At 55.7% G+C, this 57,671-nt stretch carries 42 protein-coding genes, 1 tRNA gene, 1 rRNA gene, 1 other RNA gene and 1 pseudogene (2 of these 46 only partly in view); 10 read left to right on the top strand and 36 right to left on the bottom strand.

Going from position 1 to position 57,671, the window contains the following annotated elements:
- The 7 genes from ACP8MI_RS03115 to ACP8MI_RS03085 all read right to left on the bottom strand — a co-directional run.
- A 16S ribosomal RNA gene (locus tag ACP8MI_RS03115) occupies positions 1-654 on the bottom strand (it extends 862 nt beyond the left edge of the window).
- Between the two features lie 536 nt (positions 655-1,190).
- On the bottom strand, positions 1,191-2,174 hold the full coding sequence (locus ACP8MI_RS03110; RefSeq protein WP_018121050.1) for a hypothetical protein: 984 nt from the start codon (positions 2,172-2,174) through the stop codon (positions 1,191-1,193).
- Between the two features lie 60 nt (positions 2,175-2,234).
- Positions 2,235-2,990, bottom strand: a complete 756-nt coding sequence (locus tag ACP8MI_RS03105; protein ID WP_126844773.1) for an iron ABC transporter ATP-binding protein — start codon at positions 2,988-2,990, stop codon at positions 2,235-2,237.
- Entirely contained in the window at positions 2,987-4,036 is a 1,050-nt protein-coding gene (locus ACP8MI_RS03100) for an iron chelate uptake ABC transporter family permease subunit (protein ID WP_049148706.1), read from the bottom strand. The genes ACP8MI_RS03105 and ACP8MI_RS03100 overlap by 4 nt, the downstream gene beginning before the upstream one ends.
- A 94-nt stretch (positions 4,037-4,130) precedes the next feature.
- Positions 4,131-5,132, bottom strand: coding sequence for an ABC transporter permease (locus tag ACP8MI_RS03095; RefSeq protein ID WP_126844778.1), 1,002 nt, complete (start codon positions 5,130-5,132; stop codon positions 4,131-4,133).
- 224 nt (positions 5,133-5,356) lie between these two features.
- Positions 5,357-6,406, bottom strand: coding sequence for a siderophore ABC transporter substrate-binding protein (locus tag ACP8MI_RS03090; RefSeq protein WP_126844772.1), 1,050 nt, complete (start codon positions 6,404-6,406; stop codon positions 5,357-5,359).
- Between the two features lie 229 nt (positions 6,407-6,635).
- On the bottom strand, positions 6,636-7,085 hold the full coding sequence (locus ACP8MI_RS03085) for a DoxX family protein (RefSeq protein WP_236658159.1): 450 nt from the start codon (positions 7,083-7,085) through the stop codon (positions 6,636-6,638).
- Between the two features lie 159 nt (positions 7,086-7,244).
- Here ACP8MI_RS03085 and ACP8MI_RS03080 point away from each other — a divergent pair, with 159 nt between their 5' ends.
- Positions 7,245-8,735 carry a peptide MFS transporter gene (locus ACP8MI_RS03080; RefSeq protein WP_018121045.1) on the top strand — a complete coding sequence of 497 codons (1,491 nt, stop codon included), beginning with the start codon at positions 7,245-7,247 and terminating at the stop codon, positions 8,733-8,735.
- A 9-nt stretch (positions 8,736-8,744) separates the two neighbouring features.
- Here the strand turns inward: ACP8MI_RS03080 and ACP8MI_RS03075 are convergent, their stop codons facing one another.
- The 3 genes from ACP8MI_RS03075 to ssrA all read right to left on the bottom strand — a co-directional run bounded on the left by ACP8MI_RS03075 (position 8,745) and on the right by ssrA (position 11,041).
- Positions 8,745-9,752: a DUF2891 family protein gene (locus ACP8MI_RS03075; protein WP_284589991.1), complete on the bottom strand. Its 1,008-nt coding sequence runs from the start codon at positions 9,750-9,752 to the stop codon at positions 8,745-8,747.
- A gap of 129 nt (positions 9,753-9,881) precedes the next feature.
- Positions 9,882-10,202, bottom strand: coding sequence for a hypothetical protein (locus tag ACP8MI_RS03070; protein WP_193855292.1), 321 nt, complete (start codon positions 10,200-10,202; stop codon positions 9,882-9,884).
- Between the two features lie 451 nt (positions 10,203-10,653).
- Positions 10,654-11,041, bottom strand: a transfer-messenger RNA (tmRNA) gene (ssrA, locus tag ACP8MI_RS03065).
- A gap of 140 nt (positions 11,042-11,181) precedes the next feature.
- Between ssrA and ACP8MI_RS03060 the strand changes: the two genes are divergently transcribed.
- Positions 11,182-12,213 (top strand): DUF4300 family protein, encoded by a 1,032-nt coding sequence (locus ACP8MI_RS03060; RefSeq protein WP_249606407.1) that lies wholly within the window; start codon positions 11,182-11,184, stop codon positions 12,211-12,213.
- A gap of 86 nt (positions 12,214-12,299) precedes the next feature.
- Here ACP8MI_RS03060 and ACP8MI_RS03055 read toward each other — a convergent pair whose 3' ends face one another.
- The 4 genes from ACP8MI_RS03055 to ftsE are packed head-to-tail and all read right to left on the bottom strand — an operon-like array spanning position 12,300 to position 16,543.
- Positions 12,300-14,342: an acyltransferase family protein gene (locus ACP8MI_RS03055; protein ID WP_490290700.1), complete on the bottom strand. Its 2,043-nt coding sequence runs from the start codon at positions 14,340-14,342 to the stop codon at positions 12,300-12,302.
- A 19-nt stretch (positions 14,343-14,361) separates the two neighbouring features.
- Entirely contained in the window at positions 14,362-14,871 is a 510-nt protein-coding gene (gene smpB, locus ACP8MI_RS03050) for an SsrA-binding protein SmpB (RefSeq protein WP_126844769.1), read from the bottom strand.
- Between the two features lie 22 nt (positions 14,872-14,893).
- On the bottom strand, positions 14,894-15,796 hold the full coding sequence (gene ftsX / locus ACP8MI_RS03045) for a permease-like cell division protein FtsX (protein WP_284589992.1): 903 nt from the start codon (positions 15,794-15,796) through the stop codon (positions 14,894-14,896).
- 57 nt (positions 15,797-15,853) lie between these two features.
- Complete coding sequence (gene ftsE / locus ACP8MI_RS03040) at positions 15,854-16,543, bottom strand: cell division ATP-binding protein FtsE (protein ID WP_026167965.1); 690 nt, start codon at positions 16,541-16,543, stop codon at positions 15,854-15,856.
- A 155-nt stretch (positions 16,544-16,698) separates the two neighbouring features.
- Here ftsE and ACP8MI_RS03035 point away from each other — a divergent pair, with 155 nt between their 5' ends.
- A complete protein-coding gene (locus ACP8MI_RS03035; RefSeq protein WP_284589993.1) occupies positions 16,699-18,486 on the top strand; it encodes an AbgT family transporter in 1,788 nt (595 codons plus the stop codon).
- Here ACP8MI_RS03035 and prfB read toward each other — a convergent pair.
- Positions 18,476-19,630, bottom strand: a complete 1,155-nt coding sequence (gene prfB, locus ACP8MI_RS03030; protein WP_284589994.1) for a peptide chain release factor 2 — start codon at positions 19,628-19,630, stop codon at positions 18,476-18,478. The two genes, ACP8MI_RS03035 and prfB, sit on opposite strands and share 11 nt — an antisense overlap.
- 97 nt (positions 19,631-19,727) lie before the next feature.
- Between prfB and ACP8MI_RS03025 the strand changes: the two genes are divergently transcribed.
- Positions 19,728-20,609: an inositol monophosphatase family protein gene (locus ACP8MI_RS03025; protein WP_126844767.1), complete on the top strand. Its 882-nt coding sequence runs from the start codon at positions 19,728-19,730 to the stop codon at positions 20,607-20,609.
- Positions 20,602-21,414 (top strand): histidinol-phosphatase, encoded by an 813-nt coding sequence (gene hisN / locus ACP8MI_RS03020; RefSeq protein ID WP_126844766.1) that lies wholly within the window; start codon positions 20,602-20,604, stop codon positions 21,412-21,414. The genes ACP8MI_RS03025 and hisN overlap by 8 nt, the downstream gene beginning before the upstream one ends.
- 45 nt (positions 21,415-21,459) lie before the next feature.
- On the opposite strand, the gene ACP8MI_RS03015 is transcribed toward hisN, so the two are convergent.
- From ACP8MI_RS03015 to ACP8MI_RS03005, 3 genes are all read right to left on the bottom strand, one after another.
- Positions 21,460-22,770, bottom strand: coding sequence for a S1 family peptidase (locus ACP8MI_RS03015; RefSeq protein WP_284589995.1), 1,311 nt, complete (start codon positions 22,768-22,770; stop codon positions 21,460-21,462).
- 182 nt (positions 22,771-22,952) lie between these two features.
- Entirely contained in the window at positions 22,953-23,522 is a 570-nt protein-coding gene (locus ACP8MI_RS03010) for a VanZ family protein (RefSeq protein ID WP_284589996.1), read from the bottom strand.
- Positions 23,522-24,391 carry a mechanosensitive ion channel family protein gene (locus tag ACP8MI_RS03005; RefSeq protein ID WP_284572446.1) on the bottom strand — a complete coding sequence of 290 codons (870 nt, stop codon included), beginning with the start codon at positions 24,389-24,391 and terminating at the stop codon, positions 23,522-23,524. The genes ACP8MI_RS03010 and ACP8MI_RS03005 overlap by 1 nt, the downstream gene beginning before the upstream one ends.
- Positions 24,392-24,426: 35 nt before the next feature.
- Between ACP8MI_RS03005 and ACP8MI_RS03000 the strand changes: the two genes are divergently transcribed.
- Positions 24,427-24,906, top strand: a complete 480-nt coding sequence (locus ACP8MI_RS03000; protein ID WP_018121029.1) for a DUF488 domain-containing protein — start codon at positions 24,427-24,429, stop codon at positions 24,904-24,906.
- A gap of 16 nt (positions 24,907-24,922) precedes the next feature.
- Here ACP8MI_RS03000 and ACP8MI_RS02995 read toward each other — a convergent pair.
- The 11 genes and pseudogenes from ACP8MI_RS02995 to ACP8MI_RS02945 all read right to left on the bottom strand — a co-directional run bounded on the left by ACP8MI_RS02995 (position 24,923) and on the right by ACP8MI_RS02945 (position 41,626).
- Positions 24,923-26,691, bottom strand: a pseudogene (locus ACP8MI_RS02995) (ABC transporter family substrate-binding protein).
- Between the two features lie 113 nt (positions 26,692-26,804).
- A complete protein-coding gene (locus ACP8MI_RS02990; protein WP_490290743.1) occupies positions 26,805-28,538 on the bottom strand; it encodes an ABC transporter family substrate-binding protein in 1,734 nt (577 codons plus the stop codon).
- 118 nt (positions 28,539-28,656) lie between these two features.
- Complete coding sequence (locus ACP8MI_RS02985; protein ID WP_018121026.1) at positions 28,657-30,531, bottom strand: dipeptide ABC transporter ATP-binding protein; 1,875 nt, start codon at positions 30,529-30,531, stop codon at positions 28,657-28,659.
- Positions 30,528-31,481 carry an ABC transporter permease gene (locus ACP8MI_RS02980; protein WP_018121025.1) on the bottom strand — a complete coding sequence of 318 codons (954 nt, stop codon included), beginning with the start codon at positions 31,479-31,481 and terminating at the stop codon, positions 30,528-30,530. The genes ACP8MI_RS02985 and ACP8MI_RS02980 overlap by 4 nt, the downstream gene beginning before the upstream one ends.
- A 2-nt stretch (positions 31,482-31,483) precedes the next feature.
- Positions 31,484-32,467 (bottom strand): ABC transporter permease, encoded by a 984-nt coding sequence (locus tag ACP8MI_RS02975; RefSeq protein ID WP_284589997.1) that lies wholly within the window; start codon positions 32,465-32,467, stop codon positions 31,484-31,486.
- 307 nt (positions 32,468-32,774) lie between these two features.
- Positions 32,775-34,454 carry a urocanate hydratase gene (gene hutU, locus ACP8MI_RS02970; protein ID WP_018121023.1) on the bottom strand — a complete coding sequence of 560 codons (1,680 nt, stop codon included), beginning with the start codon at positions 34,452-34,454 and terminating at the stop codon, positions 32,775-32,777.
- Between the two features lie 120 nt (positions 34,455-34,574).
- On the bottom strand, positions 34,575-35,324 hold the full coding sequence (locus tag ACP8MI_RS02965; protein ID WP_018121022.1) for an IclR family transcriptional regulator: 750 nt from the start codon (positions 35,322-35,324) through the stop codon (positions 34,575-34,577).
- A gap of 24 nt (positions 35,325-35,348) precedes the next feature.
- The gene (locus ACP8MI_RS02960; protein WP_018121021.1) at positions 35,349-36,707 is read right to left on the bottom strand and encodes a YjiH family protein; all 1,359 of its coding nucleotides are present in this window, start codon (positions 36,705-36,707) and stop codon (positions 35,349-35,351) included.
- Between the two features lie 181 nt (positions 36,708-36,888).
- The gene (locus ACP8MI_RS02955) at positions 36,889-38,244 is read right to left on the bottom strand and encodes an MFS transporter (protein WP_049148645.1); all 1,356 of its coding nucleotides are present in this window, start codon (positions 38,242-38,244) and stop codon (positions 36,889-36,891) included.
- A 132-nt stretch (positions 38,245-38,376) separates the two neighbouring features.
- Positions 38,377-38,453: transfer RNA gene (locus ACP8MI_RS02950), tRNA-Met, on the bottom strand.
- Between the two features lie 167 nt (positions 38,454-38,620).
- The gene (locus tag ACP8MI_RS02945; RefSeq protein ID WP_018121019.1) at positions 38,621-41,626 is read right to left on the bottom strand and encodes a UPF0182 family protein; all 3,006 of its coding nucleotides are present in this window, start codon (positions 41,624-41,626) and stop codon (positions 38,621-38,623) included.
- A 123-nt stretch (positions 41,627-41,749) separates the two neighbouring features.
- On the opposite strand from ACP8MI_RS02945, the gene ACP8MI_RS02940 reads away from it, so the two are divergent.
- Both ACP8MI_RS02940 and ACP8MI_RS02935 read left to right on the top strand, forming a co-directional pair.
- A complete protein-coding gene (locus ACP8MI_RS02940) occupies positions 41,750-42,397 on the top strand; it encodes a PPA1309 family protein (RefSeq protein ID WP_201809109.1) in 648 nt (215 codons plus the stop codon).
- A gap of 32 nt (positions 42,398-42,429) precedes the next feature.
- On the top strand, positions 42,430-43,182 hold the full coding sequence (locus ACP8MI_RS02935) for a beta-N-acetylglucosaminidase (protein ID WP_337891867.1): 753 nt from the start codon (positions 42,430-42,432) through the stop codon (positions 43,180-43,182).
- 21 nt (positions 43,183-43,203) lie between these two features.
- Here the strand turns inward: ACP8MI_RS02935 and ACP8MI_RS02930 are convergent, their stop codons facing one another.
- A complete protein-coding gene (locus ACP8MI_RS02930) occupies positions 43,204-44,340 on the bottom strand; it encodes a YlbL family protein (protein ID WP_174232090.1) in 1,137 nt (378 codons plus the stop codon).
- A gap of 90 nt (positions 44,341-44,430) precedes the next feature.
- Here ACP8MI_RS02930 and ACP8MI_RS02925 point away from each other — a divergent pair, with 90 nt between their 5' ends.
- Positions 44,431-45,831 (top strand): zinc-dependent metalloprotease, encoded by a 1,401-nt coding sequence (locus ACP8MI_RS02925; protein ID WP_284589999.1) that lies wholly within the window; start codon positions 44,431-44,433, stop codon positions 45,829-45,831.
- Positions 45,832-45,895: 64 nt separating this feature from the next.
- Positions 45,896-46,828 carry a hypothetical protein gene (locus ACP8MI_RS02920; protein WP_284590000.1) on the top strand — a complete coding sequence of 311 codons (933 nt, stop codon included), beginning with the start codon at positions 45,896-45,898 and terminating at the stop codon, positions 46,826-46,828.
- Here ACP8MI_RS02920 and ACP8MI_RS02915 read toward each other — a convergent pair.
- The 6 genes in view from ACP8MI_RS02915 to ACP8MI_RS02890 are tightly spaced (at most 11 nt apart) and all read right to left on the bottom strand, a layout consistent with a single transcriptional unit that may run on beyond the window.
- A complete protein-coding gene (locus tag ACP8MI_RS02915) occupies positions 46,755-48,803 on the bottom strand; it encodes an ATP-dependent DNA helicase UvrD2 (RefSeq protein ID WP_284590001.1) in 2,049 nt (682 codons plus the stop codon). The genes ACP8MI_RS02920 and ACP8MI_RS02915 overlap by 74 nt on opposite strands.
- A 10-nt stretch (positions 48,804-48,813) precedes the next feature.
- The gene (locus ACP8MI_RS02910; RefSeq protein WP_249606395.1) at positions 48,814-50,055 is read right to left on the bottom strand and encodes a potassium channel family protein; all 1,242 of its coding nucleotides are present in this window, start codon (positions 50,053-50,055) and stop codon (positions 48,814-48,816) included.
- A gap of 11 nt (positions 50,056-50,066) precedes the next feature.
- A complete protein-coding gene (locus ACP8MI_RS02905; RefSeq protein ID WP_284590002.1) occupies positions 50,067-53,597 on the bottom strand; it encodes an ATP-dependent helicase in 3,531 nt (1,176 codons plus the stop codon).
- Positions 53,590-56,901 (bottom strand): ATP-dependent DNA helicase, encoded by a 3,312-nt coding sequence (locus tag ACP8MI_RS02900; protein ID WP_249606394.1) that lies wholly within the window; start codon positions 56,899-56,901, stop codon positions 53,590-53,592. The genes ACP8MI_RS02905 and ACP8MI_RS02900 overlap by 8 nt, the downstream gene beginning before the upstream one ends.
- A 3-nt stretch (positions 56,902-56,904) precedes the next feature.
- The gene (locus ACP8MI_RS02895; RefSeq protein ID WP_018121009.1) at positions 56,905-57,660 is read right to left on the bottom strand and encodes a hypothetical protein; all 756 of its coding nucleotides are present in this window, start codon (positions 57,658-57,660) and stop codon (positions 56,905-56,907) included.
- An 8-nt stretch (positions 57,661-57,668) separates the two neighbouring features.
- On the bottom strand, positions 57,669-57,671 hold the end of the coding sequence (locus tag ACP8MI_RS02890; RefSeq protein ID WP_249606393.1) for a DUF3152 domain-containing protein. The gene runs 945 nt beyond the window's last position; 3 of the gene's 948 nt are visible here — the last part of the coding sequence; the start codon falls outside the window, past its right edge; the stop codon is at positions 57,669-57,671.

The following is a 57,671-nucleotide window of genomic DNA, read 5'->3' as shown; positions in this document are numbered from 1 at the left end:
AGGAATTCCAGTTACCCCTACAGTACTCAAGTCAGCCCGTATCGCCTGCACGCCCACAGTTAAGCTGTGGAATTTCACAGACGACGCGACAAACCACCTACGAGCTCTTTACGCCCAGTAATTCCGGACAACGCTTGCACCCTACGTATTACCGCGGCTGCTGGCACGTAGTTAGCCGGTGCTTCTTCTCCAGGTACCGTCACAAAACGCTTCGTCCCTGGCGAAAGGAGTTTACAACCCGAAGGCCGTCATCCCCCACGCGGCGTCGCTGCATCAGGCTTGCGCCCATTGTGCAATATTCCCCACTGCTGCCTCCCGTAGGAGTCTGGGCCGTATCTCAGTCCCAATGTGGCCGACCAACCTCTCAGTCCGGCTACCCGTCGCCGCCTTGGTAGGCCATTACCCCACCAACAAGCTGATAGGCCGCGGGCTCATCCTACACCGAAAAAACTTTCCACCACACACACTAAAGTGCGGTCCTATCCGGTATTAGACCCAGTTTCCCAGGCTTATCCCAGAGTGCAGGGCAGATCACCCACGTGTTACTCACCCGTTCGCCACTCGAGTACCTCCGAAAAGGCCTTTCCGTTCGACTTGCATGTGTTAAGCACGCCGCCAGCGTTCGTCCTGAGCCAGGATCAAACTCTCCATAAAAAATCAGAAAAAGAGTCTGATAACCTAGTCAAAAACTACAAAAGAAAAATCAAAGAGCAACACTTACTCAAAAACGATTAATCAAATGCAGAAAATAAAGGATCCACATCCCACTAATCAAGTAAGTATCAAAAATAATAAGTACATTGACACGCTATTGAGTTCTCACACAACACCACCACCCTGCTACTCAACACTTGTTATCAACCAAGTGCCTTTCAGCAAAGCAGCCAGACCGACTTTACACACCAAGTTACTTGAACACAAACCAGAACATTGTGTCGTTGATCACAACACCGCGAACCAGACTGCCACACAAGCAACCAGCGAAACCCACCCACAACAACCACCAACCACACAGTCAGCAGCCACCAAAGGCAAGCATCGGCCCTATAAAATTATCATCCATCCCCGCCAGACAAACAAAGCATAACAACCACCAGAAACAACATCCTGTGAAGTTATTTTCTCTGTCAGCCCCTCGCGGCGACTTGGATAAGCTTAAGCGATAAGTAAACACATTGCAAATTCGAGGTTTATTGCAAAAGTTTTTGCAGGTAAGGGGCGGTTTTGATTAACAACACCATGACGCATAATTCGACCAATGTTTGCGTGACAATCACGATCGGAACAGCTTCAAATCCCTCCGGGAACGCTAACGCAATCGGCATAACGACTAAGGAATTTCGAGCCACGCCGGAAAACACCGCCGCCACCCCATCGTCGACACGCAACTTCGTTACCTGTGCGGCAACAAGCCCGACCGTCACCATGACTGCGGCGAAGACAACATAGATAGCAACTGCCGGGACAAGCGCGCGGCTGTCACGGAACACATCTGCGCCGTACGTCGCGGTGATGGCGAATAACGTCACCACCATCAAGGGCACCATTGCTCCATCTACAGTGATTCGAGTTTGTCTGGCTATCCCTCCGACGCACCGATTCCGCCACGTGCGTTCACACCTCTGCACAAACCACGCAAGACCCAATGGGATCACCAACAACCCCACGACGGAACGCACTATTGGACCCATCGCCGCCTCAACGAACCCCGCCCCGATCAACCGCGGGAGTAGCAAACTGAGCAGCAACATCTGCAGCACAAACAGCAATGGGGTGATCGCCAATAACCGATGATTTGCAGCTCCGGCCAAGCCCGAAAATGGCACAACGTAGTCGATGCAGGGGGCCAACAGGACCAAAGTAATGCCGAGAAGAAGTGCCTGGTCACCACGCACAGGCTGGACTAAGACCCAAACAACACACGGCACGACGAGAAAATTTAATGCCACAATTACCGCGGTTAGCCGCGGGGCTAATCGCACCCGCCGCAGTGGTAGCGCAGAAAACGTCGACAGCATCAAAAGGCCAAGAGCCGGACCCACCAGCTTTTCCAGATCCCAGGGCGATACGAAAAGACCGAGCAGTATCGTCGCCACATAGAAAAGAACCTGGTGTTCAGCTAGGAAATCTATACACCGCTGTATCTGCTGTGCCACCAGGTTCTGAATCATCATTTCGCCGCTATATTTTCGCGATCAATTTTTGCTGTCTCATCCTCTTCGTCGTCAGCCATTTTAGTGATAACAGGCCAGCAGACCGTCCGGCCCATCAATCACCGCGATGTCCGTATTAAAGATCTCAGTAAGAATATGGTCTTTCATGACCTCTTCTGGAGTGCCGAACTCACAGATCTGACCGTCTTTCACCGCACAGATATAGTCCGCATAGCGTGCGGCGAAGTTAATATCATGCAGCACCAGGATAATGGTCCGCCCGAACTCAGGACCTACTTGTTTCAGGTGCCGCATCATCTCGACAGAATGCGCAATATCGAGGTTATTTAACGGTTCGTCGAGAAGCACATAATCAGTCTCCTGACACAACACCATCGCGACATACGCGCGTTGGCGCTGCCCACCCGATAGCTGGTCCAGGTAGCGGTTCTCCAGCGGAGTGAGATTCAGAAAGTCGATGTACTTCGAAATGATTTCTTCGTCGGCAGGCGTCAAACGACCTTTGGAATACGGGAAGCGCCCAAACCCGACGAGCTGACGCACCGTCAAACGCGTAATGAAATGATTCTCCTGGCGCAGAATGGACACAATGCGCGCCAAGTCTTTCGACTTCGTATTAAAGATATCGGCCCCGCCGACAGTGATCTCGCCGGAATCCGGCTGCAGTAGCCGCCCGATCATCGTGAGCAAGGTTGATTTACCCGCACCGTTCGGGCCCACGAGCGCGGTGATACCGCCGGCAGGAATCTCCAGATTCACCGGACCGATCTCAACGTCACTGCTATAGGCCTTGTGCAGGTTTTGGAGGGTAATCACAAGCGTCCCTTTCTCAAAATGACAAATAGGAAGACCGAGCCGCCAACCAGCTCGATGACGATCGAGACAACTCCCTGGGCATAAAAGACGTGGTTGAGCACGAAATACGCACCAGTGAGTACTGAAAATGCGGTCAATACCGCCATGGGGAAAATGAAACGGTGGTCAAAGGTATCGGCGAATTGATAAGCCAACGTCGCTACCAAAAAGCCGAGGAAGGTCATTGGTCCGACCAACGCCGTCGAGACCGCCATCAGCACCGATACCAAAATCAGCGTACCAATCGACCACATCTTGTAGTTCAGGCCCAGGTTCATCGCAGCGTCTTTGCCAAGCCCCAAAACATTCAACCTGCGCGAGAAAACGAACAATAGTCCGGCTGCCCCCAGGCAGAGCGGAATAGCTAATGGATAATATTCCGGATCAGCATTATTAACCGAACCAAACATTCGTGCGGTCAACACATCGAATTCGGACGGTGTGAGCAAGCGCTGCATGAACGTCGAAATAGAACCCAGACCGCCGCCGATGATGATGCCGACCAGCAGCATAGCGTGCATATTTGCATGCCTTCCGGTCAGCAACCAGGAATACAGAATCAACGAGAGCAAAATCATCACGACGATCTGGAACACGAACGTCGACAAAGTACGGGCGTTGTGCAGTCCGGCTGCGCCCAAGAAAAATACGGTGGAGGTATGAATCAGCACATATAGTGATTCAAACCCCATGATGGAAGGGGTAATAATGCGGTTATTCGTGACGGTATGAAAAGCCACCGTGGCCATGGCTTGGCAGATCGCGACCACCGCCATCGCGATCACGGAATTCATCCGCCGCTCGGCAATGAGCCAAAATTGCTCGGTGCCCACGGGCATCGGGTTCCCATAGGCCAAAAGGCCAAACCCGCAACCAGCAGCGATGACTGCGAGGACACCGAGAATAATCCAATACTTGCCGGCCGCAGCGGAATTTTGAAACGCAGAAGCGCTGCGTTCGCGTGGTTGTTGCCCTTGGTTCTCGCTTATGCGCCGTGCCGGACTCATGCCCTGCTCCACACGCCCCGACGGCTCAGGATTTCCCGCCTGCGCACGATCTTCTACGCGAGAAGTATGTCCGGATGCGTTATTTGTCTGGAGATTATCCACGGCGTGCCTGCCTAACAATCAGAGTGACAAAAACAATGGCACCAACAATGCCCAATATGACAGAAACTGGCATTTCGAATGGACTGATAATGGTACGTCCGATGAGGTCACACACCACCACAATGGCGATTCCGAGCAAGCAAACCCACGGAAGATTCGAACGCAAATCATCGCCGCGGAACATGGAGACCACATTCGGCACAATAAGGCCCAAAAATGGCAACGCTCCCACCACGACCGTCACGACGCCGGTGGCCACCGCGATCAAGGCAGTACCCGCCAACACGATCCGCGCGTAATTAACGCCAACGTTGGTGGCAATGTCTTCGCCAAGCCCGGCAACCGTCAAACGATCGGCGAAGAAGAAAACCGCAACAGCGATCGCGACAACCACCCACAGCACTTCATATTGGCCTTTGTATACAGACGTAAACGAGCCCATAAACCAAATGCCCAACGATTGCAGCATGTCGAATTGCAAGGCGAAAAATGTCGAGATCGACGAGACCACTGCGCCCAGCATGATGCCGATAATCGGAACTACCAACGATGAGCGCAGCGAAACCTTGCGCAAAAACAGGAAAAACACCATGGTGCCGACGAAGGCAAAAAAGACGGCACCAATCATGCGTTCAAGCACCGACGCCGTCGGGATGAAGTACATGACAAACAGCAGACCAAGCCCAGCCCATTCGGTGGTTCCGGTGGTGGTCGGCTCGACAAATCGGTTTTGTGTCAGTAGCTGCATGACCAAACCTGACATCGCCATCGCAGCACCTGCCAAAACCAACGCAATAGTGCGTGGCAAGCGCGTGATATAGAAGAAGTCCGAACCGTCAGCTGCTTCAAAGATGTTGTATTCGCCAACCATCAGTGATGTCACCAGCAACGCTGCAACGACGACGAAACCGACGGCCAATTTCCAGTCGAATAATTTCGTCCGCGTATGCGCGCGCCGTGGTTGGGTTCGCTGTCCCGACTCGCCCGTCGGCATGTTCGTGCCATCGGGGGTGCCAGGCGTTGTCGCGGTGGTCATGTCTTGTGCCTTCATTTCTTCATCATCTACCGATGCTCATGATCTACCAATGCTCATGGCAATGCCGAGGCTACGGTTTCGTAGCCTCGGCTGGCATTGTAGGTATCAGCGTGCGCATCATTCGACGAATGGTGACTATTCTCGCGGACGATCACGCACGCCTTCGAACGAGAGCGGGAGAATTACTTCTTCGCTGCTTCAAACGCGTCAGCGATGTCGTTCAGGATCTCGGTGTAGGTAATGATGGATTCATTGGTGTAGGTGTCTTCTGGTGCATAGACAATCTGTCCATCTTTGACCGCAGCGACGTTACGCAAAGCATCGGAGCCTTCAATCACGTCCTTCGCTGCCTGGTAGCCAGGTTCCAACCGCGCAGAAATTGCAGCGTCGCGGTCCAGTACGAACATCCAGTTTGGGTTAGAATCCGCGATGGCTTCTACGGAAATATCATCACCTTTGTGGTTCTGCGAGGCATCATCGACCTCGAGCGCAGGCTTCAAATCCAACATGTCGAAGACAGGTCCATACACACGGCCGAGGGAAGGAGCCACATAACCGATCTCGCCACCGGAAACGTTCAGTGCCATCACGCTAGATTCACCATCGTAGGCTTTCTTCGCGCGTTCGATAGCGGCATCGAATTCGTCGACGAGTTCTTGGGCGTCATCCTCATGCCCCAAGATTTCTCCGAGTCCCAGTGCGTGCCGACGCAGCTCCTCCGCAAAGTCCTCGTCGTCGCGAGGCTCAAACTCTACCAACGCAGCATCTGGGTTCAGCTGCTTGATGTCGTCGTAATGCGACTGAAAACGCTGCCCGTTGATGATGAGATCCGGCTGTGCAGCAACCAAAGCTTCCAGGTCCGGTTCGCGGTGCATACCCAGATCGGCGACGGAATCGTCCTCGCGGTAAGCGTCAACCGTGTGCGGCACCAGTTGCTTCGGAGCAGCAACGAGGTCTACTCCCCACTTTTCCAGGATCTCGAAAGAGCGGTTGTCAGTTGCGGCAATGGCCTTGGCGTTCTTCGGAACCTCCTGGGTGCCATGGTTATCTTCGATGGTGATGGTGTCACCGTCGGAGGCAGCATCCGACGAAGATTCTGCAGCGCTTGATTCTGCCGACGTCGTAGCATCTGCGTTGGTGCTCTCGGCATCATCAGTGGAACAAGCGGTAAGAACCAAGCTGGATAGAGCAAGTCCAGTGATTACGGTATTGCGGATCTTAATTGAAGCCATCTTCGTTCACTTCTCCTCGGGTGTAGCGTAAGTTCGCAACTCTGATAATTGCCTGTGTGAGCAAGTCGCAAACACACAGCCAAAGCTTAACCTTATTAAGCACGGGTTGACTTAACAAGGGTTGGCTGGACTACTACACCCCACGGTGGACAAAACACATTAGGAAATCGTTACTTAACCAGCATTTTCCTATGCTTTTCCAATCTTGCCCCCTACCCCCGCTAGTGATTTAAGCGACGTTGCGCTTGCCGACGCGCCATGCACCGTAGATTAAAGGAATTTGTAGGGGCAATCGCAGTACGCTCACCACGGCTTTTCGCCGTGACTGCCGCACCCACCGCCTCATCATTTCCACGTTTGCGGGAAACACTGCAACCAAAAACGCCGCCGAAGCATAACCTGCAATCGAGCGGGTATGGGATTTACGCAGCGCACATGCAAGACCAAGTTCCACTGCACCACTGACATAAGTAGCACACCGCGCAGAGACCGGGACCCACCCCGGAACAATCGAATCGAAAACCGCGGGGCGGAGAAAATGCAGTACGCCCGCGACACCAAAAATCCCACTCAGCCCACGAGCACCTGGGGTTATACCTTCACTAAGCCGATGGAACTGCCTACTCTTGCTGGTAGAGACACCCAACACGTTAGTTCTCCTATCCCGCGTCTTATTCATCTCCTTAAGTTAGCAAAATTGCTTCTTACAAATTGCAGACTCATCTTCGTATTTTCCACGCTTCTATTCGTCGTTTAGCCCCCTTGTGTTCACAGCACAAAAGTGTAGTTTTAGGCTGTTACCGTAATCATTTTCGTGAGTAAGTTCGAGGATTCTCTCATGTCTACATCTCAGCCGGCGACAGACTCCGGCACCACAGCAGACGAAACCGGGCCAAATACCGGTTCCGCAGCCTTCTTCGGCCACCCACGCATGCTGGCCAACCTGTTTTTCGTGGAAATGTGGGAGCGTTTCTCCTTCTACGGAATGCAGATCATCCTGGTCTACTACCTCTACTACTCCGTCGCCGACGGCGGATTGGGCCTCGATAAAGGCGCCGCCACCGGTGTCATCGGCGCATACGGTGGCATGGTCTACCTGATGGCCATCGTCGGCGGATATCTAGGCGATAAAGTCTGGGGCCCCGAGCGCACACTGTTTTATTCCGCTATTGCGATCATGGCGGGCCACATCGCACTGTCCATCATCCCAGATGTCAGCGGTGTCGTCATCGGCCTGATCCTTATCGCCGTAGGCTCCGGTGGTCTGAAGACCAACGCATCCGTCCTGGTCGGCTCGCTCTATGACCTGAAAGACACCCGCCGTGACGCTGGCTTCACCATCTTCTACATGGGCATCAACATCGGTGCGCTGCTGGGCCCCTTAGCGACGAACTTCGCCTGGGATGTTTCCGGTTTCCACTTGGGATTTGGTATCGCGGCCATCGGTATGGCACTCGGACTCATCCAGTACTGGTTCACCCGGAAAAACCTGCCAGCCAGTGCTCACCACGTGTCGAACCCAGCGTCGCCCGCAGAAAAGAAGAAGGCACTTGCTGCAACCATCGCGTTTATCGTTCTCGTCGTCGTCATGGTCTGGGTCGGGCTCATCACACCAGGCAACATTGACACCTGGGTGATCGGACTAATCGCAATCTGTGCCATCGTGCTGTTCGTGATCTTGTTCCGCAGCGACAGGACCAACGAAACCGAGCACTCCCGTGTCAAGTCTTTCGTTCCCCTGTGGTTCGGAAGTGTGCTGTTCTGGTCGCTCTACCAACAACAGTTCACCGTCATGGCGGTCTATTCCGATACACGTTTGAACTGGAATATCTTCGGGATGGAGCTCAAGCCCGGGCTGTTCAACTCCATCGCGCCGTTGTTCATCATCATGTTCGGCACACTGTTTTCCGTCATGTGGACCAAAATGGGCGAAAAACAGCCCACTATTGTCACCAAGTTTGCACTCGGTCTATTGGGTGCAGGTATCGCTTTTGCCATCTTCCTGTTCCCTAGCGGACAAGCAATCGTCAACGTGGGATGGCTAGTGGGTGTTCTGTTCGTGATCACGCTAGCCGAGCTGTGCATCTCTCCAACCGGCACCTCGCTGGCCACGAAACTGGCACCAGATGCCCACAAATCCCAGATGATGGCACTGTTCTGGACATCACTGGGTATGGGCACTGCCATCGCTGGATGGCTGGCCCAGTTCTACAGCGAAGAAAACGAAGTCGTGTACTTCTCCATCATGGCAACCGCATCATTGATCGGTGGTTTCGCGATATTCTTCGCACGCAAACCAATTCTCACCATGATGCGTGGAGTACGCTAATTTCCGGCATTACTGGTCTGCGCGAATGGCCAACAACGCATAAGTAATAAGCCAATGCGTGGCCATGAAATCGCCGTCGACAAGCTGCTTTTCCACACTTGCCAGCATCTCTGGCGTGTGCTCAGTAATGAACTCCTGCGCTTGTTGGTCCAAATGCGGGGCCAACTCGCGCAACATCCACGCCCGTGACAGCGTGAGGCCAAACAGGTGCGCTAACTGACCATCACTCGGATCCAAAACTTCCGGGGTGTAGGTCAGAAAAGTCAGCGCATCTTGTTGCGCAGGCAAGAATTTTTCTAGCCAAGCACTGAACTCTGTCTCTTTCAGTACACGCGAAAGCAATAACATTTCGCACAAGGCATTCGATAGGAAGTCGCTACCAGACAACTCCCACTCCAGCGGATAGTCACGATCATCCAGGAAAAGCCTGCGGGCCGCGTCGGCAAGCACCGCAGCGAGTTCGCCACGCCCCATCGCTTCGGCAGCATCGAGCATGAGGAAAAGATTAAACGCAGTGTTGTAATGCATGCCGTGCCTAATCGGATGACTCAGCGCAGAAACCCACGTGCTGATGTGCTTTTCGGTGAGCTCTACCAGCGGGAGAAATTCCTCCCGGCCGGAACGCCGCGCAAGCTGCAATAACCAGGCACGACCGTAGGGCTGCTCAAAACTAGGATCTTTGAGCAAATAATCATATTCGACCTGCAACGCGTGCTTGTCCCACCTCTGCTCCAAGATGTCGTGCAGGCGTTTGCGTGCCTCCGGCGATATTTCTTCTTCTGCCAACAACCACACCGCGGAATATTGCATATGCACGCTCGAGTGCCAGTCGAAACAGCCCCAGAAACTCGGGTGCTGCGTACGTGGTCGCACATCGCAGTCGACGGCGGAAGTGCTGATGTGCATATTGACGGCAGGAAATTCCTGCTCAAGGACCTCCGCGATACCGCGGGCCCACTTTTCTGCAAACTGCCCCAATGATCCTGTGGCAAATAGTCCGGGAGTCGAATCAGTCATAGGTCACAGTATGCCGAAAGTTTTCGAGCTGTGCCCTAATGGCTATACACCAGATCCCATCATTTCTAGTGGGTTTGAGGAAACCCGGCGAGGTGATGATCGGGCCGAGTTGGTGGTGAAGCTTGCGGGCTAAGTGCCTGCCTTTGCGTGATATGCGCGCACGCGCTTGGCGTATTCAGTGAACTGTTCACGATCCCAGGGGTCTAGATAAATCGCTACTTCGAGCACATCCAGCCACTGCTCGCTGATCATGATGTCTTCAGCAATAAGTGCGTCAATGGCATATTCGAACGATAGGTCGAATTCTCCTCCGTTATTATCATCAATCGCATTTGGCGTCTGAAATTCTTGTAGGTAATCGGTTAAGAATCTTTCCCACAGTTCCTTTAGTTCGCCGTTGGCATCATCGGCTGCATCGTCGGCACTGATCCCGTAGATCGATGGTGTCATGCCTATTACCTGCCCCTCAAGAAAAATCTGTCTTCGCTAAATTGTCTTCCCCTGTTTTTCAGAACCGGCTGCGTCCCAGTCCCTCCAAGCTAACAGAGGGACAAGTAGCAAAGAGCGATGATATTCACCCCGTCGCGGCGCCGATCAGACTTCCCATCGCAGGTAATCATGCCTCGGGTACGCACGTGCTTGGTGCATTTTTGCAAATAGGCGCGCTGAAAGCGGCCTTTTTTGTTCACTATTTGCAAAAATGCACCATACACCGTCACGACGAACAGGTAAACTCCTGAGATTAACCCAGATCTGTGGAAGATCATGACATATATGGAAGATATTTGGAAGATGAATACCCCCCCCACGTGCACGCTACTGCACAGTTAGCATAACCGCAGTACACATGATGTTTATATGAGAAAAGCCCAGGTTATCGCTAACCTGGGCTACCCCCTTTTTGTGGAGCTGCCGGGACTTGAACCCGGGTCCTTCGTTGCTTCGCCAGGGCTTCTCCGTGCGCAGTTCGCGCATGATCCTTACTCGACCCTCCGACTCGCACGAACACGTCTCGGAAGATGGGTCCAGCCATCAGTGAGTGTCCCTACTGGCCCTGATGACTCAGCCAGAAGGCAAGCTCTTTAGTCGATGCCAGATTCCAAGCCAAGAGCATAACTTGGGCTGACAGACACGCGGTCGCTGCAGCTTAATTAGGCAGCGAGGGCGTAGTCACGCTGAGAGGTCTTCTCTGCGTTTATTGTATTTGTAACGCCGCTTACGGTGGCCGTTACCTTACACCGGCACGCTTCCCCTGGCTCAACAGACGAAGTCGAAACCAAATCAACCCCGTTGTCAGGGAAACCCTTGTAAGCGATCAGACTACACCTGATTGTCGGCTACGTGCAAGCTTACGACTACACGAACCGCAAAGCATACTCGCTCTTGCCTACGGCCACATGCAGATTCGTCAGTTCGTTAGCATGAACCAATGCGCACGAAACTTTTCCTCGCTTCTTCGCTAACCACCGTCCTGCTGCTCGCGGCATGTGCTGGGCCAGACAGTTCCAGTGAACGCCCGGCAACAACGGAGTCAAACGGAACAGCTGAATCAACCGGGGCAACTCGAACAACCGGGGCAAGTTCTGCAGAAGCTGCGCCTGCACATTCCTCATCCGACACGCAACAAAGCCGATTCCCCACCGCAGAAAATGACGCGGCAGAGCTGTTGGAAGGCATGACGGTCAGCAACCTCGTCGACAAGAAATCGCAGGACATCGCACATAAGGCGCTCACCGATGCAGATGTGCCGCAGGAAAGTATCGACGGTTTCTTCCGGCTTGTCGACGAATTCAATCACGCCGTCCCCACCGATAGCCTCATCAACGACGGATTCACCAACTACGGAACGCAAGACCCGGACTATGACGTCGAAGCAATCACCACGGCCTGGCAGCAGCATCACGCCAATTATGCGGGCACGAACTGTCGGATCAACACCTTTACGCTGGCGGATTCGTTGTTCACTGTCGACGATCAGGACAACCCAAACGAGTCTTTGCTGTTTATCGACCAGGAGTCGCTAAACAACGCGCCAGGAGAAATTCTGGACGAGCAAGAACGTCGAAAGTTCGCTGCGTTCTACAGCAATATCCCGACAACATCTGCACTGAACCCGTCGCAGCACATCGCCGATATCCAGGCACATTTCGACGAGCGCGGCATCGAATTCGCAGACACCGATGCGCGTGTGATCTCAATGTTCTCGCACGATACCCTGACCGAGCCGGCAACGTTGTTCATTGGGCACACCGGCGTCGCGGTACCGCTGGACGACGGCTACCTGTTTCTAGAAAAAATCGCTTTCGACATGCCGTACCAAGCCATCACCGTGCGGGATATGCAGCAGCTCAACGACTATTTAATGCACAAATACGACGATGGACCAGGGCTAGAATATGGCCGGCCCATCATCTTCGATAACGACGAAGTCATCGACGGCATGCGCTTTGCCAGGCGGTAGTAGCCGAGCTAGCCAAATTAGCTAGCTCAAGACCAATCGACCAGTAACGTCGTCCAGTCTCACCACACCTTCCGAAAATGTCCTGGTTAGCAGAGGGTATCGGTGTTTTTATCCCCGTTGACGTATTGCTGCAGCGCGTATGTGATCGCGGTGACGTATTCGGTAGCACCAACCGGATCCGGGTGGATGCCGTCCTCGCGCAACGCCCCTGGGGTGTGCATCGCGTGGGTGCACCAGTCCGCAATATAGACATTGTCGTAGGTCTCAGCGGCCTCGATGATTTGCTCGCGGGCTCGCGGCATCCAGGATCGATCACCATACGGCAGAACCATCACGACGGTGCGGTCGTCACCCATGATCTCCATCATCGAAGCGACCTCGCCCGGATGGGCCTCGCTATTGGTCCCGAATCCGAGGACCACCGTATCGCGCAGCAGCCCTTGCGAGGCCAGAGAGGATGCAACTTGCACACCCACTCCCCACGCACGGGAGACATCCGCATCAACATAAATGCCCGGGAATTCTTCGGTCAACGCCATCAACGACGCCAGCATCACCGAATCACCGATGGCGGTAATTTCGTCACCGGCGGGCATGCTGCGATCGGAAACGTCTTTCTTATTTGGCTTATCTTTCGATTTGCCACTTTCGCCAGAACTGCCCGCGGAGCTGCTGTCGTTGCTGCTTTTCGCGCCGTCGCTTTTGTCAGTATCTGTAGTTTTGGCATCTGTATTTTTGGCATCGCCAGTTTTTGCATCACCAGTTTCAGCATCGCCAGCGTGCTCCTGCATCTCTTGGCGTTGCTGCCGGTTCTGTTCAGCGAGCGCATCCAAATCTTGCTCCAGCTGCGTTTTATCTGATGAATTCACCACCGCGTAGGCGGTTCCACTCACCGAGCCAACGGTAAGCACGAGCCCGGCTATCCAGGCGACAGGCGCTTTGGGCGACGTCGACGTCGTACTGGAAGCCGAAGCCGTGCGTGGACGGTGCGCCCAGATAACCGCGAAGACTGTGCCATAGCCCTTGCGCCGGAACGGGTTTTCTATCCAGCGGTAGCTCAATTCAGACAACCCTAGCGAGATCACCACAGCTAAAAGGCCCCACCAGACAGCATTCCCATCCAGTGTCTCTTCTGGCGCCAGCTCCCGGATAATCATAATGACCGGCCAGTGCCACAAATAGATGGAAAACGAGCGCTGGCCTAGATAACGCATGAGCGGGAATTCGAAGACCCACCGCAGCGGCACGACCTCATAAACTACTGCATAGATCATTCCGGCGCCTGCCAGGCTAGTGATAAACAGCCCGCCCCAATACGGGAAATTGCCGTCATCGGCCATCACAAACAGCTGCACCACATAGACTGCCGTAGCTACCAGGCCGATCAGCGACGCCGCGAACCGCGGACGCGTTAGCTCTAACACCGGCCAGGAATCGCGATTCGGATCAGCCTTGCTGGTAGTCAGCAACATCGCCAATACAGCGCCGATCAACAAGCCAAACGCATGGGTATCGGTGCCGTAATACACGCGAGTGGGATCAGCATCCGGGGAATACACCACCGCCATGGCAACCGCCGAAGCGACCGCCGCCAGCAACGATGCCAACGCAATATGCAATCGCTTCCGCGCACCCCACACAGCCAGCAACGCGAACAATGCTAAAGGCCACAGCACGTAGAACTGCTCTTCTACTGCCAGTGACCAATAGTGCGCAAAGACTTCAACCTCGCTGTCAGCAAAATACGAAGCAGACGTCGCTATCTGCGTCCAGTTGCTGACGAAAAACAGTGAACCCAAAAATTGCGTGCGGATATTGACCGCAAAATCGCCCCCAATAACACCGACGATCGCGGTGCAGATCACGAGCACGACGATTGCCGTCGGCATGATCCGGCGCAGCCGACGAACCCAAAAATCCTTCAGATTCACCGTGCCGGTGGTGTCATATTCGCGCAACAACAACGAAGTGATCAAAAACCCCGAGAGCACGAAAAACATGTCGACGCCCAAATAGCCACCGGGTAATGCGTCACCAAAGAAGTGATAGATCACGACGGCTGCGACAGCCAAGCCGCGCAAACCATCTAAGCCAGGAACTTGCCGCAATCTCGCACGCGTTTGAGACATGGGTGAAAGACTACCTGCTTTAAGCGTTAATTCCTTTGACGCGGCGCCCCAGTTCACGAGAAACTTCGCGGTTGATGTCGCGGCGTTTAATATCCTCGCGCTTATCGCGGTTGAGCTTGCCTTCTGCAAGGGCAATCTCACATTTAGCCTTACCGTCTTTCAGATAAACATTCAGCGGGATCAGCGTACGAGAACCATCGCGGACTTGCCCCATCAGCTTGTCAATCTCGCGGCGGTGCAGCAACAGCTTGCGTGTGCGCTTCGGCGAGTGGTTTGTCCAATGCCCCATGGAATATTCCGGGATGTGCAGGTTGCGCAACCAAATCTCATTTTTGTCCAGAGTGGCGAAGGCGTCGACAAGCGAAATTTTTCCTTCGCGCATGGCTTTAATCTCGGTGCCTACCAGCACCATCCCGGCCTCATAAGTATCGAGAATCTTGAAATCGTGGCGTGCCTTGCGGTTGGTTGCCAGCACCGCTGAATTAGCCGCCGCCGCGTTCTTTTTCGCCTTGTTGCCCTTTTTCGCCATAACAGCTGCAATCCTACTAGTTTTACTTGCGCACGTAGGAGCGCAGCGTGATATAGGCGGTAATACCGGAAAAGAGCATGCCGACGACGGCAACAGCGGGGAAACTAGCCCAAATATCGCGGGTGCGAATCGGTGCGATCAATTGTGATTCGTACAAACCGGCCAACGATGGATCCACGATCGAGAACTTCGCAGCAAACAAACCCACCCCGGCAACGATGGCACCCAGCAAGGTCGCCAGCATCGCCTCAATCACGAATGGCGCCTGGGTGTACCAACGGGAAGCACCCACGATGCGCATGATGGCGATTTCTTCCCGACGGTTAAATGCCGCGATTTGCACCATGTTGGCGATCAAGAGAATCGCAGCCACCGCCTGCACCACAGCGAGAAGGAACGTCGCATTCCGGATGGTATCCAGGTTGTCCGTGGCCCCGCGGACGTCTTCGACCTGGTCGATGACACTACCGACCTGCGGCAGGTCCCGGATTGGGTCCAGCGGGCTGGTATCGGTCGGATCCGTCAGCCGCACGTGCAGTGCGGCAGGCAGAGCATCCGGTGAGGTCTCTTCCACTAACACCGGGTCAGTTTCGCCAAATACTTCTACGAAACGCTCATACGACTGCGCTTGCGAGCGGAAAATCACCGACTCTACGCCCTCTTCTGACTCTAGAGCCTGCTTGACCTCACTACAGGCCTGCGAGGTGCAGTCTTCATCAGTCGTCGAGATTTCTTCATCCAACTGCACCATCACTTCTACGCGCTCAAGATAAATGTCTTTGGTATCCGACGCCATCATCGACACCAAAACACCGGCGGTGACCAGGCTTAGCGAAATCGCGGTGGTAACAATCAGCGCAAAAGCCATGGTGAAGTTGCGGCCCAGACCTTTGAACGACTCTTTGAGCACAAAACTCAGCTTCATATCTTTCTCCTGCCCTTCCGGGCTGTACTTGCAGGCGGTAGCGGCGCTACCACCCAGCTACCGCGATTCGCCGTAAACACCATGGGCTTCATCACGCACGATTGTGCCCAGGTTCATCTCGATCACACGTTGGCGCATATCGTTGACGGTGCGCGCATTGTGCGTAGACATGACGACGGTAGTGCCTTTCGCGTTGATCTGCCGTAGCAACGTCATGATCTCGTCAGCGGTATGCGGATCCAAGTTGCCAGTTGGTTCGTCGGCAAGCAACAACAGCGGGCGGTTCACAAACGCCCGGGCAATGGCGACGCGCTGCTGCTCACCACCCGAAAGCTCATTCGGCATGCGATGAGCTTTCGCATCCAGCCCAACCATTTCGAGCGCCTCCATGGTGCGCTTTTTGATGCGTTGCGGGCGCTCGCCAATGACCTCCAAGGCGAATGCCACATTGTCGTAGACATTCAGTTTGCTCAGCAGACGGAAATCCTGGAAGACATACCCGATGCGCTGGCGCAGCTTGTTCACCTCGCCGCCCTTGAGCTTGTTAACGTGGAAATCCGCGAAATGGATGTCGCCTTTGGAGACATTGGTATCGCGAATAAGCAACTGCAAAAACGTCGACTTGCCTGACCCAGACGGGCCGATCAAGAAAACGAACTCGCCCTTGTCGATCTGCAGATCGATCCCATCCAGCGCCGGCCGCGTTGATGTTGGATATTCCTTGGAGACCTTATCGAAAGTGATCACAACTAACACTCTAACCACAGTGGCAACTGATGGGTAGTGCACTAATTCTCGACAAGCACCACCGACAGATATATCGTGAAATAGATCACCGAATCATATGATCTGCATGATCGGCGTGATCGGCAATCAGACCAACCACAGATTGGCCATGAACCATGAATGCAACCGAGGCACACAAAGCCGGAAAAGCTGACAAAGCTGATCAAACTGATCAAGCTTCTGCGGCCAGCCAGGACACAGCGCCATCATCGAGTGGCGGGGCCACGAAAGTAAAGGACAAAAAGAAACACAACACCGGCGGCAAGGCCGGGGAATCTGCAGGCGGTTTTCTTGGCCTGATCGAAAAAATCGGTAATAAACTACCGAACCCATTTTGGCTATTCGTCATCCTCGCCGGTCTGGTCGCAATCACCAGCTGGATCGGCTCGACGATTGGCATGACCGCCACGCAACCTGATTCTGGCGACACCGTCGAGGTAGAAAACCTGTTGACCACCGAGGGAATCCAACGCATGGTCACCGATGCGGTGGAAAACTTCACCAGCTTCCCTCCGCTCGGCGTCATCTTGACGGTGATGCTGGGTGTAGCAGTTGCTGAGCATTCTGGATTGCTGAGTGCTCTGGTGCGGTCCATGGTCGCGAAAGTGGGCCCGAAGGTACTGACGTTTACCCTCGCTCTCGCTGGCGTTACTGGTTCGGTGGCCTCCGATGCGGTTTATGTCATTCTGATTCCACTGGGCGCAATGTCGTTTCATGCGCTTGGGCGCTCACCTATCGTGGGCGCGATGGTGGCGTTCGCCGCATCGTCGGCAGGCTTCAACTCTTCGTTGATCCTGAACATCACCGACCTCTTGCTGGCAGGTATTTCCACCCCGGCCGCGCAACTAGTCGACGAAAACTACGATGTTTCCCCACTGGCGAATATCTTCTTCGTCATCCCATCCGCGGTGGTACTGGCGCTGATCATTACTGCCGTGACCGAGTTGTTCGTGAACAAACGCGCACACGATCTGGTCGATCATGACGAAATCGATTACTCCGAAGTCTCGTTCGACAACGCCGCCGGTGGTAATGCCGCCGGTGGCGGTGATACCTCCGATAACGGTGGCACCTCCGATGATGACGATAACGACACCAGCAGTGGCGATGCCCGCGACCAGCTCACGCTTGCCGCACACGAAAAGGCTGGATTGCGTGCGACCGGCATCGCCTTGCTGGTGATGCTCGCGGCTTATTTTGCCTTGTTGTTCATCCCGGGATCCCCGCTGGCCGGCCCAGACGGCGAAACCATGGATTCGCCACTCATTCGCTCCATCGCGGTACCCATCGCCGGAGTATTTTTCCTGTGCGGAATCGTCTACGGCTTGGTATCCAAATCCATCACCAGCTCCGGCGATATCCCAGAATTCATGGCCGCTGGTCTGAAAACCATGCTGCCAATGATCGTGTTGTTCTTCGCCGTCGCGCAGTTTTTGGCATGGTTTGAATGGTCCAACCTGGGTGTGTGGACCGCGATTACCGGCTCCGAGCTGCTCAACCGAGCAGACCTACCACCATTCTTATTATTCGCTGGTGTGGTCATTTTGGTTGCACTGCTCAACCTGTTTATTACTTCGGGTTCCGCGCAGTGGGCCTTGATGGCTCCGGTTATTGTTCCGATGCTGATGTATGTCGGCATCTCGCCGGAAGTCAGCCAGATGCTGTTCCGTATCGGCGATAGCCCGACAAACATCATCACGCCAATGTCGCCGTACTTCGCACTGGCACTGACCTTCCTGCAGCGTTATTACAAGCGCTCCGGCGTCGGCACCTTGATGTCACTGGCACTGCCGTATTCGATCTCAATGCTCGTCGGCTGGTTTGCATTCTTCCTGATCTGGTACTTCCTGGGCATCCCGCTGGGCCCTGGATCGCCAATGGAATACCCGGCAGCTACTCACTAGCTTGTTCGGCGGTGTCGTCCCCGCTGTCCCCTGCGGCCTCCGACATACGCCACCGGATGGCAGATTCTAAAAAGCCATCGATATCGCCATCCAGTACCTTGCCGGGATCCCCCACCTCATGGTTGGTGCGCAGATCTTTCACCATCTGGTACGGGTGCAAAACATACGAGCGCATCTGGTTACCCCACGAGGCATTACCACCCGCGCCGAGCGCATCCAGCTCGGCGCGTTCTTCTTTCCGCTTACGCTCCAACAATTTCGCCTGCAACACACGCATCGCAGAAGCTTTGTTTTGAATCTGTGATTTCTCATTCTGGCAGGTCACCACGATACCGGTAGGCACGTGGGTCAACCGCACCGCCGAGTCAGTGGTGTTCACCGACTGCCCACCCGGCCCCGAGGAGCGGTAGACGTCGGTACGAATCTCAGAATCCGGCACCTCAATGGAGTCGGTCTGTTCCACGACCGGTAACACCTCCACCTCCGCGAACGAGGTTTGGCGGCGCGCTTGGTTGTCAAACGGGGAAATCCGGACCAAACGGTGCGCGCCTTGTTCCACAGACATCGTTCCGTACATGTATTCTCCGTGCACGACGAAAGTCGCGGATTTAATGCCGGCTTCCTCGGCATAGGAAACATCATAGATTTCCACCTTGTGGCCTTTGCGCTCTGCCCAGCGGATATACATGCGCATCAACATTTCTGCCCAATCCGCAGCATCCACACCACCGGCACCCGAGCGAATAGTGACCACGGCTTCACGCTCGTCATACTCACCAGCCAGCAACGTGGTGATCTCTAGGGCATGAATGTCTTCTTCCAGCGCCGCCAATTCTTCATCGGCAGCAACCATCGCTGCTTCGTCTCCACCTTCGGCGGCTTCTTCGTCGGCAAGCTCATACAGCACCGGAACATCATCCAGGCGCTGGCGTAAATATTTCAGCTTGCGCAATTTCGCCTGATTGGCCGACAGCTCGGAGGTGATCTTTTGGGCGTGGGCGGGATCATCCCACAGGCTTGGATCCGCAGCTTTGTCCTCAAGCTCGCGTACCCGCTGCTGCAGATACTCGGGGTCGGCCACCTGCTCGATTGAGGCAAGCGTGGTGGTGAGCTCTTTGACTACCGCTGCTTTATCCGATCGCATAACTTTCCAGCCTACTCAATCACCGATGGAATCATCGAGCAGATTCGGCCGGGTGACGGAATTTTCCGACGCCGTGTTTTCAGGCAGAATGGTGGCCATGAATTCGCCCGCAGATTCTGCCTCCGACGACCCACAACTCGAGCTCAACAAGGCCATCGACGCCACCGCCAAAGCATTCATGGTGGCACACGTCAGCGACGATGACGGCCAGCTGGCCCAAGCGCTTGTGCTCAATGCCGGGCGCATCGCATGGCGCTTGCGCGAAAAAGGCCTGGACCAAGACACCAAGACCTCCATTTCCGACGTCGTGACCAACGCCGACCACGCCGCCGAGCGTTTCATCGCCACGGTGTTAGAAGGCATCCGGGCAGAAGACGGCATCGTCGGTGAAGAAGGGGCACGGACGAACAGCACATCCGGACGTAATTGGGTGATTGACCCAGTCGACGGCACCTATAATTTCGCCTCCGGCTCGGATTATTGGTGCTCCGCATTGGCCTTGGTGCGGGGCACAGCAGACGATCCCGACGAGATCATCACGGCCGCCGTGCACCGCCCGGCGATGGGCTACACCTGGTTTTCCGGCGCTGGCCTGCACACCACCCGCGACGGCGATGAACTCGCAGCAATTAACAACCGTAGCCTGGGCACTGCCTGCGTGGGCACCTATTTACACCCAACCTGCATGGCAGATGAAGCTACCCGAAGCGCGTGGCATGCCGTGCTCAGCAAGGCCGCTACCCTGCGCATGCTCGGCGCAGGATCGGTCGATCTAGCCTCGGTTGCCGACGGCACCTTACACGCCTGGATGCAGCACTCGGTGCCAGCCTGGGACTGGTTACCCGGCAAGGCTTTAGTAGAAGGAGCAGGTGGCACGACCGCCACCCGGGTGGCAGGCGGAGTGCGCTGGCATATAGCAGGCAATGAACAGACCGTCGCGGAGATTGTAGAAATTCTGAAAGGCACGAACAATGACTAACCCCACCAGCCCTAGCCCCACTGGCTCTGCATACGCGGAGGATCTTGCGCTGGCACTGGAGCTAGCTGACCGCGCAGATGGTGTGACTTTGCATCGCTTTAACTCCGCCGACCTGCAGGTACAGTCCAAACCGGATATGACCCCGGTCAGCGACGCTGATATTTCCTGCGAGGAAATGCTACGCGAGCATTTGGGCGGCGCACGCCACAAAGATGCCATTCTCGGCGAGGAAATGGGCGGCACCCCAGTATTTTCTGGGCGTCAGTGGGTCATCGACCCGATCGACGGCACCAAAAACTACGTCCGCGGCGTGCCGGTGTGGGCGACGCTCATTGCTTTGCTTGTCGACGGCGAGCCCGTCGTCGGTGTGGTTTCTGCCCCGGCGCTGGGGCGGCGGTGGTACGCGGCCAAAGACCACGGTGCTTTCCGGCGCGTCTTCGATTCTGAACCGGACCCGTTATCGGTTTCCGAGGTGCGTGAATTGGATGATGCCTCGGTGTCGTTTTCCTCATTGGCAGGCTGGCAAGAACGCGACAAGCTCGGCAATTTCGTGGAATTGAGCGAGAAAACCTGGCGATTGCGTGGTTTCGGCGATTTCTGGTCTTATTGCCTGGTTGCCGAGGGCGCTGTCGATGCCGCTGCGGAACCAGAAGTATCGCTGTGGGATTTAGCAGCGCTGGACATCATCGTGCGTGAAGCCGGTGGGAATTTCACCAGCCTTGATGGCAAGCGAGGCCCACACGGTGGCTCGGCGGTAGCAACCAATGGTCACCTGCACGAGTCCGTGTTGGGCCTGCTGGGTTAAGGAACCCTGAGTTAAGGACACCTGAGTTAAGACAGCCTGGGTGCGTTAGTTTTCCGGCAACTGGAAACCAGCACCGACGCCACCATGCGCGTCCAGGTCAGCGAAGATGGTGTTGGCATCGCTGGCCATGGTTGGTACATGCAGGAATCCCTGGAGTGGGCTCCGGCACGACAAATCCAGACCCGTGGGGTTGGCCCCACCGGAAATGATGCCGACCAAACGGTTGCCTACCAGCAGCGGCCCACCGGAATCTCCGAGACTCGCGCAGACCTGATTGAACTGAATCCCCTCGGCATCGCCGTAGTGGACGCCGCAGGTGTGGCCGGTAGCAACGCCGTTTTTGCAGACCTGGTCACCAAATCGTGGTCCGACACCGATCTCGTCGACGGTGACGTTGTTGTAGCTGCGGGTAACTTCCGCATTGGATCCAAATTCGATCACGGAATAATCGTGACGCGCATTGGAGGCCACGATGGTGCCGGAGTTGCCTACCTGCCACGAATCAGCTGAGGCAACGTAGTCGCCTTCCGTACCACAGTGCCCAGCGGTAATACCGACCTTGTGCCCTTGCGCATCGGTGCCCGCAACCGCGAGCGTGCAGATCCCCGAGTCGCCGACGAACAGCGGTGTGCCGGGGCCATACAGCGATGTGCCCTGCGAGAGATACTCATTTGATTCTTCCGGGATGCGCGGCGCATCGAACCAGGATCCAGGTACTCGGTGCAAGACGAAATCTTCGGTGGGTTTGCCTGCCAGGATCTTCGACAAGGGATCATTCACCCAGCGCATATTGGGATCAATAGCAGGATTTTCGATGATTGCCGGGCGCTCCCCGATGCCGTCGTAGTCGTTGCTTGCATCGTCTTTGCCGACAGAGCCGTTGTCATCAACGGCATGATCGCCACGTGCCTCAGCGGCAGGGACCTTGTCGACGGACGCTGCACCGATACCGCTTGCCGACGCCTGCGGGCCCTGCGGGCTCCGGTGCTGCGGTAGCGCGCTGGCGATCTGCTGGTCGATAGCATCGGTGATCTCTCGGTCTAGCTCCGGGGTCTGGATCCCCCACTGCTGCAACTGGCTACGGGCATTTTCGACGAATCCGGCAGAATCAACCACTGGACCTTCTTCGATGGTCTTGCGTGCCTCGTGATACGCCCCGGCGCGCTGGTCCCAAGGTTCGGCATGCGCGGTGGCAGCTCCTGTTAATAGGCCGGTCATGCACGTTGCCGCCGACGCAACGATGGCGGTGAACTTACGCTTCCCGCTACTGCGTGTATTCACCGACACCGACTGTGCACTGTGCTGCTGTACTTCACGGTATTGCGCTGCTCGCTGCACCGCTGGTCGTCCTCGCACGAATCATCCTCTATTCTGCTCGCTCAGGCTAATTCTTTTCTGTCTCATGGTGGCATGGAGTTCCAGTAATCTGGTGGGAATTGATCAGGTCGTTGGATGATAGTTACCAAACGTTTATTACCTGTGTGCGCGAGCTGGGACGACGCTTGTATTCACTGCATGGGCCACCCCCATACGTGCAGTTAGTCCACGATCTTTTCCGGATCCCCGAGCCGCTCGCCAAGCCCCACCAGCACGGCAAAAACCGCAGCCAAAGCAAGTGAAATACCTGACCAGAACGGGTACAACTTGGGCCCAGCTGCCTTGGCCAGCAACGCGCCTAATAGCCCACCCAAGGTGTTGGCCAGGAGATCATCAATAGAGCTTCGTCCGACTGAAAACGCGTATTGTGCTAATTCGATACTGAAACTACACAGCGCAGCCAATACGGCAACTTTCCATACGCTTGCCCACCCAGTCCGCGATCCACCGCGCACTCGGCTGCTTCCCCGACGCGAACTTCCCGTGGCAAACACAATGAACAACAACGCACCAAAGGGAATGAATAAAGCGGTATTTCCGCCATACTCGAAGACACTGAGGAACCAGTTCGATGACGAGCGCCAGACATCGAGTGGTTCCAGGATGATCTCACGGACCCGTTGGTTGTCCGGGTCCCAGAGATAACCGATCTGATAGAAGCTTTTCAACAGAGTTAAAGCAATAACGACGGCCAACCAGGCCAGAAACGCGATTCGGTGCAGAGTTTTCATTAGTCTTTATTGTCGTTTTCCGGGCTGCGGGCGGAAACCTGCGATTGTTGCTGCTGCGACGAACGCACGCGCAAAGACTCCAGGCCGGTCGTCGCCAAGGGAATTTCTTCCCGGCGCATTGCTTCGAGCACCGCGGAGATCACTGCATCGGTGGCCTCGCGGGATTCCAGCCGCGTGGAACCAGACCAGAATAATAATTCCAGGCTGACGGTTTCGGTGCCCACTTCGTGGTAGTACGCGGTTGGTGCGGGATCGTGCAAGACGCATTCCACCGAATCCATCGCCGCAATGGCGGTATTTTTGGCTTTCGTGAGGTCAGCGCTCGTCGCTATATCAATCACTACCCGGGCGCGGATGGTTTCAAACCCGGTTTGCACGATGACTTCCCCGGAGTGCATGAGTGTATTCGGGATCACCACGAGCTGGCCGTCGAAACGCCTAATGCTCGTGGAACTGAGATAGATATAGGTGATGGTCCCGGCGTTATCACCCACCTGTACTTGATCGCCGACGCGGAATTGGTCGCGCGCGAGGATCATGATGCCCGCAAACATGTTGCCCAGCACCGTCTGGAAGGCAATACCGGCTGCGATGGAGACGACACCGATACCACCGAGAATGTCGACCGGGTTAATCGAAGGAAAGACCACCGTCATTGCGGCAGAAAAAGCCAATACTGCGATGATCCAGAACACCAAACGGCCCAATACCCTACGTGAACTGTGCACCCGACCGCGTGCCCGCAGATACAAACGCGTGATCGCAGTTGCGACGGCCGCGATGGCGAGGCCAATCAGCAGGGTGATCAGCCCCCGGAACACGCCATCCCAGGTAATTGTGCGGATGAGTTCTTCGCCAGGTGCATTCACGCCAAGTCCATTCACACTTCACTATCTTAGGGTTCATGAGTTCCCAAAATCGAGTGACAGATACCGACGGATCCATCACGGCTGTCCCCGTTGCCAGCTACCCGGTGCGTGGGCATGAGATCTTCTTATTCCGTGTCTTCGACGTTCGCGGCGAACAGGGTGGTGAGGGTACGGCGCGTCCAGCAGCATTTTCTGTGCTGGCCGACCGGCTGTGGCCGCGCGGGATCAGGAAGGAAGATCTGCAGCCAAACCTGTGGGATAAACAGCTGTGCCCGTCGCAGGAACTCCGAAAAGAATTCCACGACGGGCTGTCTTTCGACGAATTCAGCCAGCGCTACACGTCTGAGCTGGACCAGCGCGCTGCCGATGGCGAGCTTGCCGACGCTGTGACGACCTTGTCTAAAGCAGCGGGGCAAGGAAATATCGCGCTACTGTTCGCCGGCAAGGACACTGAGCACACCCATGCCCGTGTCCTGGCGCAATGGTTGGTCGATTCTATCGAGGACGGATCCTAGTTAAACGGGATCAAGCCTATTTCTCCCAGCCGATATTTTGCTTTTCCAGGACCGTGAATACCCGCGGCCCGTAGTTAGCCAAGCCGGATTTCACCGCGGTCATTTGTGGTCCGTTGGCATACGGCAGGCGGCCGTACTGCGCGAAGGCTTCTTTCTCGAGTTCGTTGGCGCGCATGCGCTGTTCGTCAGCGGTGTCGAGTTGCCGCATTTCTTCAATCTTGGCATCCATCTCCTCGGTGCCTGTGCGGGAAAGGTCCAGGTTGGAATCCGTCGAGAAAAAATACGAGAAATAGACCACGCCACTATCTGGCCCGGTCACGCCAACCCCGGAGAGGAACACATCAAAGTCTCGCTCTTCCAGGACATTCGCGAATTCGCTGCTCGGGCGCTCTTCAATGCGCAGCTCAACCCCGATCTCGCGCATCATTGCTTGCAAAGCGCGCGCAGTTGCCTTGGAAACGTCGTCATCTCCAATGAGGACATAGCGCAGGGAGAGCCGCTCACCATCTTTCGAGTAAAATTCTCCGTCCATCTCATAGCCAGCGGATTCCAGCAGCTGTTTCGCATTTTCTGGGTCATATTCCACAACCTCCGAGACGTTATCCTGGTATTCGTCCTGGATGGTCATAAACACCATCGAGCCAGGCATTTCTTCTTCATAACCCAGACCGTTAAAACGAATCTCTGCTAGCTGCTCACGGTCAATACCAGCAAGGATGCCGTGGCGCACGCCGAGATCAGCTAACTGGGGGCTTTCCGAGTTCAGCGAAAACATGCGCTGGTATGGGGTAAGCGAGGCCCGAATATCAACGTCGTTGCCCATCTGCTGAACGACGGCCAGGCTGTTTTTATCTGAAACATCCGCGGCATCAATTTCACCAGAACGGAAAGCATTGACCACGGCTTGTGACTCCAGCTGCCGCAGCGTTACCCGATCCAATTTCGGTTCATCGCCCCACCACTTGTCATTTGCTTTAAATACCACATTGCCGGCCTGGAAATCCGTGCTGGCAACGGTAAATGGTCCTGCGCCCCATTCCGGACGCACCTGGTTCAAATAACCTTCGTTGAATTCTTCCGGGGTATCAATATCCGGGTGCAGCAGAGTGGTGAATGGTTCTTCCCACCAGGGATAGATGGATTTATAGGTCACGACTGCGTGTTTCTCGCTGTCGCCGGCAACGACTGACTCCACTGAATCGTATCCATCGGTAGCAGCTGGTTGGAACTCAGTATTCTCTCCGTTGAGTGCTTTCCAGGTAGCTTCGAATGCACGCCAATCGATGGGAGTCCCATCGTTAAAGGTGGCTTCGTCGACTAACTCGTAAGTCACCACGGTTTTCCGTCGATCTCTTCGTGCGTGACATCCGTGAAATAATCCGGGTTGTATTCCAGGTTGCCGCCATCATCTAGCAAATAAAGTTGCGGGTTGTACCATTCCCACAAAGCAACCGTGTCCGAGGTGAAATTCGCATGCAGGGCATTTTGCTGCTCTGGGATTTCGCCGATAGGCAACCGCAGTTCACCACCGTCTTGCAGCTGGTCGCGGTCCACCGGGTGATAGTCGCCTTCCGGGTGTACATCAATTCCAGGGCCGTCGGCGGAATCAGCGTTGTCACCGCTGCTGCAGGCGGCCAAGGTTAGCGCGGCTATCGACAACAATCCCACGCCCGCTTTCCGCGCAGCTATTGTCCTGCCGTTACGTGCACCCGGGTTGATCTCGCCCGGTGAAATAGGTTGTTGAGGCTTTCCCGTCCTGGACAACGTGTGCTTTTCTTCAGTCATAACTTCTTCCTCTGAGGTCTCTGTCTGAAAACATGCACAACCGGCCCCATAACTTTGTGTGAATACACATCATGAGACCGGCTGGCATCATCGGCGAATGATTCTTCGGCGGCTTATTTCTCCCAGCCGATGTCTTCTTTCAGCATCGTCTTAAACGGTGCCGGGCCGAAGTTGGCTAGCCCCTTCTTGTACGCAGACATCTGTGGACCATTCGCGTATGGCAGGTGGCCGTAGCGCTCGAAAACTTCTGTTTCCAGTTCGTTGGCACGCTCGATTTGTGCTTCCTTGGTGTCCAACTGCTGTATCTCTTTGATCTTCTCATCGAATTCTGCAGATCCCGTGCTGAACAGATCCAGGTTGGAATCGCTGCCGAAGGATTGCTCGAAGTAGACGATGCCGCTGTACGGGCTGGTAACTCCCACGGCACTCAGGAAGAGATCGAAATCGCGTTCTTCCAGGATATTCGCAAATTCGCTGGCTGGGCGTTCTTCAATGCGCAGATCCACACCGATTGCGCGCAGCATCGATTGCACCGCAGAAGCTGTGGACTTCGAGACTTCATCGTCACCGACCAAAACGTAGCGCAGGGAGAGTTTCTCGCCATCTTTTTCGTAGATGCCGTCGCTACCCTCGGAATATCCTGCATCTTCCAGCAGTTTCTTCGCGTTTTCTGGGTCATATTCGAGAACGTCTGACAGGTTGTCTTGGTAGTGATCTTGGAAGGTCAGCGCCGACAACGATCCCGGCATCTCTTCTTCATAGTCCAAACCGTTGTACCGAATTTCGGCTAACTGTTCGCGGTTGATACCGGCAAAAATGCCATGGCGCACCTCAGGATCAGCTAACAGCGGGCTTTCTGAGTTCAACGAGAACAAAATATACGACGGACGCAGAGCTGCACGGATGTCGATGCTATCGCCCATCTGCTGTGCGATGGACATATTGTTCTTGTTTCCCACACCCGCTGCATCGATCTCGCCTGAGCGGAAGGCGTTGATAGTGGCCTGCGATTCCAGCTGCCGGTAGGTTACACGATCCAGCTTCGGCTCCGGGCCCCACCATTTATCGTTCGGTTCGAAAACCACATTGCCCGACTGGAAGTCTACTGAGGCCACGGTGTACGGTCCTGCACCCCATTCTGGATGCAACTGGTTGAGATATGCCTCGTTGAATTCTTCTGGGGTATCGACATCGGGGTGCAGCAGCTGCGTGAATGGTTCTTCCCACCACGGATAAATCTGCTTGTAGGTAACCACAGCTTGCTTCGGGGAGTCGCCTTCTTTCACAGACTCGACAAGGTTATAGCCATCGGTTGCTGCAGGCTGGAACTCCGGGTTTTCCCCGCTCATTGCCTTCCAGATCGCTTCAAAGGCACGCCAGTCGATCGGGGTACCGTCGTTGAACGTTGCTTCATCAGTGAAGTTATAGGTCACCACCGTTTTGCCATCAACCTCTTCACTGCTGACAGAATCAAAGTAATTCGGGTTGAATTCCACCTCGCCCTTGTCGTCCATGATCGTCAGCTGCGGGTTATACCAATCCCACACCGTCGAAGTATCAGAGACCATGTTGGCGTGCAGCGTATTCTGTTGTTCCGAAAGTTCCCCCAATGGCAGACGCAATTCGCCGCCATCTTGCAGCTGGTCGCGGTCAACCGGGTTGTAATCACCCTCTGGGTGCACCTCCACGCTGGCGCCATCGCCGTTGCCGCCCCCGGAGGCATTCGACCCACCATCTGAGCTGCACGATACCAAAGTCAGTGCGAGCACCGACATGGCGCCAATACCGATCTTTTTCATCCTGCCAGCGTTCTTACCGTCAGCCTTTTTGACCACAAAACCAGACATGCTATTCATGGAGACTCCCTCTACTAGTGAAGCAAACTGTACAGAATATATTCTGTGAGTTAACGCTCATTGAATTATAACTATGAGTTAGCGCAATTGAGAACTTTTGCGCAGAATATTATGCAGAATCTTTTTGTCTCCGCGCGACCTCCGGATCCGGGATTGGGATAGCGCTGAGCAATTTCCGCGTGTACTCATGCTGGGGATTATCGAAGATTTCATCCGTAACGCCTTCTTCCACAAACGCACCCTCGTACATCACGGCCACCCGGTCTGAAAGGTGACGCACCACAGACAAATCATGTGCGACAAACAAATAAGCGATCCCGAGCTTGCGCTTGAGGTCTTCCAGAAGGTTGATCACACCAGCTTGAATAGACACATCCAAGGCTGAGACCGGCTCATCGAGCACGATCACCTTCGGGTTCGTCGCCAACGCGCGAGCCAGCCCGATACGCTGCCGCTGGCCACCGGAGAAATGGCTCGGGAATCGATCCAGATGGTCAGCATTCAGGCCCACCAACTCCATCAGCTCAATGACGCGATCATCGACATCACCGTCGAAGCCCAAGGAATTCAACGGCTCGGCAATCACTTCCCGCACAGTCAGACGTGGGTTCAACGAACTCATCGGATCCTGAAACACGATTTGCAGTTGCTTCCGCGCTTCCCGACGCTGCGCCGCTGAGAATTCATTCGCATCCGCGCCGTCCAGAAGCACCTGACCGTTTTCCGGCTCCAAGTCCATAATCTCCAGCAGCGTGGTGGTCTTGCCGCAACCAGACTCGCCGACGATCGCCATGCATTCGCCTTCACGGATTTCGAAGCTGATGCCGTTGACAGCTTTGACCGTACCGACGCGACGCTTGACCAAAGCACCTTTCAACAACGGGAATTCCTTATGCAGGTCTTTAACCGCAAGCGCAATCTTGCGTTCCTCGCGCGGGACATCCCCCAGCACATCAGCGCTGAGTTTTGGCACCGGATACATCTGCTGACCGTCGATTTTTCGGTCCGTAATGTGCTCAGAACGAATACACGCCGTACTTTGACTCTGATTACTCTTCAGCGGCAGCAGCTTCGGTTCAGAATGTAGACACTCGTCGGTCGCTACCGGGCATCGCGGGGCAAACTGACATTTATCCTCGAGGTTCACCAACATCGGTGGATTTCCCTCGATGGGAATCAGCGGATCCTCCGACGACGCATCGGGACGCGGGGTTGATCCCAACAGCCCGACGGTATACGGCATCCGCGGGTTGGCGAACAAGTCATGGACCTCGGCGCGTTCTACTGGACGCCCGGCGTACATCACCATGACATCGTCGGCAGTTTCTGCGACCACCCCCATGTCATGAGTGATCATGATCGTGGCCGCCCCAGTTTCTTTCTGCGCAACCTTAATAACATCCAAAATCTGTGCCTGGATGGTCACGTCCAAGGCCGTAGTCGGCTCATCAGCGATCAAAAGCTTGGGATTATTCGCAATCGCAATGGCGATAACCACGCGCTGGCGCATACCACCGGAAAATTGATGCGGAAAAGATTTCAACCGTAACTTCGGTTCATTAATCCCGACTAGTTCCAGCAGCTGCGCGGCCTGGTCCAGCGCGACGCGTTTGCTGACTTTTTGGTGCGTCTGGATAGCTTCGACCAGCTGGGTACCAATATCGAACACCGGGGTCAGCGCCGACAACGGATCTTGGAAGATCATGCCGATGTCTTTGCCCCGGATTTTCGACATCTGCTTGTCGTTTTTCTCCAATAGCTCGACGCCATCGAATTCCACGGAGCCGGCAACCTTGGCATAGTCCGGCAACAACCCCATGATTGCCATGGAGGTAACGGATTTTCCGGAGCCGGACTCTCCCACGATCCCCAAGGTCTTGCCGGGCAAAAGATCGAAATTGACTCCACGCACAGCGTTAACGGTTCCGGCCTCAGATGGGAACGAGACGCTGAGATCAGTAACAGACAAAATAGGAGAGGTCATGCTTTTCCTCCAGAATTAGAGTTTGGATCAAGTGCGTCGCGCAAACCGTCACCGATAAACGCCATGGACACAGTCAGCAAGGTCAACACACCGGCTGGGAAGTAGAACTGCCACGGCGATGCATTAATCACATTCACGCCGTCTTGCAGCATGGTTCCCAGAGAAACGTCGGGAAGCTTAATACCCAGGCCCAAAAACGACAGCGCGGTTTCTGACATGACGGTGCCGATCACGCCGAACACGAATTGGATGATCAACAGCGAGCCAATATTCGGCACTAGGTGTCGCAAGACGATGCGTGGCCGGGAAACACCCATGTATTTTGCAGCGCGCACATAATCCAGCTCGCGCAAAGTCAACGCCAGCGACCAGATAACACGCGCCGGATACATCCAACCGAAGATTGCCAAAACGATGATCAGCAGCTTCCAGTCCCCGCCGGAGCCGGAAACCACCAAGGCAATGATCAAAAACGACGGAATAGCCAGCAAAAAGTGGATCGCAGCCATCACGACCTTTTCGACAGGCCCGCCCCACAAAGCAGCACCGGCTCCAATCAATGCGGATGCCACGGAGGTCAGCGCAGAAACCACAATCGCGATTGTCAACGAACGCCCGAGACCATGAACCACCTGCGCGTAAATGTCATTACCGGCATCGTTCGTGCCGAACCAATGCTCCGCGCTTGGCGGCTCCGAAAGATTCAAAAAATCCGGCTCATAGTAGTCCCACTGGGTAAAATAGCCGCCGATCGTCGACAAGAAAATTAAGCCCAGCAGGATTAACAGACCGACGGTGGCGAGCTTGTTGCGGAAAAACCGGCGGGTATACAGCTTCCACCGCGACGTACCACGCTTTTTCGTGCCATCGCCGACTTTGGTGGCTTGTTGTGCCCCGCCCAATGGTGAACGGCTTTCGGTGTCAATGTTGGTGTCTTGTGGATTAGTCATGGCTAGCTCACCCGTACCCGTGGATCGATGGCGACAACGACGAAGTCCGCCAGGATTGCAGAAAAGGCTGTCGAGGCAGCACCGAAAGCGGCGACGGCAACGACACCGTTGATGTCGTTATTTGCGATGGTGTCCAGGAAGTACTTCCCCATCCCCTGCCACGCAAAGATCTTTTCGGTCATAACAGCGCCGGTAAAAATCCCCGGAATAGAAAACGCCACCGAGGTAGCAACCGGGATGATCGAGGTGCGCAACGCGTGTCGGCGAATCGCCACCCCTCGTGGAAGTCCTTTCGCGCGGGCGGTACGGACATAATCGGCATTGAGGTTATCCAGCAGCAGGGTGCGCTGAGTCATGTGATAACCGGCATAAGAAATAAACACCATCGCAATCGTGGGCAAGGTCAGGTGCTGCAGGATATCGATGAGCGTCGGGAAAAATCCTTCGACGTGGATCGAGCGGGCGCCGATCACGTAAAAGACACGTTGACCGGTCCATTCATTGATTTTCAGACCAAAGCCCACGACGACGATCGAAGCCACGACGATGTGCGTATTCATCGCGATGATCGAAATACCTTGCCAAATGCGGTCACCGGCTTTGTACTGTCGGGATGCGGTGTAAACACCGATGGCTACACCAATCACGATGGACAGAATCGTGGCTAGCAAAAGCAGCTGCGCAGAGACCCAGATTCGATAGCCAACTTCGGCATTGACATCCGCGCCCACTGGTGATGAGCCCCAATCCCAGTGCAACACAACATTGCTAAGCCAGTTCCACCAACGTTCCAAAATAGGTGTCGACGGGCTTAAGTTATAGGGCTCCAGCATGGAGTCAATTTGCTCTTCGGGTATCGGCGGTCGCCGTGTTGCGTAATTCGACCTAGGGTCCAAAAAGGCAGAGGCCAGAAAGTACGTCAGGTTGGTCGCCAGAAAAATAACCAGCATCCACCCCGTTACTTTCTTGAATAAGTAGCGAAACATACACTCTCCACTGAAATCCTGCGAGCACAGCCACCGCACCTTTGTAGGATGACAAAACCAAAACTACGGTGCGTAAGTTATATCACATGAGACTTGCCACAATACAAAGCAGTCAGTGACACAAACCTGTTCTAATGGCGTTTTAGCTCACAGCAGGAGAATATAAATAAATAAACCCCCGTTTGGCGACACACTGCACGCAGCCAGCGGCAGCCAAACGGGGGTGAGCAAAAACGAACACAGCGACGTTTCTGCCCGCCGTTGGTGGAGCTAGTTTTTCTAGAGTTTCTAGACTTCCTGACCTTTTCTAGCTCTCACGGGACTTAAATGGAGATGGCACGCGCACGCCGCGCTCTTCTGCGACCTCATTAGCCCGGTTATAACCGGCGTCGACGTGGCGGATCACACCCATCGCAGGGTCGTTGGTCAACACGGCTTTCAGCTTTTTCGCAGCCAGCTCGGTACCGTCTGCCACCGTGACCTGGCCACAGTGGATAGAACGGCCCATACCAACGCCGCCGCCGTGGTGCAGGGACACCCACGTGGCACCACCAGAGGTGGCGGTCAGCGCGTTAAGCAATGGCCAGTCAGCAACAGCATCGGTACCGTCCAGCATACCTTCGGTTTCGCGGTACGGCGAAGCCACCGAACCGGAGTCCAGGTGGTCGCGGCCAATAACGATCGGCGCTTTGACCTTGCCTTCTGCTACCAGCTTGTTGAACAGCAAGCCAGCCTTGTGGCGCTCGCCGTAGCCTAACCAGCAGATACGTGCTGGCAGACCTTCGAATTCCACGTATTCTTCGGCAGCATCCAGCCAGTTGTGCAGGTGCTCGTTATCAGGGAACAGCTCCTTGATGGCTTGGTCAGTGACCTTAATATCTTCTGGGTCGCCCGAAAGCGCCACCCAGCGGAATGGTCCAAGCCCCTCGCAGAACAACGGACGGATATACGCCGGGACGAAGCCTGGGAACTCGAATGCGCGGTTGTAGCCAGCGTGCCGGGCTTCGTCACGAATGGAGTTACCGTAGTCGAAGACCTCTGCGCCTTCGTCCTGGAATTCCACCATCGCTTGTACCTGGGCGGCCATGGATTCCCGAGCTTTTTTGGTGAAGGTCTGCGGGTCAGCCTTAGCCTCCCGGTGCCACTCATCAACGGAGTGCTCTACCGGCAGGTACGACAACGGATCGTGCGCGGAAGTCTGATCAGTCACGATGTCGACGGTCAGCTCACCAGCACGGTGCCGCTTGAGCACCTCCGGGAAAATTTCTGCTGCGTTACCGACGACACCGATGGTCAGCGCACGCTTTTCTTCTTTGGCTTTATTAGCCATCTCAATGGCTTCGTCCAGCGACGTAGTGACCTCGTCGAGGTAGCGTTTGCCTTGCCGACGCTTCAATCGGGTCTCATCAACATCGGCGATAATGCACACGCCACCGTTGAGTTTCACGGCCAGTGGCTGTGCTCCCCCCATGCCGCCACAACCGCCGGTCAGAGTCAACGTGCCAGCCAGGGTGTCGTTGAAACGTTTGGTGGCAACAGCCGCAAAAGTCTCGTACGTGCCCTGCAGGATGCCCTGGGTAGCAATATAAATCCAGGAACCAGCAGTCATCTGGCCGTACATCATCAGGCCTTCGTCGTCGAGCTTGCGGAAGTGCTCCCAGTTAGCCCAATCCCCCACCAGGTTTGAGTTAGCGATCAATACGCGCGGAGCCCATTCGTTGGTGCGCAGCACGCCGACCGGCTTGCCGGACTGTACCAGCAAGGTTTCATCAGCCTCCAGGTCTTTCAACACGTCGACGATCGCGTCGAAAGATTCCCAGTTGCGGGCTGCTTTACCGGTACCGCCGTAGACCACGAGATCTTCCGGACGTTCCGCAACCTCTGGGTCCAGGTTGTTCATCAACATGCGCAGCGGCGCTTCAGTCTGCCACGATTTTGCGGACAATTCGGTTCCGCGTGGGGCGCGAATTTCACGGGGTTGCGACATTTTATCGGCGTCCTTTCACTCAAACACTTCGTTCTTGCTGTTTAATTTAGGAGTTTTCTAGATCACACAACAGACTCTCGACGGCGAATGTGTCTGAAATCCGAGACGGGCACATGCAACTTAGTCGCCTCGGTTGCCGTACATGCGCGCAGAAATCTCTAGAGCAGCAGTGCGCAACTGCTCGCGCAATTGCGCACTTTGCCCATCACGTAGGCTATCGACGGGATAAGTCACAGCCAGCGCAGCCGCAGGCCGTTGCAAGTGATCCAATACCGGAACCGCAACGCTGGCTTGCCCACGGCTGACTTCTTGCACCTCCACGTCAAAGCCGCGCTCGCGGACGTCGGCAAGATGTTTTTGGAATGCACCCCAACCCTCTGCCGGATCTGACGCCGAATACACCGCGCGATACTCCGTTTCCGGCAAATGCGCGAGCATCGCCCGACCTGACGCCGTGCCCACCGCAGGCAACCGGACCCCCACCTGACTAATCAGCGACACCGCCCGTGGGGCGCGAGTTTCTTGAAGATACACAATTTCCGTCGCAGACAGGCGCGAGAGATGCCCCGAACCGCCCGCGAAACTCGCAAGTTTCTCTAGGTACTTCTGACTCAAACGCACCAACGGCTGCTGCGTGGTATAAGCATTCGCCATAGAATACGCGGCCAAGCCAAGCCCATAGGTGCGCTCACCTGCAAGGTGAACGACGAACCCCGCCTCGACCATCTCCGATAACAGGTGGTATGTAGTCGAGCGCGGAATGCCCAGTTCACGATGGATGCGCGCGGCGGAAATCGGCACATCGATGGTAGAAAGCAGCCGCAAAATATCAAGCGTGTGGCGTGCTGCGGGGACCTGCGGGGAATTCATGATTTTTCAGACTAACGAATGGTGTTACAACAACAGATACGCAATTGGGGTGGCAATCAGAATGGTCAAAGCCACTCGCTGGAACCAAATGATGACGATAGCAGTGAGCGAAATTGGGATGCGGGTGGCCATGATGCACGGAATCAGTGCGGAGAAAAAGATGATCATCGAGATGGAGACCAAGCCGACGACGAACTTCGCAATCATGTCCTCCGAACCCGCCATGCTGGCGGCAGGCAGGAACATCTCCGCGATACCAGTGGCCATCGCCTGGCTGGCATCCATGGTTTCCGGCAGGCGCACGACCCAAGCGAAGGGATAGAACAAGTAGCCGATCCATTCAAATACCGGGGTGAAACGCTCCAACAAAATACCGCCAAGGCCAACAGAGAGAATTGACGGCACGATAGCACCGGCCATTTTGATGCCATCGACGAAGCTATCGAGCACCGCACGCCACAGGCTCGGAGCGTTTTCCAGGGTATACAAGGCTTCGTTCCACGCGGCCTTGATTCGGCTACCGCTGACGGTCGACTCTGGCTCCGGAGTCGCGCCCTCGTGATAATCATCCGGAATGCGGGACAGCGGCGGAATACGCACGGTGATGGCAGTGACCAGGAAGGTCACGACCAAGGTGGTGAAAAAGAAGGTGGTCCAGATTTCCATGAGGCCAAGTGCATTAGCGACAATGACCATAAACGCTGCCGAAACCGTCGAAAAGCCAGTGGCGATGATAGCGGCTTCTTTCGCGGTATAGCCACCGCGCTGATAAACGCGGTCTGTGATCAAGATACCCAGCGAATACGAGCCGACGAACGAGGCCACCGCATCGATGGCCGAACGACCCGGGGTTTTCCACAGCGGACGCATGATCGGCTGCATGAGCACCCCGATAAATTCCAAGAAACCATAGCTGACCAGCAACGCCAGGAAGGCCGAGCCGATCGGAACAATCAATCCAACCGGAGTAGCAATCTTTTCCCAGAGGAATGGCACCAGGTCTTCGTCGCCAAGTACCCACGGCAGCGCATCCAACACTGCCAACACCGCGATGATAAAACCAATGACATTCGTGACGACGAAAATCGCAGCGAGCGTGCCTTCTTTCCAGTCTTGGTTATAGATGGAACGCGCAGCACCAAAACCGGCCAGCGCCAGGATGATCCATGGGACGATGGCGGGCACACTATCCCGCACGATCGTGACCATGTGGTCGAGCGGGATCGAGCTTTTGTCTTGGTAGGTCAGTGGGAAGAAAAAGACGAACGCACCGATGGCGCTGTAGACAAACAACCGCCAGATATTTTTCGGCACCGGTGGGTCAGTATGCCCAACGCTTGGCACGTTGGTGACGTGCTTCGGTTCTGGAATGGTCGGCGACACGGCTATTCCCCTTTGCTCGACAGCTGGACTCAGCAGCTGGTTGCTCGTTACTACGTATTCACTGTTTCCGCGTCACATACCGTGGGTCGTGCGGGATAGATCGGCGGAATGAGTGATACCGATAACATTAGATTTTGTTGAACAGTGTGAGCAAGGCAATACAAAGGGTGCGAGTCTGGGATCACAGATTTTCGGGGTCTTCGTGGTCTCCGGTGTCGCCGCCACCGTTATCGCCGTCCGGTTCCTCATTACGCATCGCACGCACCTCCCGAGAGCCAGCCAGCAATAGCCAGCCCACAATCCCGGTCCCAATAACAACGGCCGCAAACCAGAAACGAGTACCAGATTCCACCATGGTGCCCGCAAGTGTCGGTACAACGACGCTGATAGCACTGCTAACCACGATAAAAATCGCCATCACGCGCCCCTGTAAATCCTGTGGGGTGACAGCAAAAACGTGGCCAAACAGGGCTGCATTTAATGCCGTCGACGGGAGCATACACGCCAGGCTCACCACCAGCATGACCCAGGGGCTGGCAGCCAAAAACAAAAACACGGCGAAGAAGACCAGCATGCTGCCTAGTCCAACGACAACCAGCAAACCAGGTGAATATCGATCCGTAAGCCACGGCACCAAAGCACTGCCGAGCAACGAACTGATGCTGAATCCTGCCATCACCAAACCGATAAGCCAGCCCGGCTCACCTGCATCTGACAGATAAAACGTGGTCCAGGAAAACGTACCGAAAACAAATAAGTTAATTAACGGTGCGCTGAGCAGAATCCGAAACAGCGCGTTACGTTCACGCAAAAATCTCCACGCCGGCCCATACCCGCCACTCAGCTTCGTAGTGAGGTTTCGCCGCCACCCCGTTGGTGGGCTATCGTGTGTTTCCGTCTGCTCTTCATCGCCCAGGCCAACTCCCTTTTCCTTATTCGGCCCCAGTGGCGTGCGAATTGCTAAAGCATTGATATAGAAACCGAGATTGCAGAAAAACTGCACCACAAATGGCGCTGGTGCCAGCACAGAATATAAAGCACCGGAGACCGGGCTGGCAGCGATCGATATCGTCGACTCCCGGGCTTCTGCAGCTCCTACTGCCCGAGGAAATTGCTCCGGAGAAATCACATTTTTCAGCGCGGCATCCATGACCGGGTCGAGCACACCCGTGATAGCACTACTAATCAGCACGAAGCTAGAAATTGCCACGACGGCAGCCTGCGTCGTCCAGTTTGCATAAAAATAACCACTCACGGTTATGGCAATCCCTAGCGAACATATGATGACGACTGGCGAAAACACCTTGAATAAGCTTCGGCGCTGTACGCTATCCGCAAGCGATCCGCCTACCGCTGATCCGAGGATGCCCAACAAACTAACGACAGAAAAGAACAGTCCCGCGGTTGCCACAGAGTCAAAGATCTCGACCGCCAGCAACATAGTCGCCAGACCCATGCCAGCAGATACCGACAGTAACGTTTCGCCAACAAACCAGCGACGATAATCCTTGACGTGAAAAGGGTTCTTATCTGCCATCCATGTAGCATACATCACAGATAAGACGCCATGTCATCGGGTTAAAGGGTTATACGACCCCCGAATCCAAGGAAGCCCGCATACGAAGAATCCCCAGCGGCGCTAAGCACCACTGGGGAATCCGTTGAATATTGGTAGCGGGGACAAGATTCGAACTTGCGACCTCTGGGTTATGAGCCCAGCGAGCTACCGAGCTGCTCCACCCCGCGTCGGATGATATTCAATTCACCTGCCAGCTTAAAGCTTTCGCCTTTGCGATCTCTCGCTCGCTGACATCATGTAACTATACATACCATCGCTAGATATGCCAAATCCCACTGTACGCTGGGCGCACAGCGGGATTATCGGCGTTGTACTGGCTCTAGATCGATGAACCTTAGTTCTGCGACTGGTAGTTTTCTACCGCCCGATCCAATCGATCCAGTGCGCGTCCGTATTCCTCGAAGGAACCATCACGTGCTTTCTCTAACTCCCGGAGCGCATCGTTAATGGCACCGACGCCGTCACCACTCGCCGGCGGAGTTGGGCCGGAACGCCCAGAAGAATCACGGCCACTGTCGGCATCATCATCCGAACCAGAAGCAGAAGACTCCGCCCTATCTGCCGAATCTGCATCGCCGTCGTCGCTCGAGGCAGCACCATCGCCGTCGACCAGATCAATATCCTGCGCTGCCTGGGAGTCAATGCCTACCTGCTCCAGTGCCTCACCGATGGTTGGCGCATAACCAATGCGGCCCTTGTACGAAACCAGAACACGCAGCAACTTCGGGAAGGCCGAGTCCTGGTCCTTACGCTCTGCGTAAATCGGCTCCAAGTAAAGAATCTCACCGCCGCCGACCGGCAAAGTTAGCAGGTTACCGTTGTACAGCTCGTTGGTGCGCTCCCACAGACCGCGGTCACGCGCGACCTGGTCAGACGACATCATCGCATCCTGCGCCTGGCGCGGACCCTGCGTCTGCGTGTTCGTCGGCAGCACCCGCACGGTGATGTCACCGTAGTTATCCGGATCAGACGTTACCGTCATATGTGCCGAGAGGAATTCACGCTCCAGACCACGGAATGGCGTCACCATCTGGAAGCTGGACTTGTCCGGGTTTTCTGGGTCCGCGGCCATCACGTAATACGGAGGCTGCGGCAATTCTTGGGATTCCGGCTGGGTTGGGTCCAGTGGAACCGACCAGAAGGCGTCGTTGGAGAAGTACACCCCTGGGTCATCCACGTGGTAGCGGGCCAGCAGGTTACGCTGCACCTTGAAAATGTCCTCTGGGTAGCGGAAGTGCGAACGCAACTCGTCAGAAATCTCGGATTCATCCTTCACGGTGTCCGGGAATACCCCGCGCCACGCATCCAGTACTGGATCCTCCGTATCAAACTCATAGAGCTCCACGGTGCCGTCGTAAGCATCCACGGTGGCTTTCACCGAGTTCCGGATATAGCCAATGCGATCATTAATCAGGCGCTGCTCCGTGCCCTCTGGGTTCAGCGCGTCGCGAGTAGCCTGCGACAACGACATTTCCGTGCTATATGGCATCGCATCCAGGGTGGTGTACCCATCTACAATCCATTTGATCTTGCCGTCAATCACCGCCGGGTAGGTGTGGGAATCAGTAGTCAACCACGGGGCGACCTTTTCGACGCGGGCACGCGGGTCACGGTCATACAAAATCTTCGATTCCGCACCAACGCGATCCGAGAGCAGGAAGTTCATCTCCTGGTATTTCGCGGCATAGATCGCACGAGAGAACCAGTTCCCAATGCCAACTCCACCTTCGCCGGTATAGGTATACGACGAATTATCAGTGTCATATTCCACGTCATTGCCGTTGCTGCCGACAATCGCATAATCCAGCCCATCGTCGGCCGAAGCAATCACAGGACCGTAGTACACACGCGGCTGATCCACCTTGATGCCGAGTTCTTCGGCATCTTCGTCCTCAGCCCGGGAAGCCAAGGTCTGCAAGTCAGAAACCGTATATACCGGGAAACCACCACGGGTAGAACCAGCGGATTCTGCAGCCTCGTTAATGGTGTTAGCCTGTGCCGCAACAAAACCGTTGCCATGGGTATACACCGTGTGGCGGTTGATCCAGGAACGCTGGTTTTCCCGCAGTGCATTAGGATCCAGCTCACGAGCAGCCACGACGAAATCGCGTTGTTCGCCGTCGATCTCATAGCGGTCCATGGACAGCACATCCGGGAAACCGTAGAAGTTACGCAACTGCTGTTGCTGGGTAAAGGTTGGTGCCAGAATGTCTGGATCCAGCAAACGAAGGTTGGAAATCGTGTTTTCATCCGCAGCGACGTCGTCGTCAGAAACGTCCCCCGCGCCCCAGTTGGTCTCATACTCCACGTTGGTTTCGTCGATGTTGTAGGCGAAGCGGGTGGCATCGATATTGCGTTCAATCGACTGCGCTTCTTTCAACGCGCGGTTCGGCTGCACGGAGAACTGCTCCATCAACATCGGCCACGCGGTACCGACAGCGATGGAGGTCACCAGCATCAGCACCACAGCCAGCCCCGGGATGCGCAGATCCTTGATCACGATAGCCATGAAAAATGCCACCGCCACCAACGCAGAAACCACGATCAAAATGATTTTGGCTGGCAAATCCGCATGCAGGTTGGTAAACGATGCACCAGCGAAAATATCGTGCTGGTTGAACAAAATCGTGTAGCGATCCAAGAAATAGCTAGCAACCTGGACCAACATCCACAGACCCGCAATGACGGCCAGCTGAATACGTGCGGGCTTCGATACCGATCCCTTCACGCCTGCCGCCTGGCTGCCAACGCGGATACCACCCAAAATGTAGGAGCCCACCAGCGACACCAAGAAGCTGACGATCAGCAGCACACTCAGCGAGGACACCAGAATATTCAGCAGCGGTAAGTTAAAGGCATAAAAGCCTAGATCCATACCAAATTCTGCATCTTCACGGCCAAAATCACCGCCATTCAAAAACAGCAGGACGGTGCGCCAGTAGGCCTGGCCCATGAATCCTGCTGCAATCGCAATGACGATCGGTGCGCCGTAGAGGAACTTGCGCATCGTCGCGGCAATAGAATCGCGGTACTGATACACCGGCGAGTTCATATCTGCCATTGAGACATCGCTCGGACGGTTTTTCCACGTGAGCCAACCGACCAGGAAGGTCACAAGCCCAGCGATAATACCGAAGGCAAAAAACAAAATGATGCGGGTGATGATCGCGGTCGTGTACACCCCGCGGAAATCAACCTCACCAAACCACTGCCAGTCGGTATACAGTGACACCGCGAGCGGGCCGAACGCGAAGAGCACCACGATAATGCCCACGAACCACGACAAGATGCGCGGCGGCTTACGCAGATTAGTTGACGGTTGGTTAAGGCTGCCAGCCAAGTCCAACTCCTTTAAAATTATCGAAAAATGGAAAGCGTTATAGTGATCTAGCTTAGGCAATAGTAGGCCGAAACAAAAGAACCAGCCGATCAAACCGCATCGAACCACAAGGATTGATTTCTGATGAATAAGCAGCAGATAACCCAGCCAATGCTCAATCGCGCGATGATGGAAGCCGTCGACTTCATTCACCCCGAGGGCTGGGATTGCCCACCGACCCTGTTTGCGTTGGTACCAACCCAGTTATTGGCCCAGCATGCCGTGGATGTCGACGACGATTCTCCGCTAACCCTCGTTGTCCAAGACGATCTGCCTAGCAATATCGAGCCAGGCTCCGAGCACCTTGCCGACTATGTCTCGCGGGTTATCTGGCCGGACAATGTCGTCGGTGCGGTTTTAGCCCAAGAAATCAAGTTCAAAGACACCGCAGATTCACGGGATTCTTCCCCGCGGCCTGCGCGTTTGTTCTCGGGCGTGATTCGGCACGATTTTGCCGCCACCAATGATTCTGCTCTAGTTGTCGACGACTTGCTTGCCGACGACTCCGATGATGGAAGTGCTGGCACTGTTCATTCGGACACTGCGCATACCGCAGAACCAGAAGGTATCGAGCAAACCTTATTGCAACTGCGCCCTACCGAAAAAGAGCTTGCCGACGCCGGCCCATTCGCCGAAGATGATATCCAGCTGCGCGGTGGCCCAGGAATTGCTCCAGGAGTTATTGCTGCATTGCGGCATGGGCTCGACCAGAACGGCTATGACGTACTCTAGAGTCTCAATAGTCTCAACAAAAGGTTGAAACTTTGCCGAACCCGGGAGTTTTCGTGTCCGCCATGTTTTCTGCTCGCACGTTCACCACACGAGCCGCCACCCTAGCTGCCACCGCAGCCCTACCACTAGTACTCGTAGCGTGCGCTTCTGATGAGGGCAGCACCGATAAATCGGCGCAACCAGGTACTTCTACCACGACGGCAACGTCGACCAGCAGTGCTTCCAGTAGCGAAACCACCACCAGCAGCAGCACGTCGGCAAGCAGCACAACCACCGGTGCTTCTTCTACTAGTGCCACCACCAGCGCCTCTGGCGACGCCAGTTCAGCCGCAACCAGTGCAGGAGTTGCCGCAGACAAATCGGCAACCCCGACTACGACGTCGGCGCGGTCAACCCAAGCTAACAACTCCGCTGAGCTGCCGGAATCAGTAGAAAACGCCTACGAGATTTTTGGTGACCTGGTTCCGCGCTCGCTATTCGAAGAATTCGACTCCTGCGAAGCCGTCGGCATGCAAAGCTATTACAACTGCACCGGATCCGTCGGGCAGTTCCAATTCACCGAATCGAAATCCAAGGCAGTGTCCACACTGCAGACGTTAACCGAACTACGTACCTCGCAAGTCGTGGACGATTCCGGCGAGCGCGTCGTGGGTTGGTCTTCTTTGGGATCCACCGCGATCATCACGGTGGTGAACACCGAGTCCGGCCTGGTCATGCAGCATATGATCTCGGCTGATGCCGAAGAACCAGAACAGAAGATTAAAGAGCTAGGCCTGGTGAGCTAACCACAGCTCGACATGAGCTAACTAGAGCTCAACCGCACAGGTTTCGACATCCTTGCCCTGGGCAAAAGCCTCCATCGCAGCGATGGCGTCGTCCAGGGTATTGACCTTCGCGATGACCATATCGCCATGGTCCACACTGGTGGCTTCCGCACAATTTTCCGCGGGCGCCAAAAACAGTTCCGCACCAACTTCATGCGATTTCGCCACCTTGTGGGCGATTCCGCCAATGGGCCCCACCTGCGCGTTCGCGGCAATAGTTCCCGTGCCTGCGACAAACTTTCCGCCGGTGAGATCGCCTTCGCTGAGTTTATCGATGACGGCCAAGGAAAAAATCATGCCCGCCGACGGCCCACCAACATCCTGCAGGTTATACGTCACATCGATATCCGCATCCGGCACTGAAGTCATAGTAATCCCCAACAGTGCTTCGCCTGCTGCATGAGGGTTTTCCAGCAATTCGATATCTTCATCGTGCTTCTCGCCGTCACGCTCGAACTCCAGACGGATCGTCTCACCCGGCTGATGCGAACGCACCGCGCTTTGCACATCCTCGGGTGCAGTCACCTCACGGCCATCGACTTTCACGAGCACATCGCCGTCGGCAAGCTGCTCGCTGCCAGCAGAAATATCGAGCACCTGGGCAATCGCAGTACTTGTCGGAATATCCAGGTAATTCATCGCGGCCACGGTCGCAGCGTCCTCCGATGCCGTAAACGCTGCTTGGTTTTGTTCCTGGAATTGCTCACGATCCGTACCCGGCGGATAAATCTTTTCAATCGGAACAATAGTGTCATCCGAGCCGATCCAACGCCCGAACGCCTGCACCACCGTCATGTTTGTGCGCACGGAGACAGTCGTCATATTGAGGTTTCCGGCGGGGTTTTCATCCACCTCATACTGCTCGCCGGCGTCGACGTCGACAACAGGTGTGCCACTGACATCGCTCAAGGTATTAAACGTCGGCCCCTTGCCCTCAGCGGCATACGGCACGGCCAGAGAGATATTGGTACCGGGAATATGATCCATGCTGACCAATCCGCCCACAATCACGACGGGGATGGCACCAAGCGCGACCTGGCTTACGCGCGGTGTTTTCTTCTTGCCGGCGTTGCCCGTTCGGGGAGTGTTCTCCGTGCGGGAATCTACAGCGTCATTCACCCCTCAAAGACTACCCTGTTCGCTCACAGCGTTGTGCTTTTCCGCGCCCGACGCAAGCACACGCGCCACCATGTTCTGTAGGTTGGAGACATGACTAACGGATTCGGATTTTCCTTTCCCACTAGTGGCAACGGTGATGACGACGATGACCGGAACCACAACGGCCGTGGCGGTGGTCCCGGCGGCCTTGGCGATATGCTGAACCAATTCGGCCAGATGCTGTCTGGCATGGGTTCGTCGATGAATAACAGCAACGACGACTCCCCCGTTAATTACGACATGGCCAAGCGTATTGCCGGCCAGCAGATCAAATCTGCATCGAAAATTTCCACCCAAGACACCACCGCGGTGGAAGAAGCAGCCCGGCTGGCAGAACTCTGGTTAGACGACGCCACTGACTTGCCGACGGCCAACAACCGCATCTCCGCCTGGAACGCAGAGGATTGGTTGCAGCAGACGATTCCAATGTGGAAGCGCTTTGTCGATCCCGTAGCGAAACACATGAACGAAGCCCAGCTGGAATCCATGCCGGAAGAAGCTCGACAGATGATGGGCCCCATGTCGAATATGATGAGCCAACTTTCTGGCATGAACTTTGGCATGCAATTGGGCCACGCATTAGGTGACCTGGCAAAACAGGCTCTGACTGGTTCGGACTTCGGCTTGCCGGTGGCCCCCAGCGGCACCACGGCCGTGTTGCCGCACAATATCCAGTCCATCGCCCGCGATCTTAACGTGAAAGGCCAAGAGGTACTGGTCTATATCGCTGCCCGGGAAGTCGCGCGCCAACGCCTGTTTAAGCACGTGCCGTGGTTGAGTGAGCGTTTGGTCTCATCGGTAGAAGAATATGCGGTCGGTTTGGTCATTGACACCAGTCATATTGAAGAAGCCGCTCGCGACCTCAACCTGGAATCTGGGGATCCCCAATCAATTCAGGATGCCATGCAGAATTTGCAGGGTATGGATCTATCGCCACGGATTACCTCGCGGAATACCGCTGCGGTGGCCCGCTTAGAAACCTTGCTGGCGTTGATCGAAGGCTGGGTGGAATTCGTCGTTGGTGAAGCCTTGCAGGATCGCATTCCATCCACCCAGGCCATGGCAGAAGCGTGGCGACGTCGTCGGGCCTCCGGTGGTTCTGCAGAACAAGCCTTCGAAAAGGTCGTCGGCATTGAGCTCAGCGCACCACGGGTGAGTGACGCTGCCGAGTTGTGGCGCCGCTCTACCGTTGCGGTCGGCGTGGATCGGCGCGATTCGGTATGGGAGCACCCGGACTTTTTGCCGCAGCCTGAGCACCTGGATAACCCAGCTGCCTTTATCGATGGTTTACTGGATGAAAGCGGTGACCAGGAATTTGAGGCGGAGTTCGCCAAACTGGAAGAAATGCTGCGCAGTGAGGGCAGCAGTGAAGGCGGCGGTGAAAGCGGCAGTGAGAACACTGGTACCGACGCTGATTCGCACGACTCAGGTGATTCTGATGACGAGCGTTAGCAGCTCGCGTTAATCTGAATATGGTCTAAGTTACGCCGCACAAACTCTCGGGGGGGGGATTTGTATGGGAGGCGAGCAACACCGGTTTTATTTCGCACCTGGTGTGCGCGTTGTCCAACGAGATGAACACTGCCTGCAATTCGGTGTTGATTCCACCCGTGTAGGCATCATCGAAACCGCACGGCCCGATGCGTTCGCAGCGGGCCTGCACCAACTTCCTCGCGTTTTTAGCCGCGAGGATTTTTCCATGGCATCCCACTACGCGGACCTTGGCCAATCCGCAGCACATAGCTTATTTGATGACTTGCTGGCCTACGGCATTATCCGATCGGCAGCGCCCAAGCCCGTCATAGTATTCGGAACCAGCCCGCTGGCAACAATGGTGCGCAATAGCCTGGCCGAGGCCAATTTTCTGGTCCGATCTCCGCTTCCGGGCGAACCAGAAGAAACCTACCTCAGCATGCAAAATGCGAAAGACAACAATATCCCGTTGGTCATCGTGGATAAGCTCGCAGATACCACGGGCCTTTCGCCGATGTTGTTATCGCTAGCTCGCACCTGGATTCCCGTATCACTCATCGATGCCACCAGCGTGGTCGGCCCCATTCATGTCGACGGTGTGGGTCCGTGCCCGCTGTGCATGGAATTGCATCGCACGGACCGGGATCCCACGTGGCATGCCGCGGCACAAGGCTTACGCCAAGGCACCACACAACCCTCACAGGCAGGACACCACTTCCCTACCGCAGCGGCGCATCTCGCCATCGCGCAGGTCATCGTGGTATTGGAAACGCTCTACGGGCTGAGCCCGCCGCCTGGTGCCCTACCGCACCGGCTGCACCCGGGCGAGCTCTACGAATTAGATCCTTATGCCCGCCCACAACAGCGCATTATCGATAACCACCCGCGGTGCCCGGAGTGCTTTATGCATACTGGCGGACGATATCCAATAAGTCCTGGCCAAACAGCTGGGCTTTCTTCCGACCTATCCCACTGATGGCGTAGAGTTCATCCACCGTCATCGGTAGTGCTTCGCTGACGGCTTGCAGGGTGGCATCGGAAAAAATGATGTACGCAGGAACCTGTTCCTCTTTGGCTACTCGTGCCCGCCAGCCGCGCAGCTGCACGAATAATTCCTCATTTCCGGGAGATTCACACTCAGTATGCCTGCCGACGACTTTCTCGCCGGGAGTAGTCAGCGCTTGTTTACACACCCGGCATTTTTTCGTCTTCCGCACTCGCGCCGCAGATGGTTCTTCAGCCTGCGATGCCGCGACGAGCCCGTCAAGAAACCTCGTGCGCTTACGGCTAGCCCGCCCACCTTCTTGCCGGGCCGGTGCCCACGACAACGCCAGGTGCTTCCGGGCGCGGGTAATGCCGACATAAAACAGGCGCCGTTCTTCCTCGATCTGCTCGTCACCGGCATCAATCGCGTAGCGAAAAGGCAACAAGCCTTCAGTCAGGCCCGCCAAAAAGACCGCATCCCATTCCAGACCCTTGGCAGCGTGCAAGGTCACCAACGTCACGCTATCGACGGTCGGCGGCTGTTTATCCGCGGCGCGGCGCCGCAGCTCTCCCAGGACAACTTCCAAAGAATCGGTATCGCGCATCTGCACAATCTCTTCGACAAGATCCACCAATGCCCGCAACAGTTGCCAGCGCTCTCGTTCCTGGGCGCCATCGGGTTCTTGGGCAGAATAACCTAGCGGGGCCAAGGCAGCGCGGGTAATCGCGACTGGATCCGGCGGCAAATTAGGTTTCAGGTTCGCCCGAATCAACTGCTGTATGGCATCCAGGATGACTCGGTTATCGAAAAAGCTGGCGCCTCCGCGAACCTGGTAGGCGATACCGGCGTCGGCAAGAGCTTGTTCCAGCACTGCGGATTGCGCATTAATGCGGTAGAGCACGGCAATTTCTTTGGCCGGAACGCCTTGTTCCATCAAAGTGAGGATTTCCCCGGCGATCTCGCGGGCTTCCACCGGATCGGATTCATATTCCTGAAACGTCGGCTCCGGCCCCGGTTCACGCATACCCTGTAGCTCCAAGCGCGTACCCGCGATGCGACCTTGCGCGGCACCGATGACCTGGTTCGCCAGACCCGTAACCTGTGGGGTCGAGCGGTAATCGCGCTGCAGCTTGACGACGTGCGCGTTGTCGAAATGGCGTGGAAAGTCCAACAAATACTGCGGGGTTGCCCCGGTAAACGAATAAATCGTCTGGTTTGCATCACCAACAACGGTGAGGTCATCACGGTCTCCCAGCCAGCCTTCCAACACACGCTGCTGCAGGGGCGTGACGTCCTGGTACTCGTCAACGACGAATGTGCGGTAGCGTTCCCGGAATTCCTCTGCCACCGCCGGAGCGTTTTCCATGGCACCAGCGACATGCAACAAGAGGTCGGAAAAATCCAGGTGCATGCCTTCGTCGTTGGTTTTCAGCTGCTCATAGCGACGATAAACTTCCGCGACTTGTTCCGCTGGCAGGGGTGGAGTCCGGGAAATGCTATCGACGTATGCGGCATAGCCGTCGGCGCCTAGCAAGCTTGATTTTGCCCATTCGATCTCATTGAGCAAATCGCGAATGGTGTCTTTGCTCGGGGTATTCGTCACAGAGCGGGCAGCACGGGCTACCACCGGAAACGAACTGTCGAGAATTTTCCACTTCAGATCTCCAGCAATTTGCGGCCAAAAATAGCGGAGTTGGCGCAGCGCCGCGGCGTGGAAAGTCATTGCCTGCACTCCACCGATATTCATGCTGGCCAGGCGGTCCCGCATCTCGCCGGCTGCACGGGAAGTATAGGTCAGTGCTAAAACGCTGTTGGTGGTAGCGAATCCCTGGTCAATCAGGTGTGCGATGCGATAGGTGATGGTGCGGGTTTTCCCAGTCCCGGCACCGGCGATGATCGCAACCGGTCCTCGTGGAGCTGTGGCTGCGGCACGCTGGTCGTCGTCAAGCACTTCCAGGTTCACCATGGGTTTTCCTTTACGCGTTCTCGCCGGATTGTTGTTCTTTCATCTCGCGTTGTTCATCGATGTGGCGGCCGTGGCAATCCCAGGTACCATCGATCGATTCTCTGATTTTGGTTTCTCTGGATGGCTTTTCTTTGGCCGGTTTCGCCTTGGCGCCAGCGCGTCCCATCTCGTGTTTTTCATTCTGCTTTTTGCGCTCGGCTTCATCGCTTTTGCGGATATACAGCAGCCGGTCTTGGCTATGCAGCTCCAGGGTTTCGTCCATATCGACGCGGTAGATGCGGTCGTTGCGGATCACGCTGAGCACGATGTCTGACAAGTGTCGTGGGTTCGCCCCGATCTCGTACTTGGCAACGGGTCGCTCGGCGATAGAAAACCCTGCCGACGGCGAGAGTAAATCATCCATGATCTTGACCACCGACGGTGTGCTCGTCGACAAGCCCAACAAACGCCCGGCAGTTTCAGAGGAGACCACCGTGGAATTCGCCCCGGATTGCAACAATAAGTGCCGGTTTTCGATCTCGCGGACAGCTGCCGAGATTTTTGCTCTCTTATTCATTTCACGCGCAGACAATGTCGCCAACACGTTGGTGTCATCGCTGTTGGTGGCCACAACAACGGTTTTTGCACGCTCGATACCGGCGATTTTCAACACATCAGATTTCGTGCCAGAACCTTGCACAGTCACTATTTCTTGTGCCTCGGCAACACGCAAGCAGGAACGATCCGGGTCCACGACGACGATATCGCGAGCCCTCGTGCCATCATCCAGCAAAGTTTGCATCGCGGATTGTCCCTTCGTGCCAAAGCCAATGATGATTGTGTGGTCGTGCACGTGCTTTCTCCATTGTTGAATCTGGAAGGTTTTGCGTGAGCGCTCCGTCAGCACCGACAACGTCGTGCCCACGAGCAAAATCAGGAAGGCGAGCCGGGCTGGGGTAACCAGGATGATATTGGTCAACCGCGCCCCGGTGCTCACCGGAACAATATCGCCATACCCTGTGGTGGTCAGCGAAATAGTCGAATAATACAACGCGTCGATGAGATTGAGCTTCTCGTTGTAACCGTCTTGCCCGATATAGACGACAGCGGCGATGGCAAAAACGATAGCTGCTGCCAGCATGAATCGGCGCAGGATCAGGAAAAACGGGTGCGTCCGCATGCCTTCGGGGATGTGAATGACATCCTCTAAGGCGTAGTTCGGCAACGAAGTCAGCTCAAACCGCTGGAGCTTCGCTCTGATTTTTCCACGCATTGTTGTGTTCTCTAGTTTCCTTTGGAATCGCTATGACCAGTGCCGTCTGGTCTATTTTCGCGTTCGAGCATGGTCGCGAGCTCGTCGGCGTCCGGTAGTTGTTTCGGTTCGAAGGTGTAATTATCCATGATGTAGTGGAACGCTGCACGCACTGGTTTATCAGTACCGCTGATGCGCTGCCATGCTTCACGATAGACCGATAACTGGATAACTGCCGAACGCATCTGTTCTCCCTGCGGTGGCCTGCCGGTTTTCCAGTCGACGACCATCCAATACTGCCCCATGTCGAAAACAGCGTCCATGCGTCCGCGCACCACGGACGTACCCAGGCTGAATTCGAAGCCTTGCTCAACATTCGTCGGCGTTTTATCTGCCCACGCACTAGCGAGGAATGCTTCTTTCAGTTTTTCGAAGTCCGCTTCGACGGTTTCCTCGTTTCCTGGAAGCTCAGTTTCATCCAAGATTGCGTTGGCGCCGTATCGGTCTTCGATCCATTGGTGGAAAGCAGTACCACGTTTGGCATAGGCATTAGGTTTAAACGGCACTGGGCGACGCTGCCTGCGTGCAAATTGGGTTGGATTATCGCGCAGTGCGACTAATTCCGAAGCGGTAAGCTCGCCAGGGATTTCCACATCGACCACAGGAGCTGCCAAAGCCTGGTGCTCTTCGATCAGTGCAGTGGTTTCGCGTTCCCACAGCGAAAATAATTCACCACCGAGCGCCGGGATCTCTTCTTCCGTGCCTAATGCTTCCATCGCTTGCTGCACCAGCTGTGCCCCACGACGAACTTCATCACGTGGGCGCACCGATGGGAATTGTGCTGTGGTGTCGTCTTCGCTGCTGTCGTCTTCTGCACTGGAGTCTTCTATGCTGCTGTCTTCAGCCCCGCCTAACGAGTCTTGATTGGCTGACAAGCGTTGATCACTTGGCACATCCGATTCGTTTGGCTCGTCCGGTTCGTCGGTGGCGAGTTTCCAATTGACGATTTGTATGGGTGGTTCGGAAACAGCATGGTTTGTACCAGCACCGTGTGGAGCAGCCGCCGTTTGTTCTGCAAGCTCGGCAGCTCGCTTGCTGGCATAACGGTGCATTTCCGCAAAGTGCTCATAGGGATCTTTTTCTGAGCCCGTAATAACCAGCTCATCTTCGGCACGTGTCAATGCAACGTAGAACAACCGGGCATTTTCTTCCGCATCCACGGCCTTTTGTTCAGCAATGAATTCTTTGCAATTATTTTCGAATTCTTTGCGGTCTTCTGCTTCATGCAACCGTGGCCAATCATGATGCGGGGTATGCGCGGCATCGGTCAAGAAAGTCCGGGTCTGTGCCTTGTAGGTGGAAGTATCAGCGTGGCAGACATAGACCGAGGAGAATTCCAGCCCCTTCGCTTTGTGCGCAGTCATGATCTGCACGCGGTTCGTCGACTTCGGCGTCTCACCTGGCGCTAACGAATCTTCGTGTTCCCGGGCCAGCTCAGCATAATCCAGCCACGCTTCCAACGGCTCTCCATCAAACTCGGCAATGGCATCCAGGGCCTTATCTAAGTGCACTGCCCCATCGCGCCGCTGCGTCAAGACTTCCGTTCGCAGGTGGAAGGTCTCGATGATGTCGGCGAATAAATCGCTGAGAGGTTTACCCAAACAATAAGTGCGCAAGTACCGCAGCTTCGATGACAATTCGGTGATGCGCGCCAGACCATCCTCGGAATAACGATCCAGCTCCCCGAGATCTGCAATGGCATCCGTGATACCCACGGTATGGTCGGCTTCTTCTTCCAATGCCGCAGCAAGCTGAGCTTCCAAAATATCTTCGGGCAGCTGCGGTTCCTCTTCTACATTCTCACCTGCATCGTCGTGCTCACGCAGGCGGCCAGCCAGGTTTTTCGCACGCGCTGCCAAAGCCTTGATATCCACCATGCCCAGCCCCACTGCTGGACCGGCGACGATACGCAACGCAGCTGCCATATCTTCCGGGCGGATCAGCATGGTGGCAACTGCCATCATGTCTGCGACTTCCGGGATCTCGAGCAGGCCACCCAAACCAACCACTTCATAGGGCACACCGCATTGTTCTAGGGCTTCTGCGATCACGCGGGATTGTTTGTTTTTGCGCACCAGCACGGCCGCGGAAAACCGTGCATCCGGATCATGCTCACGTCGCAACAGATACTCGCGGTATTTCTCCGCCAGGTTTCCGGCAACCCAATCGATTTCTTCTTCTGCGGTTGGCCAATAACCAAAGCGGACTACTCCCGCGCCAGCCCCGGCGCGCGGTTCTAGCGGTGCAACCGGGCGCTCTGGGCCTGATCCAAGTACGGCATGGGAGACAGTGTTGGCGATATCCAGCACCGTCGACGGATTACGCCAGGAAGTGGTCAGTTCCTTGCTTGGAGCCGGGCGTGTAGCGGCAGCAGTCTCCTGTGGCGATTTAGCTTCGGGTGGCTCAGCAACTTCGGGTGACTCGGCAGCAACGGGAAAATCGTGAGTGAACATTGCCAGATTTTCTGCAGTGGCTCCGCGCCAGCCGTAAATTGCCTGCATCGGGTCGCCCACGGCAGTCACGGTCAAACCTTCGTGTGGGGTGGTGCCAAACAGATTGCGCAATAACACGCGCTGTGCATGCGAGGTGTCTTGGTATTCGTCCAGCATGACAACTTTTGTTTGCCGACGCTGCGAGGCCCCCACCGCCGGGTGTTGCTCAGCTAAGCGGGCTGCAGCAGACATTTGCTGGGTAAACGTCACCGCATTGCGCTCAACCAGTTCGTGTTCCAGCTGCTGAATTAGTGGCAAAAAGTCGACCCGGACTTGCTGGCGAGCAATCCAGTTTTGGACGTCTTTATTGAGGTTTTTTCGTTGTTTTGGCGCGCGTGGCAAGTTTTCCACCTCGGCAAAAGCGCGTGCGCATTCCCGAAAATCCTCAGCGAAGCTCAAGTTATTAGCCATGCGGTTATACAACTCCAGCAGCTCGTCCACGATGCTGGATTCTTTTTTCTCGGTTTCCAGCGTGCCCTCGTAATTGCGCACCACCGATTGTGCGAGCGAGACCAAATGAGCCTGGGTAATCAGCCGAGCGGTTGGTTCCACAGGTAATAACAAACCGTATTCACGCACCAAATCTCCGGCATAGGAGTCATACGTGGACACCCGTGGAGCGATGGTTTCCAGGTTCGCACGCAGACGCCCATCCGGATCGATTTCCGGCAGCCGTGGGGAATCACGTAATACTTGCAGGCGGTCGCGGATACGTTTAGCTAGCTCTTGCGATGCTTTTCGGGTGAATGTCAGGCCGAGTACCTCTTCCGGCAGCGCATAGCCATTGGCAACCAACCAGACCACACGTGCTGCCATGGTTTCAGTTTTACCGGCTCCGGCACCGGCGACCACCAGCAATGGTCCAGGTTCTGCGCCGATGATCGCTGCTTGCTGCTTCGTGGGTGCGAAGCGTTGCCCCAGAATTTCCGAAAGCAACTGCGGGCTGATATCACCGGATCGCCCCGAATTCTGCTCGGATCGAGCTATATTCTGCTGAAGCTCATTAGACATTGGTGATCACATCCCCTTCTGCTTGCGCCGGGCACACCGAACGCAACGAACAATAAGTGCAATTCTCGGACGGCCGGGCAGTTACCGTCGGGCCCGATAGTTCATTGATGAGTGGTGGTAGTTGCGCGTGGAATTCGCGTAGTTGTTCCTCATCCAAACGGGCTTGTTCCCTCGTTCCTGCTGTATTCGTTCGCCCCAGTGGGTACAACAGCATCGCCAGACCAATTTCCATGCCATCGCCGGTGATCACACGTACCTGGTGCGCGCCATTCGCAGCATGCCCAGCACCTGCTTTCTCACCGCCGACTAGCTTTCCTTTGCTCAGAGCAAGTTGGTACGCGCTCAGCTGGGGATTCTTCGCGGTATCCGCTTGGCTTGGTAACCGCGATGAGGACGACGTCTTCAAATCCACAATGACGTAGTTGCCGGAACCATCGTGTTCCAACCGGTCGATCCTGCCGACGATACTCAGCCCCGGCTCAATTTCGACAACGACATCAACTTCGCTGCCGACGAATTCCAAGGCCTCACGGGTACTGGCAATCCACGCGTTGCTGCGTGTGAGTAATTCACGGAAATTTTCATGCTCCCGCTGCCGTTGCCAGGCTGGGCCGTGGTAGACGCTGCGATAGGCTTCTTCGGTTTTCAGCTGCGCCCATTCAGCATCCACGCCGTGCCCGACCGCTTCGAAATACGCATGCGCCATGGTTCCTTTCCGCATCGCATCCGTCGTTGTGGAATCGCCAAGCTTTTCGACGACTTCCCGCATTGGACAATCCAGCAACCCCTGGATTCGTGATGGGGATAACCGTGTTTTCGCTGGCCTTGGAATCTCCCCGGCCACCGTTTCGGTAGCTGCCCACCACTGTGCCGGATCTGCCCCCGGTACACCGGCCGCGGCCAAGCGCGCTAGCTGGCGGGCAGCCTGCTGCGTTTCTTGTTCACCGGCTTCCGGGTCACACACCACCCGACGCAATTCGGCAACTACCGATGACACAGACAACAAGCGCGGCACCGTCACGCCGCTCACGGCAGAGCCGGATCCCGGCGCTGCCGCGGAATCAGCATCCGCACCAGATTCTGCATCATAGGCCTCGCCTGCTTCCTGTGCGGCACCGCGTAAGGCTGCATCTTCGTCCTGTGCGCTGGCAGCAGAAACGATCTGCTCGGGCACTAGATCAAACTTTGTGCACCACGCATGGAAAAACCGGGACGGTTCAATGATTTCGTCGGCATGCGGAGCATAGACTGCCGTCACAATCTGTTGGCTTCGAGCACGGCTGGTGGCAACACGGAACAAACGGCGCTCTTCACCCAACCGGTCTGCCGCATGCGAGACATAGACGTCGGGATCAATGCCCGCATCCAAGAAATCGACGAGGTCTTCTTGGGCGAAAAGGGAACCGGTCTCAGATAGATCAGGCCAGCTGCCTTCTTGCACGCCGCTGACCACCACGGTGTCCCATTCCCGTCCGATTGTGCCGTGCGCACTCACAATTTCTACGGAATCCGTGCGCGAACCACGCCGTTCACGAACCCCGGTGGGCAATTCTTGTTCCGTAATATGCTGCACGAACGTCTCTACCGAGGCCTCCGGGCGCCGCTCAACAAAATCGCCTGCGGCATCGAACAACGTCATCACCGCGTCCAAATCCCTATCCGCCTGCGATCCGGCGGCCCCACCGCGCAAGGCGGTCGCTGACAGCCTGCCTGATAACTCCGTCGCATCCCAGACTGCCCAAAGCACATCTTCGACGCTTCCACCCCGCAGCGCTTGCCTGCCTGCTTGGATCACGCTGCGGATGCGCAGCAAAATATCGATCTCGCGTTGCGTTAATAGCTCCGCAAAATCTGGTAACTCAGCATCACTGCCCAGCAAGTCCACCAAGCTATCGACGCCGCGCTGTTGAGGGTGAAACCGGCGCAAACCACGAATCAACCGGCGTAAAGTCACAGGATCTGCCCCACCCACAGGGCCGAGTACCAACTGTTCTATTTCTGCACGACTGAGATCTTCATGCAGTGCTCGAATCCCCAGCAAGAGGTGCGACACGACGGGTTGTTCTGCCAGCACGGTATCGGTGGGGCTGATGTATACCGGCACCCCCGCTGCCAATAACGAACGGCGAATACCACCCATTTCCGCGGTGGAACGGACCACCACGGCGATATCAGACCAGGCCACGCCGTCGTCCAGATGGCGGCGCCGCACCGCATCAACCACCGCCGTGGTGTTATCCGTCCACGATTCGGCCACGAGCGCTCGCCGTGTGGGGCTGCGGTGCATAGCGCGTAGCTCTACCAACTGATCTGCTGGGAATTCGTCGAAGAACTCACTGCTGGCGCCACGGAAATGAAAAATGGCGTGGTCTCGGTTACCCCCGACTACTGCAAGCTCTGCGCCATCGATAAGAGCACTCAACAGTTGCCCCGCTGTGGGATCCAACAGCTGTGCATCGTCAACGATGACGGTATGCCATGGGCTGAGTGCGCGGATCTCATCTAAGTTCTGGGAGACTTCCGCCATGAGTTCTGCGGCCGAAAACCGGTAGGTGCCTTCCAGCTCCATCATGTGCGTGTATTCCCGGAGGAATTGCGCCGCGGCGGTCCACATCGGCCGATCATAGCGACGCCCCAGATCTTCTAATTGCTGGGCCGAAACGCCCCGTTCCACAGCGCGCAATAAAAAATCGCGTAATTGCCGCCCAAAACCAAGGTAGGTTAACGCGGGGCGGACATCGACGGGCCAGTCCACGGACCCTGCCTCGGCAGCGCCTCCTGCGGTACCCAAACCAGTAGCGCCCAGACCAGTAGGACCGGCCGAATCAGCAGCGTCAGCCTCCCCCGCGCCAGTGACAACTTCTGCACCCGCAGCAGCATAATCTTCTGCCTGTAAACGCAGGATCTCGCGCATCATCGCATCTTGTTCTGCACCGCTGATAAGGCGCAGCGGTAAATCTGTCAGCAAACGTAACAGCCCAAAAGCCACCGAGTGGACGGAACGCACCAGTGGGCCTTGGGAATAATAATGCGAGACTCTTTCCGATAATTCCCGCCGCAACCGCGCCCCGGATTCTTTCGACGGTGCGATCACGACGATGCCGGATGGGTCCTGCCCCGCCGCTAAACACTTCTCGACGCGCTCGACGGTGGTGTCTATCAAAAAAGAAGACACCCCGGAACCAGCCGGGCCAGTGACTTTCCAGCGACCGCTAGCGGGCAGATCCCTGCCCCATTCACGTGGTTGAGCTTGCTGGGTGTGCGCGACCAGCCTGACGTCCGGGTTCGGGTGTATTCTCGTCATGCACTACAGCATGGCATACGCCCGTGACACGAGAAGGTCTTCAACCCGGTTAATATGCGAACGTGTGTTCGCTTTAGCGTCGGGATGCAGGTTATTAACGTGCCGACGATAGGCCACCGCGCGCAGCAGCAACTGATCCATGTCTCGAATGTGTGCAAAGCGATCACAAATTGCATCATCGACCACGCCGGCAACCAGGCCATCGACAATAGCCAATGCACACGTATAGCCCACGGGCCGGGGTGCGGCCGTCGGTACCAGATCCACAATCACCGGCGGCAGCAGGTAATGGTAAATCGTTGCCGCCAACAAATCCGCATGCCCGACACAATAGGCGGTATCAGCAGACAAGTCCCGGTAAGGCTCACCGGTTTCTTGCCAAGCAGCCGCTTCCGCACGCGCAAAAATATCATCGCGATTAGCCGTCGGCGCACTGACTTCCCGCAGACTAGTGGCAAGCCGAAGCCCCAATAAAGCGGTTTCGTCTACCCGCCGCAGCAGCTCACCTTGGCTCCACGCACTCGCTTTCCATCCGGCAACTGTGTAGCGTCCGTCCGTCGACAAGATGGGGCGGGCAACACGCGCCCCCTCCACCGATAACCCGGCGCGCACTTTGGCGGACCACAGGGCAGTTGGCGCTGCTTGCGAAAGCACCATGTCACCAATTTTGGTTCCGTTATCCCAGGCATGGCCGAGCGGAATCGGGGTTTCTGCTGGGGTCTGAAACGCCTCGCAGACGTGATCGGGTGGCACAGGCATGAGTAGTGTTA

The sequence above is a fragment of the Corynebacterium sp. LaCa_70 genome, assembly GCF_058182015.1.
Note: the sequence above shows the minus strand (reverse complement) of the source record. Positions and strands in the feature narration are given on the sequence as shown.

Bases quoted from the DNA above. Each gene is read 5' to 3' on its own strand.
- ACP8MI_RS02955 (WP_049148645.1), bottom strand. From the start codon at position 38,244: ATGGCAGATAAGAACCCTTTTCACGTCAAGGATTATCGTCGCTGGTTT.
- ACP8MI_RS03100 (WP_049148706.1), bottom strand. From the start codon at position 4,036: ATGAGTCCGGCACGGCGCATAAGCGAGAACCAAGGGCAACAACCACGC.
- ACP8MI_RS02895 (WP_018121009.1), bottom strand. From the start codon at position 57,660: ATGCCTGTGCCACCCGATCACGTCTGCGAGGCGTTTCAGACCCCAGCA.
- ACP8MI_RS03060 (WP_249606407.1), top strand. From the start codon at position 11,182: ATGCGCACGAAACTTTTCCTCGCTTCTTCGCTAACCACCGTCCTGCTG.
- hutU (WP_018121023.1), bottom strand. From the start codon at position 34,454: ATGTCGCAACCCCGTGAAATTCGCGCCCCACGCGGAACCGAATTGTCC.
- hisN (WP_126844766.1), top strand. From the start codon at position 20,602: ATGACTAACCCCACCAGCCCTAGCCCCACTGGCTCTGCATACGCGGAG.
- ACP8MI_RS03035 (WP_284589993.1), top strand. From the start codon at position 16,699: ATGAATGCAACCGAGGCACACAAAGCCGGAAAAGCTGACAAAGCTGAT.
- ACP8MI_RS02990 (WP_490290743.1), bottom strand. From the start codon at position 28,538: ATGTCTGGTTTTGTGGTCAAAAAGGCTGACGGTAAGAACGCTGGCAGG.
- ACP8MI_RS03090 (WP_126844772.1), bottom strand. From the start codon at position 6,406: ATGGCTTCAATTAAGATCCGCAATACCGTAATCACTGGACTTGCTCTA.
- ACP8MI_RS03025 (WP_126844767.1), top strand. From the start codon at position 19,728: ATGAATTCGCCCGCAGATTCTGCCTCCGACGACCCACAACTCGAGCTC.
- ACP8MI_RS02985 (WP_018121026.1), bottom strand. From the start codon at position 30,531: ATGACCTCTCCTATTTTGTCTGTTACTGATCTCAGCGTCTCGTTCCCA.
- ACP8MI_RS03080 (WP_018121045.1), top strand. From the start codon at position 7,245: ATGTCTACATCTCAGCCGGCGACAGACTCCGGCACCACAGCAGACGAA.
- ACP8MI_RS02940 (WP_201809109.1), top strand. From the start codon at position 41,750: ATGAATAAGCAGCAGATAACCCAGCCAATGCTCAATCGCGCGATGATG.
- ACP8MI_RS02915 (WP_284590001.1), bottom strand. From the start codon at position 48,803: ATGGTGAACCTGGAAGTGCTTGACGACGACCAGCGTGCCGCAGCCACA.
- ACP8MI_RS03010 (WP_284589996.1), bottom strand. From the start codon at position 23,522: ATGAAAACTCTGCACCGAATCGCGTTTCTGGCCTGGTTGGCCGTCGTT.
- ACP8MI_RS03075 (WP_284589991.1), bottom strand. From the start codon at position 9,752: ATGACTGATTCGACTCCCGGACTATTTGCCACAGGATCATTGGGGCAG.
- ACP8MI_RS02965 (WP_018121022.1), bottom strand. From the start codon at position 35,324: ATGAATTCCCCGCAGGTCCCCGCAGCACGCCACACGCTTGATATTTTG.
- ACP8MI_RS02975 (WP_284589997.1), bottom strand. From the start codon at position 32,467: ATGTTTCGCTACTTATTCAAGAAAGTAACGGGGTGGATGCTGGTTATT.
- ACP8MI_RS02900 (WP_249606394.1), bottom strand. From the start codon at position 56,901: ATGACGAGAATACACCCGAACCCGGACGTCAGGCTGGTCGCGCACACC.
- ACP8MI_RS02980 (WP_018121025.1), bottom strand. From the start codon at position 31,481: ATGACTAATCCACAAGACACCAACATTGACACCGAAAGCCGTTCACCA.
- ACP8MI_RS03095 (WP_126844778.1), bottom strand. From the start codon at position 5,132: ATGCCGACGGGCGAGTCGGGACAGCGAACCCAACCACGGCGCGCGCAT.
- ACP8MI_RS03110 (WP_018121050.1), bottom strand. From the start codon at position 2,174: ATGATGATTCAGAACCTGGTGGCACAGCAGATACAGCGGTGTATAGAT.
- ACP8MI_RS02910 (WP_249606395.1), bottom strand. From the start codon at position 50,055: ATGCGTGGAAAAATCAGAGCGAAGCTCCAGCGGTTTGAGCTGACTTCG.
- ACP8MI_RS02925 (WP_284589999.1), top strand. From the start codon at position 44,431: ATGACTAACGGATTCGGATTTTCCTTTCCCACTAGTGGCAACGGTGAT.
- ACP8MI_RS03085 (WP_236658159.1), bottom strand. From the start codon at position 7,085: ATGAATAAGACGCGGGATAGGAGAACTAACGTGTTGGGTGTCTCTACC.
- ACP8MI_RS02920 (WP_284590000.1), top strand. From the start codon at position 45,896: ATGGGAGGCGAGCAACACCGGTTTTATTTCGCACCTGGTGTGCGCGTT.
- ACP8MI_RS03000 (WP_018121029.1), top strand. From the start codon at position 24,427: ATGAGTTCCCAAAATCGAGTGACAGATACCGACGGATCCATCACGGCT.
- prfB (WP_284589994.1), bottom strand. From the start codon at position 19,630: ATGCGATCGGATAAAGCAGCGGTAGTCAAAGAGCTCACCACCACGCTT.
- ACP8MI_RS02905 (WP_284590002.1), bottom strand. From the start codon at position 53,597: ATGTCTAATGAGCTTCAGCAGAATATAGCTCGATCCGAGCAGAATTCG.
- ftsX (WP_284589992.1), bottom strand. From the start codon at position 15,796: ATGAAGCTGAGTTTTGTGCTCAAAGAGTCGTTCAAAGGTCTGGGCCGC.
- smpB (WP_126844769.1), bottom strand. From the start codon at position 14,871: ATGGCGAAAAAGGGCAACAAGGCGAAAAAGAACGCGGCGGCGGCTAAT.
- ACP8MI_RS03055 (WP_490290700.1), bottom strand. From the start codon at position 14,342: ATGTCTCAAACGCGTGCGAGATTGCGGCAAGTTCCTGGCTTAGATGGT.
- ACP8MI_RS03070 (WP_193855292.1), bottom strand. From the start codon at position 10,202: ATGACACCATCGATCTACGGGATCAGTGCCGACGATGCAGCCGATGAT.